The following is a 57,671-nucleotide window of genomic DNA, read 5'->3' as shown; positions in this document are numbered from 1 at the left end:
GCTCGCTTGCCCGGAAACCCTTACGGGGCGGGCGTATCACGCAGCTCGCGACGGAGAATCTTGCCGACGTTGGTCTTCGGCAGCTCTTTTCGGAATTCTACGATTCTGGGGTGCTTGTAACCGGTCAGGTTTGCCCGCGCATGTTCCTTGACCATTTCCGCAGTCAGGTTCGGGTCCTTCTTCACGATCACCACCTTCACCACCTCGCCGGATTTTTCATCCGGGACACCGACTGCGGCCACTTCCAGCACGCCCGGCATCATCGCGATGACGTCCTCGACCTCGTTCGGGTACACGTTGAAGCCGGACACCAGGATCATGTCCTTCTTGCGGTCGACGATGTAGAAGAAGCCCTGTTCGTCCATCCTGGCCATGTCGCCGGTGTGCAGCCAGCCGTCGGCATCGATGGCAGTGGCGGTTTCTTCCGGGCGCTGCCAGTAACCCTTCATCACCTGCGGGCCCTTGATGCACAGTTCGCCCACTTCACCCAGCGGCAGGATGTTGCCGTTGTCGTCCTTGATGCAGGCATCGGTGGACGGGATCGGCAGGCCGATAGAGCCATTGTATTCGGGCAGGGTGAGCGGGTTGATGCAGGCCGCCGGCGAGGTTTCGGTCAGGCCATAGGCCTCGACCAGGGTCACCCCGGTGGTCTTCTTCCAGCGTTCGGCCACGGCGCGCTGCACCGCCATGCCGCCACCCAGGGTGAACTTGACCGAGGAGAAGTCGATCTCGTCGAAGCCCGGGGTGTTGAGCAGGCCGTTGAACAGCGTGTTGACGCCGGTGATGGCGGTGAAGCGGGTGCCCTTGAGCTCCTTGACGAAGCCCTTCATGTCGCGCGGGTTGGTGATCAGGTGGTTGCAGCCACCGAACTTCATGAAGACCAGGCCGTTCGCGGTCAACGCAAAGATGTGGTACAGCGGCAGGGCGGTGATGATCACTTCCTTGCCCGGCTCGATGCCCGAGGTGGACAGCCACGCCGATGCCTGCTGCATGTTGGCGATCAGGTTGCGGTTGGTCAGCATCGCGCCCTTGGCAACGCCGGTGGTGCCGCCGGTGTACTGCAGGAAGGCGATGTCGTCGTGGTCGATCTCGACCGCCGGAAGCGTGTGCCGGCTGCCCAGCTTGAGCGCCTGCCTGAAGCGGATCGCGCCCATGATGTGGTAGTTGGGCACCATCTTCTTGACGTACTTCAGCACGAAGTTGACGATCGCGCCCTTGGCGCCGAGCAGGTCGCCCAGGCCGGTGGTGATCACGTGCTTGACCGGTGTGTCGGCGATGACCTGCTCGACGGTGTCGCCGAAGTTGTCGACCACCACCAGCGCGCTGACGCCGGCGTCCACCAGCTGGTGCCTGAGTTCACGCGCGGTGTACAGCGGATTGACGTTGACCACGGTCAGGCCGGCGCGCAGCACGCCGAAGGTGGCCACCGGGTACTGCAGGCAGTTGGGCATCATCAGAGCGACGCGGTCACCCTTCTTGAGCTTGAGCTCACCCAGCAGGTAGGCCGCGAACTGGTTGACCAGCGTATCGGTCTCGCCGTAGGTGATGACCTTGCCGAAGCTGGAGTAGGCGGGGCGGTCGCGGAATTTCGCGACGGAGGCGTCGAAGACCGAGGCTACCGAATGGAATTCGTTGACGTCGATTTCGGCGGGAACGCCTTTCGGATAGCTCTGCAGCCAGGGACGATCCAGACTCATATTCCCCCTCCAGGAATCGTGATGATGGGTGCGGCGCGGACAGTATCCGCCAGAACCGCTCACCGCAGCATACCGTTCCGTAGGGAAAACGCGAAGGGGGCGCGAAGAACGCGCCCCCGGGGGTGCATGAGCGCCCACCAAGGTGGGCATCTACAGGAGATCGGTGTCCGCCGTTTGCGGGCGATTCGCGTCAGCCCTTGCTGCGTACCGGTGCGCCGTTGGCCTTGTAGTACGGCGCGGTGCTGCGGGCCAGCGGGGTGCGGCCGCGGATCACGTCGGCCAGCTTCTCGGCGATCATGATGGTCGGTGCGTTGAGGTTGCCGGTCACCACCTGCGGCATGATCGAAGCATCGACAATGCGCAGGCCTTCCAGGCCGTGCACGCGGCCCTGGCCGTCGACCACCGCCATCGGATCATCGGCGTGGCCCATCTTGTTCGAGCACGACGGGTGGTAGGCGGTCTCGGCATGTTCGCGCACGAACGCGTCGATCTGCGCATCGGTCTGCAGCGCACTGCCCGGGGAGATCTCGCGGCCGCTGTACGGCGCCAGCGCCGGCTGCGCGAAGATCTCGCGGGTGATCCGGATCGCGGCACGGAACTCGCGCCAGTCCTGGTCGTGCGACATGTAGTTGAACAGGATGCTGGGATGTTCGCGCGGATCCTTCGAGCGCACGTGGATGCGGCCGCGGCTGGGCGAACGCATCGAGCCGACGTGCATCTGGAAGCTGTGCGCCTTGATCGGGTTGGAGCCGTTGTAATTGATCGCCACCGGCAGGAAGTGGTACTGCAGGTTCGGCCAATCGAACTCGGCGTCGCTGCGGATGAAGCCACCGGCCTCGAACTGGTTGCTGGCGCCGATGCCGGTGCCAAGGAACAGCCACTCGGCGCCGATGGCCGGCTGGTTGTAGAGCTTCAGTGCCGGGGCCAGCGAGACCGGCTTCTTGCACTCGTACTGCAGGTACATCTCAAGATGGTCCTGCAGGTTGGCGCCGACGCCCGGCAGGTGGTGCACCAGGTCGATGTCCAGGCTGCGCAGCAGATCGGCCGGGCCGACGCCCGAGCGCTGCAGGATCTGCGGCGAAGCGATGGCGCCGCCGCACAGCAGCACTTCGCGGCGCGCGGTGGCACGCTGCGGCTGGTCGTTGTGCAACCACTGCACGCCCACCGCACGCTTGTTTGAGAACAGGATGCGGTCGGTCAGCGCGTGGGTGACGATGGTCAGGTTCGGGCGCGGCTTGGCCAGGTCCAGGTAGCCGCGGGCGGTGCTGGAGCGACGGCCCTTCGGGGTCACCGTGCGGTCCATCGGGCCGAAGCCTTCCTGCTGGTAGCCGTTGAGATCGTCGGTGCGCGGGTAGCCGGCCTGCACGCCGGCCTCGACCATCGCAGCGAACAGCTCGTTGTTGCCGGCCTTGGGCGTGGTCACACGCAGCGGGCCTTCGCCACCGTGGTAATCATTGGGGCCGATGTCGCGGGTTTCGGCCTTGCGGAAGTACGGCAGGCAGTCCAGGTAGGTCCAGTCGTCCAGACCCGGCATGCTGGCCCAGTTGTCGTAGTCCATGGCGTTGCCGCGGATGTAGCACATGCCGTTGATCAGCGACGAACCGCCCAGGCCCTTGCCGCGGCCACAGTCCATGCGGCGGTTGTTCATGAAGGGCTCGGGATCGGTCTTGTACGCCCAGTTGTAGCGCTTGCCCTGCAGCGGGAAGGCCAGCGCCGCCGGCATCTGGGTACGGAAGTCGAGCCGGTAGTCCGGGCCACCGGCTTCCAGCAGCAGCACGCTGACATCGGCATCTTCGGTGAGGCGGGTGGCCAGCACGTTGCCGGCCGAACCGGCGCCGATGATGATGTAGTCGTACTCGTTATGGGTGCTCATGGGTGTCTCCTGCAGGCCGGGGCGCTGCATGCAGCCGTCCCGGCGGAATGTCGGATCGGCACGATGGCCGGACGTGGGGCGCGCCCGGGGGCGCGCCGGTCAGAACACGCTGGCGTAGTCGCCCAGCTCGACCTGCACCGACTTGATGCGGGTGTAGTGGCCGAGGGTCGAGAGGCCGTTCTCGCGGCCGACGCCGGATTCCTTGTAGCCACCGACCGGCATTTCGGCCGGCGATTCGCCCCAGGTATTGATCCAGCAGATGCCGGCTTCCAGGCGGTGGATGATGCGGTGGGCGCGGCTGACGTCCTTGCTGACCACGCCGGCGGCGAGGCCGAAGGTGGTGTCGTTGGCACGACGCACCACTTCGTCTTCGTCGTCGTAGGCAAGGATGCTCATCACCGGCCCGAAGATCTCTTCCTTGACGATGGTCATGTCATCGCGGCAGTCGGAGAACACGGTCGGCAGCACGTAGGCGCCATTGGCCAGCGCGCCTTCGGTAGCACGGCCGCCGCCGGTCAGCAGGCGGGCGCCTTCGGCCTTGCCGCTTTCGATGTAGCGCAGTACGTTTTCCATGTGCGGGAAGCTGGTGAGCGGGCCGAAGTTGGTCTCGGCGGCCGTCGGGTCGCCGATGCGGATGCGCTTGACGCGCTCGACCACGGCGGCTTCGAACGCGGCCAGCATGCTGCGCGGCACGAACACGCGGGTGCCGTTGGTGCAGACCTGGCCGGAGCTGAAGAAGTTGGCCATCACCGCGATGTCGGCGGCGCGGTCGAGGTCGGCGTCATCGCAGATCACCAGCGGCGACTTGCCGCCCAGTTCCATGGTCACTTCCTTCAGCGACGAGGACGCGGCGCTGGCCATGACCTTCTTGCCGGTGGCGACGCCGCCGGTGAAGGAGATCTTCTCGATCACCGGGTGCTCGGTCAGCCACTGGCCGATCTCGCGGCCAGGGCCCTGCACGACGTTGAACACGCCGGCCGGCACGCCGGCTTCGGTGTAGATTTCGGCCAGTCGGATCGCGGTCAGCGGCGTCACTTCGGACGGCTTGAACACCATCGCGTTGCCGGCGGCCAGCGCCGGTGCCGACTTCCACATGGCGATCTGGATCGGGTAGTTCCAGGCGCCGATGCCGGCGACCACGCCCAGCGGCTCGCGGCGGGTGTAGAAGAAGCTCGATTCGCGCAGCGGCAGCTGGATGCCTTCGATGGCGGTGGCCAGGCCGGCGTAGTACTCGACCACGTCGGCACCGGTGACGATGTCCACGGTGGTGGTTTCGGCCAGCGCCTTGCCGGTGTCAAGGGTTTCCAGATGGGCCAGCTCGTCGTTGCGCTCGCGCAGGATCTCGACGGCGCGGCGCAGGATGCGCGAACGCTCCATGGCGGTCATCGCCGCCCACACCTTCTGGCCTTCGGCCGCGCTCTGCACGGCGCGCTCGACGTCAGCCTGGCTGGCGACCTGCACTTCAGCGATCGCTTCACCGGTGGCCGGGTTGACGGTCCTGAAGGTCTTGCCGCTGGTGGCATCGACGCGCTGGCCGTGGATGTAGAGCTGTTGGACGGGCAGGGTGGTCATGGGGCGTACTCCTTGGAAGGGGGCGGGTGCTGCAACGCTTATAGCGCGGCAGCCTGCAACTGGAAGTCGATGTAGCCGTAAGCGATGCGCCGGGACTTCTCGGCATTGAACTGGCCGCCGACCAGGCTGCCGCGCAGCCACAGACCGTCGATCATCGCGGCCAGGCCACGGGCGGCCAGGCGGGCCTGCGGGTGGGGCAGCAGGCGGTTGAACTGGTGGCACAGGTTGGAGAACAGGCGCTGGTCGTTGGCGCGCTGCAGCCGGGCCAGTTCCGGCTGGTGCATGCTGGCGGCCCAGAAGGTCAGCCAGACGCGCATCGCGGTGCCGTTGATCTGGCTGTCGTCGAAGTTGCCGTCGACGATGGCGCGCAGCTGGTCGCGCGGGTCGTCGCCGACGTCGGCGCGGTAGCGGGCGACCGCCTCCTTCAGTTCGCGCAGGATCTGCCGCATTGCAGCATTTAGCAGGCCGTCCTTGTCGCCGAAGTAATGGGCGACGATGCCGCTGGACAGCCCGGCCTTCTTCGCGATGGTGGCGACGGTCGCATCGGCCATGCCGATCTCGTCGATGGTCTGGAAAGTGGCCCGGATCAGCTGCTCGCGCCGTACCGGTTCCACGCCTTTCTTCGGCATTGTCTCTCCACGGATTGCGACCCGAAGGATCGGGCTGCCGACCATTATGCTTTTTATTGATTGAACGTTCAATCAATAAACCCTAGGATGCGCTCGCGCCCCACGCCATGGGCCCGGTTTACCGGTCCGGCCCCGCCCATGTGCTCCCTCGGACTTGATGAGACGACCCCATGTCTTCCCTGGCTCATCCCAAGCGTTCGCCCCTGCGCTTGAACCGTTTTGTCTTCTTCAGTTCCTCGGTGTCGATCGGCATCCTCGGGCTGCTCACCGTTCTCTATCCCGAAGGCAGCGAGCACTGGCTGCAATGGGCGCAGGCCGGGGTCTCGGCGGCGTTCGGCTGGTGGTACATGCTGCTGATCGTGCTGTGCCTGGGCTTCGTGCTGTGGCTGGCGTTCTCGCCGTATGGGCGCATCCGCCTCGGCCACAACGAGGAATCGCCGGCCTTCGGCTACGTGGCCTGGGTGTCGATGTTGTTCTCGGCCGGCATCGGCATCGCGCTGCTGTACTACGGCGCCTACGAGCCGCTGGACCATTTCCTCAATCCGCCCGGGCAGCCCGGCGGAACGGTGGCAGCGGGCCGCGAGGCGATGGTGCTGACCTTCCTGCACTGGGGCCTGCACGGCTGGGCGCTGTACGCGCTGGTCGGCGTGGCACTGGGCTATTTCGCCTACCGCCGCGACCTGCCGCTGGCGCTGCGCTCGGCGCTGTACCCGATCTTCGGCGAGCGCATCCATGGCCGCATCGGCGACATGGTCGATGGCTTCGGCATCCTTGCCACGCTGATCTCGATGGTGACCAATCTTGGCATCGGCGCGCTGGTGGTGCAGTCCGGCCTGGTCTACCTGTTCCACATTCCGGATACGCCGCAGGTGCTGGTGGCGATCGTGCTGGTGATGATGGCCGTTGCCACCATCGGCGTGGTAGCGGGCGTGGAGAAGGGCATTGCCTGGCTCTCCAACCTCAACGTGCGCCTGCTGTGCGGCCTGCTGCTGTTCGTGCTGGTCACCGGCCCGACCCTGCACCTGTTCGACGGCCTGATCCAGAACACCGGCGATTACCTCGGCGCGTTCGTGCGCAAGAGCTTCGACATGTACCTCAACGACCCCAAGGGCCGTGAGTGGATGGGCTCGTGGACGCTGTTCTACTGGGCCTGGTGGATCGCCTGGGCGCCGTTCGTGGGCCTTTTCGTGGCGCGCATCTCGCGTGGCCGCACCATCCGTGAAGTGATCATGGGCGTGCTGCTGATCCCGCTCGGCTTCACCCTGGCCTGGCTGTCGATCTTCGGCAACACCGCCATCGACCTGGCGCTCAACCACGGCCAGGCGATCCTCGGTGACGTGGCCCAGCACGATGCGGCAATGACCCTGTTCAAGCTGCTTGAGTACCTGCCTGGTGCACCGTACGTGGCCGGTGCCGCGGTGGTGATCGGCTTCGTGCTGTTCCTGACCCCGGTCGATTCGGGCACGCTGATGATCGCCAACCTGTGCACCCGCCGTGTCGATGACGGCGTGGAGGACGGCCACGACGCGCCGATCTGGCTGCGGGTGTTCTGGGCGGTGGGCATCACCGTGGCCAGTGTCGGCCTGCTGCTGGCCGGCAACTTCAGCGCGATGCAGACGGCGGTGGTGCTGTGTGGCCTGCCGTTCTCGTTCATCCTGGCGTTCTACATGTGGGGCCTGCTGAAGGCGCTGCGCACCGACCCGGACGCACCGCGGCGGTAGGTAGCGCCGGGCGCTGCCCGGCGAACGCCAAAGCAAAGGGCCGGATCTGTGAGGATCCGGCCCTTTGTGTTTGCTTACGGGATCCGCCGGGCATGGCCCGGCGCTACCGGTTACTTGCTGGCCAACTGGCGCAGCACGTACTGCAGCAGGCCGCCATGGTGGGCGAGGAGGCGCGCTTGCGAACCACTGGTTCGCGCGTCTCCGCAGCGCCCCCGCGCTGGCGCGGGGGCCGGGCTTCCGCCCGATGGTACGGCAGGAAGGTTCAGCGACCTGCCAACTGGCGCAGCACGTACTGCAGCAGGCCGCCATGGCGGAAGTACTCCACTTCCTTCGGGGTCAGCAGCATCACCGAGACTTCGAAGGTCTTCTTGGTGCCGTCGGCCTTGGTGGCGGTGACGGTGGCACGCTTGCTGGCACCGTCCTGCAGGCCGGTGATGTCGATCACTTCCGAACCGTCCAGGCCCAGAGACTGCGCGTTCTCGCCGTTGCGGAACTGCAGCGGCAGCACGCCCATGCCGACCAGGTTGGAGCGGTGGATGCGCTCGAAGCTCTCGGCGATGACCGCCTTCACTCCCAGCAGCAGGGTGCCCTTGGCCGCCCAGTCACGCGACGAGCCGGTGCCGTATTCCTTGCCGGCCAGCACCACCAGCGGCACCTTGTCGGCCTTGTACTTCATGGCCGCATCGTAGATCGCCAGCTTCTCCGGCTGGCCACCGCCGGCGGGGTAGTACAGGGTGTTGCCGCCTTCTTCGCCGCCGAACATCAGGTTCTTGATCCGGATGTTGGCGAAGGTGCCGCGCACCATCACATCATCGTTGCCGCGGCGGCTGCCGTAGCTGTTGAAGTCGGCCGGCTGCACGCCACGCTCCTGCAGGAAGCGTCCGGCGGGGGAATCCTTCTTGATGTTGCCGGCCGGGGAGATGTGGTCGGTGGTGATCGAATCGCCGAACAGGCCCATCACCCGTGCGCCGTGCACATCATCGATGCTGCCGACCTGCATGGTCATGCCGTCGAAGTAGGGCGGATTCTTGATGTAGGTAGATGCATCGCTCCATTCGTACAGATCACCGTCCGGCGAGGCGATGGTGTTCCAGCGGGTATCGCCCTTGAACACGTCGGCGTAGTTCTGCTTGAACATCTCCGGGCCGACGGTGGCGGCGATGACGTCGCCGATCTCCTTGTTGCTCGGCCAGATGTCGCGCAGGTACACCGGCTGGCCATCGCTGCCGGTGCCCAGCGGTTCGGTGGTCAGGTCGATGTCGGTGGTGCCTGCGATGGCATAGGCCACCACCAGCGGCGGGCTGGCCAGGTAGTTCATCTTCACTTCGGGGTGCACGCGGCCCTCGAAGTTGCGGTTGCCCGACAGCACCGAGGTCACCACCAGATCACCACTGGCGATGCCGGCGCTGACTTCGGTCGGCAGCGGGCCGGAGTTGCCGATGCAGGTGGTGCAGCCATAGCCCACCACGTAGAAGCCGATCTTCTCCAGCTCGGTGAGAACGCCGGCCTTTTCAAGATAGTCGGTGACCACGCGCGAGCCTGGGCCGAGCGAGGTCTTGACCCACGGCTTGCGGTCCAGCCCCTTGGCGGCCGCGTTGCGGGCCAGCAGGCCGGCACCGATCATCACCGCCGGGTTGGAGGTGTTGGTGCACGAGGTGATGGCGGCGATGACCACCGCGCCATCCTTCAGCCGCACTTTCCTGCCATCCATCTCGATGTCGGCGTAGCCCTTGGCCAGCTGCTCGTTGCCCACTGCCGCGCCGCCGCCTTCATTGACGAAGGTGGAGACATCCTCGCTGCGCTTGTCGCGGTTGGCGGTCATGCCGACCAGCGCGTCGCGGTAGTTCTTCTGCACGTCTTCCAGCAGCACGCGGTCCTGCGGACGCTTGGGACCGGCCAGCGACGGCTTCACCGTGCCCATGTCCAGTTCCAGCGTGGTGCTGTACTGCGCATGCGGGCTGTTGGCGTCGTGCCACAGACCCTGCGCCTTGGCATAGGCTTCGACCAGGGCGATCTGCTCTTCACTGCGGCCGGACAGGCGCAGGTAGGTCAGCGATTCGTTGTCGATCGGGAAGATGCCGCAGGTCGCGCCGTATTCGGGGGCCATGTTGCCGATGGTCGCGCGGTCGGCCAGTGGCAGATGCTGCAGGCCATCACCGTAGAACTCGACGAACTTCCCGACCACGCCGAGCTTGCGCAGCATCTGGGTGACGGTCAGCACCAGATCGGTGGCGGTGGCGCCCTCGGGCAGCTTGCCGGTCAGCTTGAAGCCGACCACCTGCGGGATCAGCATCGACGAAGGCTGGCCGAGCATCGCGGCCTCGGCTTCGATGCCGCCCACGCCCCAGCCGAGCACGCCGATGCCGTTGATCATCGTGGTGTGGCTGTCGGTGCCGAACACGGTATCCGGGTAGGCGATCGCCGTGCCGTCCTTGTCCGCGGTCATCACCACGCGGGCCAGGTTCTCCAGGTTCACCTGGTGGACGATGCCAGTGTTGGGCGGCACCACCTTGAAGTTGTCGAAGGCCTTCTGTCCCCAGCGCAGGAAGCCGTAGCGTTCCTGGTTGCGCTGGAATTCGATCTTGCCGTTGAGGTCCAGCGCGTCCGGCTTGCCGAACACATCGACCTGCACCGAGTGGTCGATGACCAGTTCGGAGGGAATCAGCGGATTGATCTGCTCAGGCGAGCCGCCGAGCTTGACCACCGCATCGCGCATCGCGGCCAGGTCGACCACGCAGGGCACGCCGGTGAAGTCCTGCAGGACCACGCGCGCCGGCATGAAGGCGATCTCGGTGTCTGGCTCGGCCGCCGGGTTCCAGCGGGCCACGGCTTCGATGTGGTCCTTGCCGACGGTGATGCCGCCGTCCTCGTGCCGGAGCAGGTTCTCCAGCAGGATCTTCATCGAGTAGGGCAGGTGGGAGATATCGAAGCGCTGGCCCAGCGTGGGCAGGCTGAAGTAGTCGTAGGTCTTGCCGCCGACGTTCAGCTGGCTGCGGGTGGAGAACGAATCGCTCATGCGGGGTAACTCCTTCTTGCGGATGGCTTGCAGTGGCCCGCGCATGGGCGGACCTGCTTGCGGTCGCCGTGGGCCTGACGGCCCCGGTGGTCCCAGTATGAACCCCAGACTGAATGGATTCATCCGGGCCGGGTTCCGGCCTGCGGCATCGGTTCCAGACTACAGGGGAAGGTGTATGGCGTATGTCACGTTTGTGGCCGATCCTTTGCGAGGCAAGGGCTGGCGGGGTGCCGGTCCTGTTCAGGGTGGAAGTATGCCCGGGGAAGTATGTATAATTTGTGCATACTCTGGAGGGCCTACCGATGGAAGCCACTGTTGCAGAACGCGGACAGATCACCCTTCCCAAGGCGGTGCGTGATGCCCTCGGCCTGACCAAGGGCACGCTGCTGAAGGTCGAACTGGACGGCAGCCGCATCATCCTGCGCAAGAGTGTTGACGATGCCATTTCACGGGCGCGCGGCAAGTTCGCGCTGGACGGCTTCGAATCGTCCGACGCGGCCGTACGCGCGGTGCGTGACGAGGAATAAGTCGTGATGATCGCCGTCGATTCACCGGTGCTGGTCGAGCTGCTCAGCAATGGTCCGCAGGCCGATGCCGTGGAAGCCATCCTCAGGCAGAGCCTGGTCGGCGGCCGTGTGGTGGTCTGCGGCGCGACCCTGGCCGAGGTCTGCGCATCGCTGCGTGGCGGCGCCGAGGTGCTCGAAGCGCTGGAAGAAATGGGCGTGCACTTCAACCCGATGGAAGCCAAGTCGGCGCTGCGCGCCGGCGAAATGCACCGTCGCCACCGCCAGCGCAGCGGCAGCCGCCGCAGCCTGGATGAATTCATGGTCGGCGCCCACGCACTGTTGCAGTGCGACGGCCTGATCACCTGGAACGATACGTTTTACCGCGACTACTTCAAGGGCCTGAAGCTGATCGTGCCGCAAGCCTGAGCCCACTTTTTTTCAACCTACGCATTACCCGGGAGTTGTCATGTTGGAAGCCTACCGCCACCACGTCGCCGAGCGCGCTGCGCTTGGCATCCCGCCGCTGCCGCTGAGCGCGCAGCAGACGGCCGATGTCATCGAACTGCTGAAGAACCCGCCGCAGGGCGAGGCCGAGTTCCTGCTCGACCTGCTGACCCACCGCGTGCCGGCCGGCGTCGATGACGCGGCCAAGGTCAAGGCCTCGTACCTGGCGGCGATCGCACTGGGCAGCGAGCAGAACCCGCTGATCAGCCGTGAGCGCGCCACCGAACTGCTGGGCACCATGCTCGGCGGCTACAACGTCGCGCCGCTGGTGCAGCTGCTGGACGACGCCAGCGTCGGCACCATCGCCGCCAACGGCCTGAAGAAGACCCTGCTGGTGTTCGATGCGTTCCATGACGTGCAGGAAAAGGCCAAGGCCGGCAATGCCAACGCCCAGTCCGTGCTGCAGAGCTGGGCCGATGCCGAGTGGTTCACCAGCAACCCGGAAGTGCCGCAGAGCCTGACCGTCACCGTGTTCAAGGTGCCGGGCGAGACCAACACCGACGACCTGTCGCCGGCACCGGACGCGACCACCCGCCCGGACATTCCGATGCACGCCCTGGCGATGCTGAAGAACAAGCGCGACGATGCGCCGTTCACCCCGGAAGAAGACGGCAAGCGCGGCCCGATCCAGCAGATCCTGTCGCTGAAGGACAAGGGCCACCTGGTTGCCTACGTCGGCGACGTGGTCGGCACCGGTTCCTCGCGCAAGTCGGCTACCAACAGTGTGCTGTGGTGGACCGGCGATGACATTCCGTTCATCCCGAACAAGCGCGCCGGTGGCGTCTGCCTGGGTTCGAAGATCGCACCGATCTTCTACAACACCATGGAAGATGCCGGCGCACTGCCGATCGAGCTGGACGTGTCGAAGATGGAGCACGGCGATGTGGTCGAGCTGCGTCCGTACGAAGGCAAGGCGCTGAAGAACGGTGAAGTGATCGCCGAGTTCCAGGTCAAGTCCGAAGTGCTGTTCGACGAAGTGCGTGCCGGTGGCCGCATTCCGCTGATCATCGGTCGCGGCCTGACCGGTAAGGCGCGCGAGGCGCTGGGCCTGGCCCCGACCGACCTGTTCCGCCTGCCGGTGCAGCCGGTCGACACCGGCAAGGGCTTCTCGCTGGCGCAGAAGATGGTCGGCCGCGCCTGTGGCCTGCCGGAAGGCCAGGGCATGCGCCCGGGCACCTACTGCGAACCGAAGATGACCTCGGTCGGTTCGCAGGACACCACCGGCCCGATGACCCGCGACGAGCTGAAGGACCTGGCCTGCCTGGGCTTCTCGGCCGACCTGGTGATGCAGTCGTTCTGCCACACCGCTGCGTACCCGAAGCCGGTGGACGTGAAGACCCACCACACCCTGCCGGAGTTCATCTCCACCCGTGGCGGTGTCTCGCTGCGTCCGGGCGACGGCGTGATCCACAGCTGGCTCAACCGCATGCTGCTGCCGGATACCGTCGGTACCGGTGGTGACTCGCACACCCGTTTCCCGGTGGGCATTTCGTTCCCGGCCGGTTCGGGCCTGGTGGCCTTCGCCGCTGCCACCGGCGTGATGCCGCTGGACATGCCGGAATCGGTGCTGGTGCGCTTCAAGGGCAAGATGCAGCCGGGCGTGACCCTGCGTGATTTGGTCAACGCGATCCCGCTGTACGCGATCAAGTCGGGCCTGCTGACCGTGGCCAAGGCTGGCAAGAAGAACATCTTCTCCGGCCGTATCCTGGAAATCGAAGGCCTGCCGGAACTGAAGGTCGAGCAGGCGTTCGAGCTGTCCGACGCTTCGGCCGAGCGTTCGGCTGCCGGTTGCTCGGTGCGCCTGAACAAGGAACCGATCATCGAGTACCTGACCAGCAACATCACCCTGCTGAAGTGGATGATTGCCGAGGGTTACCAGGATCCGCGTTCGCTGCAGCGCCGTATCGAGAAGATGGAAGCGTGGCTGGCCAACCCGGAGCTGCTGGAGCCGGATGCGGACGCCGAATACGCCGCCGTCATCGAGATCGACCTGGCCGATATCCACGAGCCGATCGTGGCCTGCCCGAACGACCCGGACGACGTGAAGACCCTGTCCGAAGTGGCCGGCGCCAAGATCGACGAAGTGTTCATCGGTTCGTGCATGACCAACATCGGTCACTTCCGTGCCGCTGCGAAGCTGCTGGAAGGCAAGCGTGACCTGCCGACCCGCCTGTGGGTGGCCCCGCCGACCAAGATGGATGCGTCCGAGCTGACCAAGGAAGGCGTGTACGGCACCTTCGGCGCGACCGGCGCACGCATGGAAATGCCGGGCTGCTCGCTGTGCATGGGCAACCAGGCGCAGATCCGCGAAGGTTCCACCGCGATGTCGACCTCGACCCGCAACTTCCCGAACCGCCTGGGCCGCAACACCAACGTGTACCTGGGTTCGGCCGAACTGGCCGCGATCTGCTCGCGTCTGGGCCGCATCCCGACCAAGGAAGAGTACATGGCCGATGTGGGCGTGATCGCTGCCAGCGGCGCGGAGATCTACCGCTACATGAACTTCGACCAGATCGAGGAATACCAGGACGTGGCCAAGACGGTCGCTGCCTGAGGGTAGTGCCGGCCGCTGGCCGGCATCCCGTTGAAACGAAGAACCCCCGGTGAAAGCCGGGGGTTTTTGTCTGCTGCATCCGCTATTGCACGGTCCAGTCTGCGTTGCCCTGCAACCGACGGCCGCCGATCAGCACGTTGCCGCGCTTACCGGAGACATCCATCTCGAACCAGGGCAGTCCATCACGGTCAAGTGGACGCACGTAGGCCTGGCGCTTTGCACGGTTGAATTCGATGTAGTAGCGGCGATGCACGTTGGGGTACGGCGGGATCGACGCGCCTTTCCAGCTGACGCTTACCGCGCCGGGGTCTTCGCGACCCACCAGCATCAGCATGAAGAACACATCACCCTGCTTGGCCTCGAAGTAGAACAGATCGCCACTGGCGCTGGCGGGTGCCAGTGGCAATGAAAGCAGTACGGCCGCCAGGGCGGCCTTCCATATGCCTTTGATCATGTGCAGCATTCCTTGTGCAATACCGCTATCAAAGCACACATGTGGGTAGCGCGTTGAAACGAAGAACCCCGGTGAAAGCCGGCGCTTTTTTTGTTGCCTGATGGCCTGTAGCGCCGAGTCCATGCTTGGCTGCTGTTCGTGCGATGCGCGATGAGTCGAGCGCGGCTCGACTCTACAAAGGCATCCACGCATGGCGTGGATCTACTGCGCGCGCGAGCCCTTGAGCCGGGGCGCGCAATCAGCCGCGGGCGAGGGCGAGAAGCCGCTCGGCAATCCGTTCCAGCGGCACCTGTTCCTCGGCGGCGCCCAGCTTGAACGCTGCACCGGGCATGCCCCAGACCACACTGGTGGCCTCGTCCTGCACCAGCGTCGGTGCGCCGGCCTGGCGCATTTCCAGCAGGCCGCGTGCACCGTCATCGCCCATGCCGGTGAGAATGGCACCGATGGCGTTGCCGCCGGCGTTCTGCGCGACCGAGCGGAACAGCACGTCCACCGCTGGCTTGTGCCGGTTCACCGCAGGGCCGTCGTCGACGCGGCAGCGCCAGCGCGCACCGTCGCGGATGATCCGCAGGTGCTTGCCGCCGGGTGGAAGGTAGGCGTGGCCGGGCAGCACCGCTTCGCCGTCGCTGGCCTCGCGCACGGCCATTGCCGAGTGGCGGTCCAGGCGTTCGGCGAAGGCGCTGCTGAAGCTGGCCGGCAGGTGCTGGGTCATCACCACGGCCGGGCCATCGGCGGGCATTCCTTCCAACACCACGCGCAGGGCTTCGGTGCCACCGGCTGACGAGCCGATCGCGATCAGGCGGTCGGTGGTACGGAACTGCGGTGAGGCAGGGCGCATGGCGGGGGCTGCGTCCAGCGTGAGTTTCGGTGCGGCCACGCGTACCAGCGGTCGAACGCGCGAGCGCGCCGCCATCTTCACCTTGGCGATGATTTCGTCGGCGTAGGCCTGCAGGCCGCGCGCCACGTCCAGCTTCGGCTTGGAGACGAAATCCACCGCACCCAAGGCCAGTGCCTGCAGCGTGGTGTCGGCGCCACGTTCGGTCAGCGAGGAGATCATCACCACCGGCAGCGGGTGCAGGCGCATCAGGTTCTCCAGGAACGCCAGGCCGTCCATGCGCGGCATTTCCACGTCCAGGGTGATCACGTCCGGGGCCAGGCGCTTGATCTTCTCGCGTGCCAGCAGCGGGTCGGCGGCGGTGCCGACCACGTCGATGGACGGATCGCTGGACAGGATTTCCGTGAGCATCTGGCGCACGACGGCGGAGTCGTCGACGATCAGGACCCGACAGGGGGCGTTGCCGGTCAGGGTCATTCGAACAGCTCCACGCCGCCGGTGACCGGGGCCTTGGACAGGCGTGCACGCACTGCCGATTCAGTGGCGGCTACTTCGGCTTCGTGTGCGTGTGGCAGGCGCTGCACCACCACGCGGCCGGTATCGGCGAAGAACCAGATCTTGCGCGGATGGATGCCGCACAGGTCCTCGGCGATGATCGGAATGTGCTCGGCCTGCAGGTACTGGCGCACGAACTCGGCGTTGCGGGTGCCGACCGGATTGCTGGTGAAACCCTTGAGCACGTTGGCGCCGCCGAACACCTTGGCCTCGATGCGCTTGCGGTGCGCGCCGCGCTTTAGCATGTCGTTGATCAGCAGTTCCATCGCGTAACTGCCGTAGCGCGCGGGCGCGCCGTCGCCGGCGTTGCCTTCGGGCAGCAGGAAGTGGTTCATGCCGCCGATCTTCAGCACCGGGTCGCGCAGGCAGGCCGCCACGCAGGAGCCGAGCGTAGTGGTCAGCGCGGTGGTGTCGTCGACCACCAGATACTGGGTCGGCAGCAGCTTGGCTGCAATGGTCTTGAAGCGCGCGTCCTGGTAACGCATCACATCGTCGGTACGCAGCGATGCGTTCATGCGCCTGCCTTTGCCGCACGGCGGTACAGGGTGCGTCCGCAGGGCTGGATCAGGTCGGCGGCGTGCAGGTAGTTCTCCGAGTGGCCGGTGTAGAGCAGGCCATCGTCGGACAGGTGCTGCACCAGCCGGCCCAGGATCGCGCGCTGGGTCGGCTTGTCGAAGTAGATCATCACGTTGCGGCAGAACAGCGCATCGAACGGGCCGCCGACGTCGTAGCGCGGGGCGAGCAGATTCAATGGGCGGAACTCGATCAGCTCGCGCAGCGCTGGCAGCACGCGGCACTGGCCCTCGTTGGGGCCGCTGCCGCGCTGGAAGTAGCGGCGGCGCAGGTCCGGATCGAGGCTGGTGACGCGATCGATGTTGTAGACGCCACGGCCGGCGGTGGCCAGCACCTGGGTATCGACGTCGGTGGCGATGATGCGTACCGGTGGCTTCAGGGTACCGAAGGCCTCGCAGGCGGTAATCGCCATCGAGTAGGGTTCTTCGCCGGTGGAGGCGGCGCAGGACCACAGCAGCAGCGGCGCACGGCTGGCGCGCTGCTGCAGTTCTTCGCGCAGCTTGTCGAAGTGGTGCGGCTCACGGAAGAATGAAGTCAGGTTGGTGGTCAGGGCGTTGGTGAACGCTTGCCACTCATCGCCGTCCTCCTGTTCCAGGTGGTCCAGGTACTGCTGGAAGCTGCGCATGCCCAGCGTGCGCAGGCGGCGCGACAGACGGCCATAGACCATGTCGCGCTTGGCCGGGGCGAGGGCGATGCCCACGCGCTGGTAGATCAGGTCGCAGACGCGGCGGAAATCACGGTCGGCGAACTCGAATTCGCGCGGGCCGGTGACGATGGGAGTAGGACTTTGCACGGGGGACGTGTCCATCGGCAGAGGCGGCGGCCGAAGCCGCCGCGGGTGGGTCTCAGAATTCCTGCCAGTCGCTGTCGCTGGCGACGAAGGTGCTGGCGTTGCTGCTGCGACGCAATGGTGCCGGTGCGGGCTGCGGACGCGGCGCGACCGCTGCAGTGGTGGCTGGCTCGATGCGGGCGGCCACGGCCTTCACTGCGGCCGAGACCTGGTTGTCGAGGCGGAAGATCGCAACTGCATCGGCCAGCTGCGCGGCCTGGTCTTCCATCGCGCGCGCGGCAGCGGTGGCTTCTTCCACCAGCGCAGCGTTCTGCTGGGTGGTTTCGTCCATCTGCACCACGGTCTGGTTGACCTGCTCGATGCCGGCCGACTGCTCCTGCGACGCTGCGGAGATCTCGGCCATGATGTCGGTCACGCGCTGCACCGAAGCGACGATCTCGCCCATGGTGCTGCCGGCCTGGTGCACCAGGCTGGAGCCTTCGGCGACCTTGCCGACAGAATCATCGATCAGGCCCTTGATCTCCTTGGCGGCAGCGGCCGAGCGCTGGGCGAGGGTGCGCACTTCGCTGGCGACCACGGCGAAGCCGCGGCCCTGTTCACCGGCACGCGCAGCCTCCACCGCGGCGTTCAAGGCCAGGATGTTGGTCTGGAAGGCGATGCCGTCGATGACGCTGATGATCTCGGCGATCTTCTTCGAGGAGGCTTCGATGGCCGACATGGTGTTGACCACCTGGCCGACCACGCTGCCACCCTGCGAGGCTACACCCTGCGCGCCGATGGCGAGCTGGTTGGCCTGGCGGGCATGCTCGGCGTTCTGGCGCACGGTGGAGGTCAGCTCTTCCATCGAGGCCGCGGTTTCTTCCAGGTTGGCGGCCTGCTGCTCGGTACGGCGCGACAGGTCGCTGTTGCCCGACGCGATCTCGCCAGCGGCGAGGGTGATGCTGGACGTGCTGGCCTGGATCTGGCCGACGATCTGGGTCAGCTGGGTGACGGTGGTGTTGGCGTCGTCACGCATGCGCGCGAACACGCCCTGGTAATCACCATGCATGCGCGCGGTCAGGTCGCCTTCGGCGATGGCCGACAGCAGCTGCGAGAGCTTGCCGAGGTTGTCATCGCTGACCGCCATCATCGCGTTGAGGTTTTCCAGCATCAGGCGGAAATCGTGATCGAAGCGCTGCGCGTCGCCACGACGGCTGAAGTCGCCTGCGGCGGCGGCACTGGCCAGTTGCTTGATCTCGGCGTTGATGCGGCCGAGGTTGGCCTTGACCGTGTCGACGGTGGTGGTCATCGCGGCCTTCTCGCCGGGATAGCGCGCGATGTCGCGGCTCAGATCGCCCACAGCGTACTGCTGCACCACCTCCAGTACATCGTGCAGGGTCTGCACATGGCCGCCGACCAGGGCGTTGGTTTCCTGCACCATCAGCCCGTATTCGCCGGGGAAGGCGCTGGCATCGATGCGGTAGCTCAGCTCGCCACCATCGTGGCGCCGGGCCATTTCGCGCTGGCCGCCGATCACCGCGTGCAGCTGCTGCTGCATGCCGGCCATCGCTTCCAGCAGGCGGCCGGTTTCATCATGCGGCTGCGGGCCGATATGGCTGTCGAGCTTGCCGGCGGCGATGCCTTCGGCGACGGCGGTGGCCTGCTTCAACGGCACGGCGATGCGGTTGCCGATGACCCAGCTCAGGGCCAGTACGATCAGCACCAGCATGCCGCCGGAGAGCGCCATGATGGCGGTGAACACCAGCGCCTGCTTCTGAACGTCATCCATGTAGACGCCGCTGCTGATCACCCAGTTCCAGGGTGCGAACAGGCTGGCGTAGGCCACCTTCTCGACGTCACCCTTGCTGCCCGGCTTGGCCCAGCGGTAGTTGACGAAGCCGCCGCCGGCCTTGGCCGCCTCGACCTGGTCGTAGTAGATCCGCACGCCGTCGCCGGTGCGGAAGTCCTTCATGTCCTTGCCGACCACGTCCTTGCGGAACGGGTGCATCAGCAGGCGATAGCCGGTGTCGTAGACGTTGTAGTAATAGGTGTCGTTCTCGGCGCGCATCACTTCCAGCGCCTGCAGGGCGGCGGCCTTGGCAGCTTCCTCGCTGAGCTCGCCGGTACCGGCCAGGCGATGGTAGTGCTGGAGGATGCCGTCGCTCAGTTCGACCTGGGTCTTCAGCGCGGTCTTGCGGGTCTCGGTCAGGTCCAGGTACTGCATGCGGGCGGCGATCACCGACAGCGCGATCACGCCGAGCGCGATGAGCAGCGTCAGCAGGTTGAGCTTGCGCCGGACGGAGAGGTTGCTGAAGTAGTGTTGCCAGCGATGCAGGAGATTCATCGAGCAGGACCAGGTTGAAGCAGGCGGGCGGCGCCGAGCCGGTCGCGACGTGATACGCCGTGACAACCCCGTTATCGGCCGCGGGGGCGGGGGATTGAGGTGCAGTGTCCGGACGTATTCAGGTTTCCTTGCAGCGGCGGCTGCGGCGCTGCCTGCGGCAGGCTGGTTTTGAAGCAACAGCAACAGCAACGGCAACGGCAGGTCATGGCGAGGGGTTGCTACGGGTTGGCCGGGTCGGGGTGGGCAGGCAGGACATGCCGTGAACCCATCCATGGGGGCTCGATGGCGCCATCCATGGCGCCAACGGTCCTGCCTGCCCACCCCGACCCGGCCCGCCAGGGCTTCACTTCGGCGGACGGCAAGAGCGTTGGGTTTCCAAGTGGAAAGAGGGGGCAGATCCGTTTTTCCGCAGGAAAACGGATCTGACCCCGGACGCGACCTGGCTTTTGCTTTTTGCTCTTTTCTTTTCAATCCGGGGTGGACGCGCACGGAAAGTGTCCCTGGCCGGGAGGGTGAGTTGCGCAGGGGCGTGAGCCGCATGGATGCGGCGACCGAGCTTACATGGACGTACTTGCAGCGTCCCCTGCGCAACCCATCCTCCCGGCCCAAACGAAGGAAATCCGCCGCTCTCCGCGACCACCCCGAGGGGCTCCGCCGTTGGCTGATATCCAGATACCCCGTAAACGAAAACGCCCCAGCACAGGGCCAGGGCGTTCTCGTGCGTCAGGTCAGGCGGGCATCAGAATTCCTGCCAGTCTCCATCAGCCAGTTCGGTGGCCATCGGGCGGCCGCCTGCAGTGCGTCGGGCCGGTGGGGCGACCGCAGCCGGTGCGACCGGTGCGGCGGCACGTGGTGCCGGCGCTGCAACTGCCTTGCGCGGAGCGACCACGACCTCGGCTTCGTCGACCACGAAGATCGACACGGCCTCGCTGAGGTGCCCAGCCTGTTCTTCCATCGCACGTGCGGCGGCGGTGGCTTCTTCCACCAGCGCGGCGTTCTGCTGGGTGGTCTCGTCCATCTGCACCACGGTCTGGTTGACCTGCTCGATGCCGGCCGACTGCTCCTGCGAGGCGGCGGAGATCTCGGCCATGATGTCGGTCACGCGCTGCACCGAGGCGACGATCTCGCCCATGGTCGCGCCGGCCTTGTGCACCAGCGCCGAGCCGTCGTTGACCTTGCCGACAGAGTCGTCGATCAGGCCCTTGATCTCCTTTGCGGCAGCGGCCGAGCGCTGGGCGAGGGTACGCACCTCGCTGGCGACCACGGCGAAGCCGCGACCCTGTTCGCCGGCACGTGCGGCTTCCACAGCGGCATTCAGTGCCAGGATGTTGGTCTGGAAGGCGATGCCGTCGATGACCGAGATGATCTCCGAAATCTTCTTCGACGAGGCCTGGATGGCCGACATCGTGGTGACCACCTGGCCGACCACGTCGCCGCCCTGCGAGGCCACGCCATGTGCGCCGATGGCCAGCTGGTTGGCCTGGCGTGCATGCTCGGCGTTCTGGCGAACGGTCGAGGTCAGCTCCTCCATCGAGGCAGCGGTTTCTTCCAGGTTGGCGGCCTGCTGCTCGGTGCGGCGCGACAGATCGCTGTTGCCCGAGGCGATTTCGCCGGCGGCCGAGCTGATCGCACGGCTGGACTGCTTGATGCGGGTGACGATCTCGCTCAGCTGCGCGGCGGTGGCGTTGGCATCATCGCGCATGCGGGCGAACACGCCCTGGTAATCGCCGTGCATGCGCACGGTCAGATCACCCTGCGACAGCGCGGCGAGCAGGCCGGAGATCTGTTCGATGCTGCCGGCATTGGCGTCGAGCAGGCCGTTGATCTGCTGGGCCAGCTGCAGGAAGAAGCCTTCCTTGTCGTTGGCGTCGATGCGGCCGGACAGGTCGCCGGCCGCAGCCTGGGCAATCACGCGCGCAACTTCGGCTTCGACCTGCGCTTCCTGGGTGCGGTCGCGCCACTCCACTACGTAGCCAACGGTATCGCCGCCTTCGTTGCGGATGGTCGACACCACCTGGGCGAACTGGGCGTCGCCGTACTGCATCGGACGACGGGCAACGCCGTGCGCCTTCAGGTTGCCCAGCAGAGTCTGATCCATCTCGCCACGGTGCTCGAGCACGGTGACCGGCTTGCCGACCAGCGAGGCCTGCGCATCGAAGTCCGGCAGGTCGCGGCGGACCTCGTCCTGGTACTGGGTCAGAGTCTGCTGCAGGGCGCGATTGCTGTAGACGATGGTGTTGCTGGTGTCGGTCAGGTACACGCCGGTCGAGCTGTAGTCCAGCGCGGTGCGGATGCGCAGGTTCTCGCGGGCGATGGCCTGGTCGGTTTCGGTGCGCTCGCGCAGGTCGCGCTGCATGCGCTGCATGGCCTGCATCAGCTCGCCGACTTCGTCCTTGCGGCTGACATCGATATGGCCATCAAGCTTGCCACCGGCCACATCGTTGGCAACCGAGACGGCGCCACGCACGCTGCCGACCAGGGCGCGGGCGAACAGCCAGACCAGCACCAGGCCAAGCGCAGCACCGCCCAGCAGGGCGATCACGGTCAGCACGGCCGAGGCGGCGTAGGTGGATTCGGCCTCATCGCGCGATGCGCGGGCGAGGCGGTTGTCTTCGGCAATCAATGCTTCCAGTGCAGCGCCGGCCTTGCGGTGCTTGGCGCGGGTCTCGCCGACGAAGGTATCGATCGCATCGTCGGGCAGGTCCAGCTCCAGCATCTCGGTGACGCTGTCATAGGAGGCCAGTGCCTCCTTCCATTCCTTGGCGAAGGTATCGAACAGCTTCTTCTGCTGCGGGTTGTCGACCAGCGCCGGATAGCCCTTGATCGACTTGTCCATGCTTTCGCGCAGTTCAGTGGACTGCTTGCGGGCATCTGCCTTGACGTCGTCGCTTGCGCGGATCAGCTGCTGGTAGGCGGCGTTGCGGTACTCGCCGAGCATGCCTCGCATCTCGCCGGCCATGCGGATGCTCTCCATGCGCGAACCGGCCAGCTCGGTGGTGACGTTGTTCAGCGAGTGCAGGCCACGGTAGGCGACGATGCCCTGCAGCAGCATCACCAGCAGGAGAACGCCGAAGGTCAGCATCAGCTTCGGCATCAGTTTCAGGTTGTTGATCCACGGCATGGGCGTTGCGATCTCCTAAGGCAGACGCGTCCGGGCATCGGGCCCGGTTGCAGCAGAAACCACGCCGGCACCAGGTCCGGCGTGGTTCGACGAACGGCGGATTACTTGATGTTGGCCAGCTTCAGGCTTGCCGGCGAGCTGACTTCGATTTCAGCACGCGAGGCATCGCGCTGGATCTTGCCGATCACGCACACGGTCTTGCCTTCCAGGGTTTCCAGCGGGAAGGAGAACTTGCCGCGGTTCTCGCCGGCGATGCGCGCCGAGAAGGTGTGGCGCGGGAATGCGCCGCCCATGTACAGGAAGGTCGGCTGGCCTTCGGAACCTTCTGCGTAGCGGGCCTTTTCGACCTTGCCACAGACCATGCCGTCCTTGCCGACCGAACGCGGTGCCATTTCCGGCGGGATCATGTCGGCCGACTGGGCGAAAGCGGAGGCGGCAGTGGTGGCCAGGACAGCGGCCGAAACGAACGCAAGCAGGGACTTCATCGAGGTGTATCTCCGGGGATGGTGATGGTCGTTCCGGTCCTGCGCGCTCCTGCGCGGCCGGCTTCTGTCCCCCTATCGGCACTGCCGCGGGGAACTGAAGGGCTTTGTGACCAGAACGTGAAGCAGGTCCGCTGGTTCAGGCGGCGGCGTCTTCGACCAGGCTGGCCTGGCCCATGTCGGCACTGTCGAGAAGGGTCTCGATGTCCAGCAGGATCAACATGCGGTCATCCTGGGTGCCGATGCCGGAAATGAAGCGGGTATCGACGGCAGCGCCGAATTCCGGGGTCGGGCGGATCTGCTCGGCAGACAGCGGGATCACGTCGGAGACGCTGTCCACGACGATGCCGACCACACGGTCTTCGACGTTCAGCACGATCATCACGGTGAAGGCGTCGTAGCGGGCATTGTCCAGGCGCAGCTTCAGGCGCAGGTCGATGACCGGCACGATGGTGCCGCGCAGGTTGATCACGCCCTTGATGTAGTCCGGTGCATCCGGTACGCGGGTGACCGCGTCGTAGCCGCGGATTTCCTGCACCTTGAGGATGTCCACGCCGTAGTGCTCGGCACCAAGGGTGAAGCTGAGGAATTCGCCACCGGCGCTGGCGGTGGTGCTGGTCTTGTCGTTCATCGAGGGGTCCTGGTTCTGCCGGAAGTCCCGGTGTCAGGCTCGATATCGGCCCCTTGGTGGGGGACTTTAGGTGTGGCGCCCGGGGCATCTACACATGGCGTGGATCTACCGGTAAGCGGTAGTGCCGGCCGCTGGCCGGGAACCTGGCAACAACGCGGATACGGCCATTGCCGGCCAGCGGCCGGCACTATCGGTCGGACGGCCTCAGAGCTCGCCGTTGCGGCGCGCCTTGCGCTGGCGGTCAATGCGGAAGATGTAGCGCTGGATGGCGCTGTCGCCGCCACGCGGCAGGCCGTCGAAACGCATGCCCACGCGCTTGACCTCGATGCCGTTGGGCTGGCGCTGTGGCAGCAGGTTGCAGACCACCAGTTCGATCTCCAGGTCCGGGCCGTCCGGCAGTGAGAGTAGGGCCGGGTAGCGCTTCTGCAGGCTGAACACCGCGCAGTCGGTGGGCACGACCACGGCCAGGCCGCCGCCACTGATATCAACCACCCGCATTGACAGCGTACCGCTGCGGTCTTCTCCGCAGGGCAGCTGCAGCTGCGGCGAGTCGGTGACCGGGGTTTCCAGCCGGTACAGTTCGCGCCGTTGCAGGTGTACCAGCTCGTCCGGCAGCGGGGCGCGGAATGCCACGTGGCCGTCATTGTCCACGCGCTGCAGTGCCTGCAGCCGGAAGCGCACCAGCACGCGTTCAAGCTGGGCGAAGCACAGAAGGTGGTCGGCCTGCTCGGCGGCGCGGTTGGACGCTTCCTGCGGACTGCCATCGAGCAGCAGGGTGTCCTCGTCTTCATCGAGCTCAAGCAGCGCAGTCGGGAACGATCGGTCGCGGCCGTCGATATGCGCATTGATCAGTGATCGCTGGTCGATCAGCGATCGCAGCAACTGCCGCAGCTGGCGCGGGTTGCGGACCAGGAAACGTTCGTCAGCGGCGTCGGCCGCGTGGACATCGTGCACTGCAGTGTCGTTGCCGTCGGACATGGAATCTACGGTCAAGGGCGGGCGCCAGGACGCGTTGGCGCGTGGCTCGATGGGGATATCGGCCACTGTGCAGGATTATGAAGTGAGAGTTGCATCACTTTCCACGTGCGAGGGGTCGGATCCCTTTCCCTCGGGAAAGGGATCCGACCCCGTTACCTCAGAACTCCTGCCAGTCGCCCTCGGCGGCCAGTACCGGCTGTGCCGCCGACGCACGCAGTGCGCGCTTGGCAGCCGGCGCAGCGGTCGCCACCTGGCGCGGAACCGGTGCCGTGGCCAGGCGCACCGTCGAAGCCGTCGAACCTTGCGAGGCCAAGCGGAAGCGGGCAACCGCTTCGCCCAGCTGCACGGCCTGGTCTTCCATCGCGCGTGCTGCGGCGGTGGCTTCCTCTACCAGTGCGGCGTTCTGCTGGGTGGTTTCGTCCATCTGCACCACGGTCTGGTTGACCTGTTCGATGCCGGCGCTCTGTTCCTGCGAGGCAGCGGAGATCTCGGCCATGATGTCGGTCACGCGCTGCACCGAGGCGACGATCTCGCCCATGGTGCTGCCGGCCTGGTGGACCAGACTGGAGCCTTCGGCGACCTTGCCCACCGAGTCATCGATCAGGCCCTTGATCTCCTTCGCGGCGGCGGCGGAGCGCTGGGCGAGGGTGCGCACCTCGCTGGCGACCACGGCGAAGCCACGGCCCTGTTCACCAGCGCGTGCGGCTTCCACCGCGGCGTTCAGCGCCAGGATGTTGGTCTGGAACGAAATGCCGTCGATGACCGAGATGATCTCGGCGATCTTCTTCGAGGAGGCTTCAATGGCCGACATGGTGGTCACCACCTGGCCGACCACGTCGCCGCCCTGCGAGGCCACGCCGTGCGCGCCGATCGCCAGCTGGTTGGCCTGGCGGGCATGCTCGGCGTTCTGGCGAACGGTCGAGGTCAGCTCCTCCATCGAGGCGGCGGTTTCTTCCAGATTGGCTGCCTGCTGTTCGGTGCGGCGCGACAGGTCGCTGTTGCCCGAGGCGATCTCGCCGGCGGCGAGGGTGATGCTGGAGGCGCTGGCCTGGATCTGACCGACGATCTGGGTCAGCTGCGCGACGGTGGTGTTGGCGTCGTCACGCATGCGTGCGAACACACCATTGAACTGCCCATCCATGCGTGCGGTCAGGTCGCCGGCAGCGATCGATTGCAGCAGCTGCGACAACTGGCCCAGATTGCCGTCGGCCACCTGCATCATGGTGTTCAGCTGCTCGATCATGACCTTGAAGTCATGCTGGAAGCGCTGGGCATCGCCGCGCTGGCTGAAATCGCCGGCTGCTGCAGCGGCGGCCAGCTGCTGGATCTGGGTGTTGATCGCGAGCAGGCTGGCCTTGGCGGCATCCATCGACTCGTGCAGGATCGCGCGGCTGCCCGGCAGGCGGCGTGCGTCCGGTGCAAGATTGCCGATCGCGTACTGGTTGAGCACGTCGATGGCATCGCGGATCGCATCCAGGTGTTCGAAGATCACCGTGTTGATGCCGCCGGCCAGCTGGCCATACACGCCCGGGAAGTCCTCCGGGATGCGGTGGCTGATATCCGGACCGGCATGCATCTGCGCCATCAACTGGGTCTGCTCGGAGAAGCGGCGCAGCATCGAGGTCATCTCGGCCGTGGCGGCCAGCATCTTGCCGGCTTCGTCCTTGCTGGTGGCCTGGGTGCTGACACTGAGATCACCACGGGCGACGGCCTGGATCGCGTGCACGGCCTTGCCCAGCGGACCTGTGACAGCGCGCGAGATGACCATGGCCAGCGCGGCGGCCGCCAGCGACAGCAGCACGATGCAGCCGATGATGGCGATCATGCTGGTGCGGTGGGTGGCATTGGCATCGGCGATCTTGGCATCCATCAGGCCGGCGATGTGGGTGCCGAGGGTCTTCATCGCAGCGAACAGGTCACGGCGTGCCGGCCGCGACTGTTCGTCGGAGATCTGCCGCGCCAAAGCGCCATCGCCAGCGGCGACCGCTTCGCGCATGGCCTTGTTGGCGGCGAAGTAGCGGTCCAGCTGCACGTTGGCCGCGCCATACAGCTCGCGCTCCTTGGCCAGTGCAGGCAGTGCCGAGTAGGCGGCCAGTTCGTCGTGCACGGCCTTGGCGGTGTCGTCCATGCGCTTGTAGTAGTCGGCCACCTTGTCCGGCTGGTCGAGCATGCTGAGCAGCGCCAGCTCGTAGGTGCGGAATTCGCCCAGTTGCGAGCGTGCCTCGCCGAGGTGCTGCACCGAGGGAATATCGTTGCTGGCCATCTCGCCCAGTTGCTTGTTGGCCTCGTTGAGCCGCAGCAGCGCGAATGCACCGAGGACGAGGGTCATCAAGGTGGTGAGGGTGAACCCCACGGCCAGCTTGCGGGCGATGGGCAGATCTTGGAACCACTTCATGCAGGGTGCTCCAGGTGGGCAGGATGCCGGCGTCGTTGCGTCGGCTGGGGGTGGTTGCAGAGCGAACGGTGGTGCCCGGTGGGGGGTCGGTGACGGCCGTCAAAGCGAGATAGCGGCGTGCTGCGGGCGGACTTTATGGACGCAGATCACATTCGGTTGCGTAGGGATGACGGCGCGAAAGTGCTGCGGCGGCGCGGCTTGCGCTTCGGTGGCGTGGTTGCGAACGAAACCAGTGCGGCGACGGAGTTCACGGAATGGGTTCGGGGGCGGATTGGGGTCAGATCCCTTTTCAAAGAAGAGGGATCTGACCCCCAGCCACACATGGTCGGCGCACGCGCAAAGAAAAACCGCCGCCCCGAAGGGCGGCGGTTCAGTGCACGCATGCGGTGTGGATCAGGCGGCCTGCGGCATCCGCAGCGAGCGCACGAGGCCACCGATGTCGACGATCAGGGCCACGCGGCCATCGCCGAGGATGGTGGCACCGGACACCCCGCCGATGCGGCGATAGTTGTTCTCGATGTTCTTCACCACCACCTGCTGCTGGCCGACCAGCTCGTCGACTTCCAGTGCGATCTTCTGGCCATCGCCTTCGACCACCACCACCAACGATTCGCTGCCGGGAGCGCGGTTGCCGTAGCCGTAGTACTCGCTCAGCGACAGGATCGGCAGGTATTCGCCACGCACGCGCAGCACACGGCCTTCGCCGGCCATGCTGCGGATGTCCTCGGGCTGCGGCTGCAGTGCCTCCAGCACGTACGCCAGCGGCAGGATCAGGGTTTCGCCGGCCACCGCCACGGTCATGCCATCAAGGATGGCCAGTGTCAGCGGCAGGCGGATCAGTGTGCGAGTACCGGTACCGAGGCCGCTTTCGATCTGCACTTCGCCACCCAGTGCCTGGATGTTGCGACGGACCACATCCATGCCGACGCCGCGGCCGGACAGGTCGGTGACCGCGTCTGCAGTTGAGAAGCCGGGCTGGAAGATAAGGTCCCAGACCTGCGAATCGGTCGGGTTGTCCGGTACGGCCAGGCCGCGCTCGCTGGCCTTGGCGAGGATCTTGGCACGGTCCAGGCCGCGGCCGTCGTCGCTGACTTCGATGACGATGTGGCCGCCCTGGTGCGACGCCGCCAGGGTGATCGTGCCGGTCTCGTCCTTGCCCGCATTACGTCGCACGTCCGGCATTTCCAGGCCGTGGTCGATCGAGTTGCGCACCAGGTGGACCAGCGGATCGGCGATCTTCTCGATCAGGCCCTTGTCCAGCTCGGTGCCTTCGCCGACGGTGCGCAGGCGGACCTGCTTGCCGAGGCGGCCGGAGAGGTCGCGGACCAGGCGCGGGAAGCGGCGGAACACTGCATCGACCGGCAGCATGCGCACGCCGATCACCGCTTCCTGCAGGTCGCGGGTGTTGCGTTCAAGCTGGTCCAGGCCGGCGAACAGGCTCTCGGCGTGGACCGGGTCCAGTGCGTGCGAGACCTGCTTGAGCATGGCCTGGGTGATGACCAGTTCGCCGACCAGGTTGATCAGCGCATCGACCTTGTCGACGCTGACGCGGATCGAGGTTTCCGCTTCCTGGCCGCCACCACCGCTGGCGGCAGGAGTGGTGGCCGCGGCCGGTGCAGCAACAGGTGTGGAAGGGGTAGCAGCGGATGCGGTCGGGGCCTGCGTGGCCAGGCTCGGCGGTGCGGCCGGACGGATGTCCAGCTCGCAGTCGTCCAGTACCCAGGCGAAGGTGTCTTCAATCTTGCTGCGCGGCACTTTGCCGACCAGTCCCAGATCCCACGCCAGATGAGCCTCGAGCGGGTCGAGCTGGGCGAAGCCGGGCAGGCGTTCCATGCGCGCAGCCACCTGCAGCGAACCGAGGTGTTCCAGTTCGCGGATGATGCGCAGTGGGTCGTTGCCGCTCATGAACAGCGACGGTGCCGGGGTGAAGCCGATCTGCCAGGCTTCCGGCGTGTCGTCCACCTTGGCAGCCGGGGCGGCCGGGGCGGCAGCTGCGGCTTGTCCGGAAAGAACTGCTTCCAGGCGCGCCTTCACCGCGGCGACAGCGGCGGGATCGGCGGCCTGGCCGTGTTCGGCTTCGCGCAGCAGGGCGCGCAGCACGTCCACCGAAGACAGCATGGCGTCGACAGCGTGGCCTTCCAGCGCCCGCTTGCCTGCACGCAGCTCATCGAGCAGCGTTTCCAGCACGTGGGTCAGGCCGGCAATCGCATCGAAGCCGAAGGTGCCGGCGCCGCCCTTGATCGAGTGGGCAGCGCGGAACACCGAATTGATGATCTCCGCGTCCTGTTGCCCCGATTCCAGGGCCAGCAGGCCAGCCTCCATCGCGTCGAGGCCTTCGCGGCTCTCCTCGAAGAAGGTGGCGTGGAAGCGTTGCAGGTCCATGCTCATGGCAGTGGCGATCCGGAAGCGAAGAGGGGGAGCAGTGCGGGGCGATCAGCCCAGCACTTTCTGCACGGTGGCGACGAGCTGCTCGGGATTGAACGGCTTGACCAGCCAGCCGGTGGCACCGGCGGCCTTGCCTTCGGACTTCTTGTCCGCGGCCGATTCGGTGGTGAGCATCAGCAGCGGGGTGAACTTGTAGTCCGGCAGCTGGCGCAGTTCGCGGATCAGCGCGATGCCGTCCATGTTCGGCATGTTGACGTCGGTGACCACCGCATTGAAGCGCTGGCCCTTTGCGCGACCGAGCGCGACCGCGCCGTCTTCGGCTTCTTCGACGGCAAAACCGGCCGAGGTGAGGGCGAAGGAAACCATCTGGCGCATCGACGCCGAATCGTCCACCACCAAGATACGTGCGCTCATGCAGCGTTCTCCACAGATTTCAGGTTGTCATGGGTTGCGTCCAGGCCCAGGGCCTGGGTGACGCCAAGCAGGCGTGCGGCGTCACGGAAGGTTGCGGTGCAGCCGTGGAAGCCGGTGCCGAGGCCTGCCTCGCGGCGCGCCTGCACGAACGCACACAGCACCTGCACGGCGGCCGTGTGGATGCGGGTGACCTGGCTCGCATCCAGGGTCAGCTCGCCTGCCTCTGCCACCAACGGCGAAAGGCGGTTCTTGAGCTCGGTGCTGCTCTCGATGCCGAGATCCTCACCCAGTTCGACAATGCTCATTGTTGCTCCGGACAAACGGTTCCGTGATCCATAACGGCACCCCGGCGGGGTTCTTTAGAGGAATCGACGCGGTGCGTCGATGCGGTGCTGTTCGGGGGCGGGAGATGCCAATGCTGCGCATCGGCACCTGCCGTCCCCGACAGGCAACGCGGCGGCGCGGAACGCCGACTCAGCTCAACAGCTGCGTGGCATCGAGCAGGATCATCGGCCGCTGGCTGACCCGGGCAACGCCACGGAACAGATCATTGGAAATCTGGCAGATGCGCGCCGTATCAGGCGGCTCGATCTGCGAATCGGTGAGGTTGGCGACATCTTCCACTGCCGACACGCGCAGGCCGATGGTCTCGCCGTTTTCCTCCAGCACCACGATGCGGGTCTGTGCGTCGTCCTCGGCAGCGGTTGCACCCAGGTGCAGGCCCAGGTCCATTACCGGCACCACCTGGCCGCGCAGGTTCATTATCCCCAGCATGGCCGGGGCGGTACCGCGCAACGGCAGCAACGGTACCGGCAGGACCACTTCCTGCACCTTCAGCAGTTCCAGTGCATAGGCCTGGGCACCACAACGCAGGCGCAGCCAGCGCGAGGTGCGCTCGCCGGCGCGGCGGTTCTGCGGATGCGGGCTGCTGGCCGGGCGGTGTGCCTGCGCCTGCAGTTCCTGCCAGGTGCCAGGTCGATTGCCAGCGGGAGCGTCTACCGCCACGCGCGGTGGCGGTGCTGCTGCAGCCGGTGCAGGGGTGGGGCGTGGTGCAGGCGCCAGTGCTGCAACCGTGGCGGGTGGTGGCGTGGCCACGTCCTCGCCACCGGAGGCCGCCTCGAATGCGGCCTGCAGGCCGGGGCTGTCGGTGTGGGCGAGGCGATGGCTGTCGGCAGGATCGGTCTCGTAGATCACTTCATCGGGCAGATCGTCCCAAGTCGGCTCCGGGCCGGCCTTTGCGGTGGCCGCAGCCGGCGCAGGAGCGGTCTCGTGGATCACTTCGTCCGGCAGGTCATCCCAGGTCGGCTCGCGTTGCGTGGTGGAGGCCGATGTAGCAGCAGCCTCGAAAGCGGCTTGCAGTGCGGCGTCGTCCATTGCAGGGGTAGCGGCGACGGCTTCGGTCTCGTAGATCACTTCGGCCGGCAGGTCGTCCCAGGTGGGCTCGCGCTCCGGTTCCGCTGCGCTCGCAGGGCGTGGCCCGGCGCTACCCGGTGCAGAGGCGGCCTCGAAGGCGGCTTCCAGCGCGGCGTCGTCCACGGCAGGGGCAACGGTGACGGCTTCAGTTTCGTAGATCACTTCGGCTGGCAGGTCATCCCAGGTCGGTTCGCGTTCCGGTGCCGCTGTGCTCGCTGGGCGTGCCCCGGCATTACCCGGCGGCGCGACGGGTGGCGCCACAGCGATCGCCTCGCCCAACAGCTCGTCCAGATAGTCGTCCAGTACGCCGGTGCTGTTCATGCGGCCTGCTCCAGGGCGCGGGCATCCTCGCCGAGGATCCAGTTGAGGGCGCGACGGTACGCAGCCAGGCCGCGGCCCGGGTAGTCCTCGCCGACGCTCGGCAGGGTCAGGCCGGCGGCATTGCTGATGCGAGTGTCGATCGGAATCGCGTCTTCCCATACGCGTGTGCCATGACGGTCCTGCATGGTGCGCAGCGACTCGTTGCCGGCGCGGGTGCGGCGATCGAACAGGGTTGGCAGGATCGAGATCGGCAACGGCCGGCGGCGCGAACGCTCGACCATCTCGCCGGTGCGGACCATGCCGTCCAGTCCATGCAGCGCCAGCGGTTCGGCCTGGGTCGGGATGATCAGGCGGTCGGCCGCAGCCAGTGCATTGATCATCAGCAGGCCGAGGGTCGGCGCGCAGTCCAGCAGGATGTAGTCGTGCTGTCCCTGATGGCGGGCAAGCGCGTTCTGCAGAGCCAGGCCGAGGCCGGGCTGGTTGGCGCTGCGCCGCTCCAGCGTGGCCAGCGCCGACTGCGCACAGACGTAGTCCAGGCCGTGGATGCTGCTGGCGTGGCACAGGCTGGACAGATCGACCGGCGGCGCACCGAACAGTTCCAGCACGCCGGCCGGCGGTGGATCCACCGGTACGCCGAAGGCACGGCTGAGCGAGGCATGCGGATCGAGGTCGATCAGCAGCACGCGGTGGCCCATTGCAGCCAGGCCACGGCCGAGGGCGAGGGTGGTAGTGGTCTTGCCGACTCCGCCCTTCTGGTTGGCGACTGCCCAGATGCGCATCGGTTTACTCCTTCATTGCCGGGGGAACGGCGGCGCCGACACGGCTGCCAGCCGGCACCGGCGGCAACTTCACCGGTGCGATGGGGGAGGTGGGGGCGGTAGCCGGAGTTGCGGCGGCTTGTTCGGTGTCGGTGCTGTTGGCACCGCCGGTTGCGGCGTTCAGGCGCTGGCCCAGCGGATCGATTGCGTGGGTGGTATCGGCCAGGATGATGACCATCACCCGGCGGTTGCGGTTGCGACCCTGCGCGCTGTCGTTTTCTTCGCGCGGGCGGAACTGGCCGTAGCCGACCATCGCCAGTCGCGAGGGCTGCACGCCCTGGTCGGCGAACAGGTGCACCACGCTGGCAGCGCGACCGGCGGACAGTTCCCAGTTGGACGGGAAGGTGGCGGTGGCGATCGGCACGTTGTCGGTATGGCCTTCCACGCGCACGCTGTTGGGTACATCGCGCAGTACGTCGGCCAGGCTGGCCAGGGTCTGCCGCGCGTGCACGTCCAGCGCGGCCGAGCCGGTCGGGAACAGGATGTCGCTGTTGATCTCGACTTCGATCCACAGCTCGGTGCGACGCACGCTGATCATGCCGCGGTCGATCAGCGGCGCCAGCGCGGCGGTCAGACGGTCGGCGATGCTGCTGAGCTGGCGCTCGGCGCGCGCGATCTGTTCCTGGTTGTGCACCGACACGGGCATGCGCATCTGCGAGGCCATCGATGGCAGCAGCGTCGGGTCGTGCGACGGCGCAGGCGCCGAGGGCCCGATCTTGGTGCCGGACTTGATCACTGAGGGACTGTCCCAGCCGCCGCCCTGCACCTGCTTGTTGCCGACCTGCACCGGATTGATGGTGCGCGGCGCGCCACCGAAGGCATCGGTGAGCGCGTCGGCCATGATCCGGTACTTGCCCTCGTTGACCGAGGAGATCGCGTACATGACCACGAAGAAGGCGAGCAGCAGCGTCATCAGGTCGGCATAGGGGATTGCCCATGCTTCATGGTTGGCGTGCTCTTCGTGGTGCTTGCGGCGGGCCATGTCAGTGCAGGAAGCCGGAGAGGTTGGTTTCGATGTTGCGCGGGTTCTCGCCCTGGGCGATCGAAATCAGGCCTTCGATGACCATTTCGCGATCACGGGTGTTGTGCGAGATCACACTCTTGAGCTTGGCGGCGATCGGCAGGAACAGCAGGTTGGCCGAGGCGATGCCGTAGATGGTGGCGGTGAACGCGGCGGCGATGCCATGGCCGAGCTTGCTCGGGTCGGCGAGATTCTTCATCACCGCGATCAGGCCGAGCACGGCGCCGATGATGCCCAGCGTGGGCGCATAGATGCCCATCGCCTCGAAGACCTTGGCGCCGGCCTGGTCCTGGTGCTCCTGGCTTCCCAGTTCGATTTCCAGCATGTGCCGGATTGATTCGGGCTCGACGCCGTCCACCAGCAGCTGCAGTCCCTTGCGCAGGAACGGGTCCTGCTGTGCTTCCACCTGTGCTTCCAGGCCAAGCAGGCCCTGGCGGCGTGCGATGTTGCTCCATTCGACAATCTGCTGGATCAGTTCGCGGCGGTCGCTGTGCGGCGGTCGCACGACCCAGCGCACGATCTTGAAGGCGTGCTTGAACACGGCCGGCGAGGTGTGCAGCAGGATCGCGGCGACGGTACCGACGATGACGATCACGAACGCGGCAGGCGACCACAGCGACGCCAGGCCGGCGCCCTTGAGGATGCTGCCGCCGACCAGCGAGGCCAGGGCGAGAAAGAGTCCAATGAGGCTGAGTCTATCCATGGGTCCGGTATCGGCTTGTGTGAATGGGACTTGAGACACCGGGAGGTCGTGTACAGACGGTAGTCACAGTTTTCGGGTCGCCGGGCATGGCCCGCCGGGCTTCAGCGCAGTCCGTCCACGTCCAGGATCAGGGCCATGCGACCATCGCCGATCAAGGTTGCACCGGCATAACCAGCCAGGCCACGCAGCGCCTTGGGCAAGGGTTTGATGACCACTTCCTCGCGCCCTCGCACCTGGTCCACGACCAGGCCGAACCGGGCTTCACCGGCCTGCAGCACGACGATGGTCAGCAGCGGCGAGGCGGCCGGCGTCACATCCAGCCACTGGCGAAGATCGACCAGCGCCAGGGTATGCGAGCGGCGGTCGAGCACGGCACGTCCATCGAACCAGCCCAGCGAGGTGCGCGGGGCGTGCAGCACTTCCATCACGCGTGCCAGCGGCAAGGCGTAGACGTCCTCGCCGGCCTGCACCAGCAGGGTCGGCAGGATCGCCAGGGTCAGCGGCACGCGGATCAGGAAGCGACTGCCGCGGCCCAGTTCCGACTGGATCTGGATCTGGCCGCTCAGTTCGCGGATGCGCGACTGCACCACGTCCATGCCGACACCACGGCCGGAGATATCCGTGACCTGCTGCTTGGTCGAGAAGCCGGGCAGGAACACCAGGTGCAGGCATTCCTCGCTGCTCAGGCGGGCAGCGGCTTCCGGATCGATCAGGCCCTTCTCGCGTGCCTTCGCGCGCAGCTTTTCCGGATCGATGCCGGCGCCATCGTCCTGTACTTCGATGCTGACGTAGTCGCCTTCCTGCTGGGCCGACAGGCGCACGTGGCCCATCCGAGGCTTGCCCTGGGCTTCACGCAGCTCGGGCGTTTCCACGCCATGGTCGATGGCGTTGCGGACCAGATGCACCAGCGGGTCGGCCAGGGCTTCGACCAGGTTGCGGTCGAGCTCGGTCTCGGCGCCGATCAGCTCAAGGTCCACTTCCTTCTTCAGCGAGCGGGCAACGTCGCGGGCGACCTTGGGGAAGCGCGAGAACACCTTGCCCACCGGCTGCATGCGGGTACGCATCACCGCCGACTGCAGGCGTGCGGTGGCGATGTCCAGCGTGGATACCGCACGGTCCAGCTCCTCGTCGCGCAGGCGCGCACGCAGGGTCTTCAAGCGATTGCGTGACAGCACCAGTTCGCCGATCAGGTTGACGATCGCATCCAGGCGCTTGGTATCCACGCGCACGGTGTGCTCGGCTTCGGCCAGTGGCTTGGCGGGCGGCTTGGCCGCCGGTGCGGGTGCGGGTGCGGCTGGGCGTGGCGCGGGCGGTGCCGCCGGCACCGCGGCGACCGGTTTGGTGCCGGGTGCGGCGCCACCGTGCAGCTGGTCGAGCAGGGCTTCGAACTCGTCTTCGCTGATCAGGCCGTCGTCGGCCTTCTTCGCCGGTGCGACCGCGGTCGGGGCATTGCCGCCGTGCAGCTGGTCGAGCAGGGCCTCGAACTCATCGTCGGTGATCAGGTCACTGCCACCGGTGGCGGGCGCAGCGGCGGCCGCCGGGGCGGTGGCGCCACCGTGTACATCGAACTGCGCGATCAGCTCGGGGGGCGCGTAGCCCGGTTCGGTACCCGAGGACACTGCATCCAGCATCGACTGCAGGTAATCCAGCGATTGCTGGGCGGCATCGAAATGGTGGGCCTGCAGCACCGCCTGGCCGGCGCGCGCGGCGCCGAGGGCTTCTTCGGCGGCGTGGCACAGTTCAACCATGGCCGTCACGCCAAGGAAGCCGGCGCCACCCTTCAGCGTGTGGTAGCCGCGGAACACCGCATTGAGCTGGTCGCCGTCCTGGGGTGCCTGCTCCAGCGACACCAGCTGTTCGCCCAGGCGATCCAGGATTTCCTGCGCCTCGATGATGAAATCGGCAGTGATGTCGTCGGATACCGCGCTCATGCTTACAGCCCCAGATCCGACAACAGGTCGTCGGCGTCGTTCTGCGAGACCGCGTGGCGGTCCAGTCCCTTCAGTGCCGGCCCGGCCAGTTCCGGGTCGGAGCGATGCTGTTCCGGCGGCAGGCCGAGTGCGCCGAAGCCTTCGTGCACGCGGCGCACGATGCCGACCACGCGACGGATGATCTGCCCGGTCAGGTCCTGGTAGCTCTGGGTCAGAGCGATCTCGGTCAGGTTATGGCGGATGCGCTCGAGCTGCGCGTCCTGGCCAGGCTGCAGGCCTTCGGCGCGCAGCTGTTCGGTCAGGCTGCGGCATTCCTCGGCCAGGTCCAGGGTGCGGTGGGTGGCCTGTTCGGTCATCGCCACCACGTGGTCCAGGCGCGCGCAGGCGTCGTCCAGTTCGCCGGCTTCGTCAGGCACGGTCGGCAGCTCACCCAGCGCCTGTCCCAGCTCGCGGGCCAGCCGCGAAAGGCCGCTCATCATCGGCTGCGTGCGCAGTGCGACCAGCCCGTCGATGCGCTGCCGCCACGCGGCTTCGTCACCGGACTCGAGTGCGTCCAGGGCTTCCTGAAGGCGCAGGGCGAGGGCGTTCCTGTCGACCGTGGTATCCATCAGGCGCTGGCCGCCAGGCGTTCGAAGATCTTGCCGAGCTTCTCTTCCAGGGTCTGCGCGGTGAACGGCTTGATGATGTAGCCGTTCACGCCGCTCTGGGCGGCTTCGATGATCTGCTCGCGCTTGGCTTCGGCCGTCACCATCAGCACCGGCAGTGTCTTCAGCTTGGCATCGGCGCGGATCGCCTTGAGCAGTTCGATGCCGGTCATCACCGGCATGTTCCAGTCGGTGACCACGAAATCGAACGGCTGGCTCTGCAGCAGCGACAGCGCGGCATGCCCGTCCTCGGCTTCGGCGGTATTGGTGAAGCCCAGATCGCCCAGCAGGTTCTTGACGATCCGACGCATGGTCGAGAAGTCGTCGACGATCAGGATGCGCATGTTCTTGTTCAAAGCAGAGTTCCTTTGTTGTTCAGTCCGGGCGGCCGGGGGCAGCCGCCTCGGGCATGTTCATTCTTCGAGGCCGGCGTCCGCCGCCTCGAAAATCTTCAGTCGACCACGCAGGCGCAGCACTGCCTGGCCGTGGATCTGGCAGACCCGCGATTCACTTACGCCAAGCACCGCGCCGATCTCCTTCAGGTTCAGCTCCTGCTCGTAGTAGAGCGACAGCACCAGCTGCTCGCGCTCGGGCAGGTGGCCGATCGCCTTGCCCAGCTCGCGGCCGAACTCGCCGCGTTCCAGTACCTGCTGCGGGGTCGGGCCGCCCTGGGTGACGGTGTCCAGCTCGCCCTGGTCTTCGATGCGCGACTCCAGGCTCAGCACCTGGCCACGTGCGGCGTCTTCCATCAGCCGCAGGTATTCGGGCAGCGGCATTTCCATCGCCGCGGCCACTTCGGTGGCGCTGGCGGCGCGGCCGCTGCTCTGCTCCAGGCGGCGGATGGTGGCGGCGGCATCACGAGCGCGGCGGTGCACTGAGCGGGGCACCCAGTCGCCACGGCGGATCTCGTCGATCATCGAGCCGCGGATGCGGATCGACGCATAGGTCTCGAACGAGGCGCCCTGGTCGGCGTCGTAGCTGCGCGAGGCTTCGATCAGGCCCATCATGCCGGCCTGGATCAGGTCATCGACCTCGACGCTGGCGGGTAGGCGCGCAGCCAGATGGTGGGCGATGCGCCGCACCAGGTCCGAATGCTGGGCGATGACTTCGTTCGCCGCCGAGCGCTGCACTTCCCTGTACTGGGCTGCGCCTTTCATGCCGTCACCCCACGCTGCTTGAGGATGCGTTCGAGGAAGAATTCGACGCCGCCACGCGGTTCGGTCGGCGCCTGCCAGCGCGCGGTACGGCGCGCGATCTCGGTGATCGCCAGCGCGGCCGGGCTGGACGGATAGGCCTTCACCACCGGCTGCTGGCGCTGCACCGACAGGCGCAGCCAATCGTCCTGCGGAACGCAGCCGAGGTAGTTCAGCGAGACATCGGCGAGGAACTTCTCGCAGACACGGGTCAGCTTTTCGTACAGCACGCGGCCCTCGTTGGGGTCGCGCACCATGTTGGCCACCACCTGGACGCGGTCCACGCCACGCTCGCGCGACAGCACCTTGATCAGTGCGTAGGCGTCGGTGATCGAGGCCGGCTCGTCACAGACCACCACCACGGTGTCCTGTGCGGCCTGGCAGAAGGTCAGTACGCCATCGTTGATGCCGGCGGCGGTGTCCACCACCATGATGTCCAGCTCGCGTTCCAGCTCGGAGAACACGTTGACCAGGCCGACGTGCTCGGCCGGGGCCAGCTCGGCCATGTGGCGGCGGCCGGACGCGGCCGGGACCACCAGCACGCCGTTCGGGCCTTCGACGATGACGTCATCCAGCGAGCAGCGGCCGGCGACCAAGTCGGCCAGGGTAAAGGTGGGGTTCAGTCCCAGGATCACGTCGATGTTGGCCAGGCCGAGGTCGGCGTCCAGCAGCAGCGTGCGCTTGCCCATGCCGGCCAGCGCCACGGCCAGGTTGGCGGACACATTCGTCTTGCCCACGCCGCCCTTGCCGCCAGTGACCGCAATGGTGCGCACAGGGCCGAGCGGCTCGCTGCGGGTGGCCGACAGCGGGAAGGTCTTGGTCAGCTTGGCGTACTCACGCGACGGCATGGTTCAACTCCGGGTTGCAGGGCATATCGGCCGCGCGGCGCAAATCTTCAAGGCGAAGTACGAGATTGGCTGCACTGGCCCGGTGCAGGTCCTCCGGAACGTCCTGGCCGTCGGTCACCCAGGTGATCGGCAGGGCGTGGTCCACGGCCACCGACAGGGCGTTGCCGAAGCGGCCGGTCTCGTCCAGCTTGCTCAGCACCAGGCCCTGCAGGTTGGCCGCGCCGAAGCGGCGGACCACCTCGTCCATGTCGCCGAAGCTGGTGTTGGCCGGCAGCACCAGCAGGGTGCGTACCTGGCGGGCGGCACGCAGCCACTGCAGCTGGGCGGCCAGGGCGCGGTCGCGCGGGCCCAGGCCGGCGGTGTCGATCAGTACCAGCTTGTAGTCCTTCAAGCGTTCCAGCAGCTGGTCCAGGTCGGTGCCGCTGTTGGCCTCGTGCACCGCGATGCCGAGCTGGCGGCCGTAGCCGTACAGCTGCTCACGCGCACCGATGCGGGTGGTGTCGGTGGTGACCAGGGCCACGTCACGCGGGGCGTGCTTCTCGGCGAAGCGCGAGGCCAGCTTGGCGATGGTGGTGGTCTTGCCGGCGCCGGTCGGGCCGACGAGAGCGATCACGCCGCCTTCCTCCAGCGGGTCGACCGGGGCGATCGGCAGCTTGCGCGAGATCAGCCCGAGCATCAGGCCGCGGCCGCGGTGCGCATCGGTCTCCAGCGGGATCTGCATGGCCACGTCGCGGGCCAGGCCGGCGTCGAAGCCGTACTCGTCCATCAGGTCCAGTGCAGTGGCGCGCACCGGGCAGCCACGCAGGCGCTCGTCGGTGAAGCGGTTCATCTCGCGCTCGATCACCTGGCGCATGCCGGCCACTTCCTGGCGCAGCTGTCGGATCTCGGCATCGTCCTGGGCGACCACGGTCAGCACCGGGGCTGGTGCAAGGGTCGGTTCCGGGGCGGTGTCGATGGTTGCGTCCGCCATCGACGGTTCGTCGGCGAAGGTCTGCGACTGCGCGTCGGCCACAACGCTGGCCGGCAGCGGCAGCGGCGGCGGCTGCACCGCCACGGCCGGGGCCGGGCTTTGCTGATGCTCGGCATGCGGCGGATCGATCTGGAAGCGCGCACGGTTGGCCGGGATGATCACGGCGGGTGCAGCGACAGCGCCGGCGACGGCGTCTGCGAACGGGCCGAAGGCCTGTTCCGCACGCGCCGGTTCGTTGACGGCAGCACGCGCCAGGGTGGCGGCGAAGCCGGTGCTGCCGCGGGTCGGCACGATCTCGTCGGCGCTGTCCAGGGTGCGGCCGGTGGCACCAACGGCGGCGCGGGCCAGCGCGGCAACGGCCGAGGTGGTCGCAGCCACCGGTTCCGGTGCCGGGGTGGCACTGCGGCGACGGGTCACTGCAGCGATCACCGCGTCGGCGGCATTGCGCGGCTTTGGTGCCGGCGGCGGGGCGATGTCACGACGCGAGGCTTCCAGTGCACGCTGCACGGCGCTCTCGTCGTAGTTGGCGGCGGCAACGATCTCGATGCCTTCCTCGATCCGGCGGTTGGACAGGATCACGGCGTCAGGACCATGTTCCTTGCGCACCAGGTTCATGGCCGAGCGCATGTCGGCGGCAACGAATCGTTTGATTTTCATGCTGTGGTCACGGGACGAAGACGGCGGGGTGGCGGTCGGAGAACTCGGGTGGTCGGTGGTCTGCACGGTGCGGGTTCCCCTTGGTATCTGTCTGTTGCGTTGGTTCGAAAGTGGTGTCTGTTTTCTGGCGCATCGGAGGGCGGCGTCAGCTGATCGTTCCGACCAGCTTCAGGCGCTTGTCCTCCGGCACCTCGCTGTAGGCCAGGACCGACAGCGACGGAACGCTGTGGCGGACCAGGCGGGCCAGCGCGGCGCGCACCGGGCCGGGTACCAGCACGACCGCGGGCTCGTTGCGGGCTTCCTGCTTGCTGACACATTCGGCCAGGCTCTGGTGCAGTCGCTCAGCGAGTCCGGGTTCCAGCGCGGCGCCGTTGCCCTGCGTGGACTCCTGCAAGACACGTTCCAATTGTGGGTTGAGCGTGAACACCGGCAGCTCGGCCGACATTCCGGCGATCTCCTGCACGATGAAGCGGCCCAGTGCGGTGCGCACGGCGGCAGTCAGCACGGCCGGGTCCTGGCTGCTGGGCGCGTGTTCGACCAGCGCTTCGGCGATCTTGCGCAGCTGGCGGATCGGAATGCGCTCGACCAGCAGGTTCTGCAGCACCCGTACCACCGCCGACAGCGGCAGTGCCTTCGGCGTCAGATCTTCGACGAGCTTGGGCGCACTCTTGGCCAGGTTGGCCAGCAGGTGCTGCACTTCTTCGTGGCCGAGCAGTTCCGGCGCGTGTTCGCGGATCAGGTGCGAGAGGTGGGTAGCGACCACGGTGGCCGGATCGACCACGGTGTAGCCGAGCGTCTCGGCCTGGGCGCGCTGGTGCGGCTGGATCCAGGTCGCGTCCAGGCCGAAGGCGGGGTCCTTGCCGGCGATACCTTCCAGCGCACCGAGCGCGCTGCCCGGGTCCAGTGCCAGCTCGCGGTCCGGATGGATCTCGGCGGTGGCCACCGGCACGCCGTGCACCAGCACGCGGTAGCCATTGGCCGGCAGTTCCAGGTTGTCGCGGATGTGCACCGACGGAATCAGGAAGCCGACATCCTGGGTCAGCTTGCGGCGCACGCCCTTGATCCGCGCCATCAGTTCGCCGCCCTGGTTGCTGTCCACCAGCGGGATCAGGCGGTAGCCGACCTCCAGGCCCAGCGGATCGACCGGGCGCAGCTCGTCCCAGCTCAGTTCGGCGGTGGGCGCGGGTGCGGCCGGACGGCCCAGCGCAGTGAGTGCGGCGGCGTCACTGTTGCCGGCGGAGGCATCGGCAGCCGGCAGCTTGCTCTTGCGGTACAGCTTCCAGGCGATGAAACCCAGGATCGCGGCCAGCGTCAGGAAAGCGACGTTGGGCATGCCCGGCACCAGGCCGACCACACCGAGGATGCCGGCGGTGATCGCAAGCGCGCGGTACTGGCCGAACACCTGGCCGCTCATCGCCTGGGCCATGTCCTGCGAGCGCGAGGCACGGGTGACCAGCATCGCCACCGCACTGGAGACCAGCAGGGCCGGCAGCTGCGCCACCAGGCCGTCGCCGATGGACAGCAGGGTATAGGTGGCAGCGGCATCGCCGAAAGGCATGCCATGCTGCAGCACGCCCACGGCCAGGCCGCCCAGCATGTTGATGAACAGGATCAGGATGCCGGCGATGGCATCACCACGGATGAACTTGCTGGCACCGTCCATCGCACCGTAGAAGTCGGCTTCCTCGCGCACTTCCTCGCGGCGCAGCTTGGCTTCTTCACGCGTCAGCAAACCGGCGTTGAGGTCGGCGTCGATCGCCATCTGCTTGCCGGGCATGGCGTCGAGGATGAAGCGCGCGGTCACTTCCGAGACGCGGCCGGCACCCTTGGTGATGACCACGAAGTTGATGATGGTCAGGATCGCGAACACCACGATGCCGACTGCGTAGTTGCCACCGATCACGAACTCGCCGAAGGCGGCAATGACCTTGCCGGCCGCGTCGTGGCCGTTCTGGCCGTTGAGCAGGATCACGCGGGTGGAGGCCACGTTCAGGGCCAGCCGCAGCATGGTGGTGACCAGCAGCACGATCGGGAAGATGGTGAAGTCCAGCGGGCGCTTCACATAGACCACCGCCAGCAGCACCATCAGCGAGATGGCGATGTTGAAGGTGAACAGCGCATCGAGCACCGGTGCGGCCAGCGGCACCACGACCATGGCCAGCAGTGCCAGCACGATCAGTGGCGCGCCAAGGCCCTGGCGGATCATCTCCAGGGCGCGGCGGGTGTTGAAGCCGGGGGAGGGCTGGGCGCTCACGGGCGGCCTCCCTTGCCGAATTCATCCACCTGGATGTGCGGGCTGTCCGGCATCGGGCCAGTGCGCCAGGCGCGCAGCTGGTAGACGTAGGACAGGACCTGGGCCACGGCCGAATACAGTCTCACGGGGATTTCCTTTCCGAGTTGGCCTTCCCGATACAAGGCGCGTGCCAAAGGCGGCGCCGAGACGATGGCGACCTTGTTGCCATCGGCCACTTCACGGATGCGCAGGGCGGTCTCGTCCACGCCCAGGGCGACCACTTTGGGGGCGTTCATGGCGCCGCCCTCGTACTTCAGGGCCACCGCATAGTGGGTCGGATTGACCACCACCACGTCGGCAGTGGGTACCGCCTCCATCATCCGGCGGTTGGCCATCTGCTGCTGCAGCTGGCGGATGCGGCCCTTCACCTCCGGGCTGCCCTCGCTTTCCTTCATTTCGCGGCGCAGCTCTTCGCGGGTCATCTTCAGCTTGCGCATCCAGTTCCAGCGCTGGTACGGGGCGTCGATGGCCGCCAGCACCAGCATCGCGCCGGCGGTTGCCAGCAGCAGGCGCAGGGTGAAGCCAAGGCCGTCGGTGATGGCGGTCTCCAGCGGGTGGTGGATCAGACCGCGCAGGGTGTCGAAGCCGGTCCATACCACCAGCCCGGCGGCAACGCCGACAAAGGCCACGCGCAACAGCGACTTGGTGAACTCGGCGATGGCCTCCGGGCCGTACAGGCGCTTGAGCCCGCTGATCGGGTTCATGCGGTTGATGTCCGGCAGCATCGCCTTCTGCGACCAGCGCAGGCCACCCATCACCAGTGGCGCGACGAAGCTGGCCAGCAGGCAGACCAGCACCAGCGGCGCGATCACCAGCATGAACTGCAGCAGCAGGTCGCCGAAGTGGCCGAACAGTTCCTTCGGGTTCTGCCGCAGGCTCTGTTCGGGGCTGAGCGCATGCTTCATCCAGGCGCTGGCGCCGCGGCCGATCGAGCCGCTCATGGCCATCACCGCCAGTACGCCGGCGCCGAACACGGCGGCGGTGCCGAGTTCGCGCGAGCGCGGCAGGTTGCCCTGTTCACGGGCATCGCGCAGGCGTTTTTCGGTGGGTTGTTCGGTCTTTTCGCCGGCGGATTCGTCTTCGGACATCACGGGCACTGCGGCAGGAGATGCCGGGGTGCGAGCAAGAACCGTGCCGTGACGGGTTCATGTGCCAACCAAGGTTGGCACCTACCAGAGCAGGCACCGGCAGCGCCGGGTCATGCCCGGGGGGGAGCCGGGTGCGGGCTCGGCTACAGGGGCGCGTTGCCGCTGGGCGGCGGGCTCTGTGCCAGTTCCACACGAGGCCGGGGCAGGTCGTGCAGTTGCATGAAGCGGGCGGCATCGACCGGGCGACCGAGCAGGTAGCCCTGCAGGTAATCGCAGCCCAGCCGTTCCAGGTAGGCGCGCTGGGCGGCGGTTTCCACGCCTTCGGCCACGATGTCCATGTCCAGCGCATGGCCCAGCGCCACGATCGCCGAGACGATCACCACATCCTCGGCGCTGTGCTCCAGATCGCGCACGAAGGCGTGGTCGATCTTGATCTCGGTGGCTGGCAGCCGCTTCAGGTACAGCAGGCTGGAATAGCCGGTGCCGAAGTCATCGATGGAGATGCCCACGCCCAGTGCCGACAGCGCCTGCAGCAGGCGCAGGCTGGTATCGGTATCGCGCATCACGGTGCTCTCGGTGATCTCCAGCACCAGGTAGCGTGGGGTGATGCTGTAGCGCTCAAGGACGTCGCGCACGTCATGCAGCAGGTGCGGTGAGCTGAACTGCACCGGCGACAGGTTCACCGACATCGACCAGCCTTCATGGCCGGCGTCGTGCCAGCGGCGCAACTGCTGGCAGGCCTGGTCCAGCGCCCAGCGGCCGATTTCATTGATCGCGCCGCTGCGCTCGGCCAGGCGGATGAACCGATCCGGCGGGATCAGGCCATGTTCCGAGTGCCGCCAACGGATCAGTGCCTCGGCGCCGGCCACTTTCTGTGTGGCCACGCGGATCTTGGGTTGGTAATTGAGGAACAGCTGTTCGCTGCCGATTGCCCGGCGCAGGTCGGCAAGCAATCTGAACTGTTGCTCGGCGCTGTCATTCATCCAGTCGGCGAACAGCACGAAGGCGTTGCGTCCGGATTCCTTGGCCTGGTACATCGCTGCATCCGCAAAGGCCATCAGCTGCCGCTCGCTGGCAGCGTGGTCGGGACAGATCGCCACGCCGATGCTGGCGGTCACCTGCAGTTCGTTGTCCGGCAGCAGGGGCCCGCTGCCGACCGCCTGCAGGATGCGCCGGGCCAGGGTCGGAAGATCCTCGTCGTGCTCGATGCGCACCACCAATACGAACTCGTCGCCGCCCAGACGGGCCAGCATGTCGTTGGGCCGAAGCAGTTGGCGCGTGCGTTCGGCCACCGCCACCAGCAGTGCATCACCGGCCTGGTGGCCATAGGCATCGTTGACCTGCTTGAAGCCATCCAGGTCCATGAACATCACAGCGAAACGGCTGCCGCCCTGTTCGGCCTCGGCCAGTGCCTGGACGATGCGACGCTGCAGCAGCAGGCGGTTGGGCAGGCGTGTGAGCGGGTCGTGCAGTGCGGCCTGGGTCAGTTCCTGCTGCGCGTCGGTCAGCGAGGTGCTCAACAGGGAATTGCGCAGGCGCAGCAGCTGCGCCTCCACCCGCTGGTCCAGCCAGGACACCACCAGCACCACGGCCAGGATCGCCACGGTGAGCATCACCACCAGCATGGCCAGCCATTCGCTCTGTAGTCCATCGCCGACGGCTGCGCCGCAGATGCTGCCTTCCGGAAAGCGTGCGGCGGCCATGCCGGTGTAGTGCATGCCGACGATGGCCAGCCCGAGCAGGCCCGCCGCTGCCAGCCGGTCGCCGACACGGGTGCGCTGCGCACGCAGGCGGAACGCCACATACAGGGCCGTCCACGAAGCAGCGACTGCCACCATCAGCGAAAACAGCAGCCAGCCCGGGTCGTAGTCGATGCCCGGCTGCATGCGCATTGCGGCCATGCCAACGTAATGCATGCCGGCGATACCGGTGCCCATCAGCAGGGCGCCACCGGCCAGCCGCGGGTGCGGCAGGGTGCGCAACGAGACCAGCCACAGCGCGAACACCGACGAGGCGATGGCCAGTGCAAGGGAAAGCAGGGTGATCGGCAGGTCGTAGCCGAGCGGAATGGGCAGGTCGAAGGCAAGCATGCCGATGAAGTGCATCGACCAGATGCCCAGGCCCATGGCGAAGCCGCCACCGATGCGCCACCACCAGGCCGCGCCCTTGCCGGGTGCGGTAACCGTGCGCCCGGCCATCGCCAGCGCGGTGTATGAGGCCATCACGGCGACCAGCAGCGAGATCACTACCAGCCACGGGTTGTACGTGCCTACCAGCATTCGTCAGTCTCCCGGACCTGCCTGTCGACGGAAACTACGGTGGGGCATGCATGAGGCCGGCCGACGCAGGGCGCCGGCCACGTGCGGCATCCCCCCGGTTGCCGCGTATTCACTCTAACGCGCAGACCCGGGGGAAGGGCAAGCAGTAAAACGTGATGATCGGGTCAGTGTGTGACCGCGTCCGCAGCCTGGAAGGCGGCGTCGAACAGGCGCTGTACCGGCGGGCCCATCTCGCCTGCCAGCAGGGCCAGCAGGAACAGGCCCAGCAGCAGTGAGACCGGCAGGCCGAGCTGGATCGGGTTCAGCGCCGGCGCGGCGCGCGCCAGCACGCCGAACGCCAGGTTCACCGCCAGCATTGCCACGGTCAGCGGGATCGCCAAAGTCAGCGCACCGCGCAGCACGGTCAGCAGGAAGGTCGGCGCGATGCTGAAGAAGGCATGCGGATCGGGCAGTGGCGCACCGATCGGCAGTGCCCGGTAGCTGTCCACCACCAGCGAGATCAGCGCCAGATGGCCATTGGCGGTGAAGAACAGCAGGCCGAACAGCAGATAGAACCACTGCCCGATCACGCCTGAGGTGCCGCCACGCAGCGGATCACTCATCTGTGCGAAGGCCAGGCCGGTGCCCTGGGCAATCAGTTCGCCGGCCATCGCGCCGGCCTCGAACACCAGCCGCAGCAGGAAGCCGATGGATACGCCGATGGCCAGCTCGCGGGCGATGGTCAGTACCGTGGCGGCATCGAAACCGGTCCAGTCCGGTACCGGCGGCAGCAACGGTGCCAATGCGATGGCCAGGGTGCCGGCCAGCACCACGCGCACCCGGGCCGGGACGGCGCGGGTGCCGACCATCGGCATGGCCATGGCGACCGCGCCGATGCGCAGCATGGTCCACAGCACGGTGCCGATCATGCCGAAGGCGTTCAGCCCATCGGCGGCCATCTGGGTGGCGGCGTCCATCGAAGCGCGTGTCCTAGCCGATCAGGTGCGGGATGCGCTGGAACAGCAGCGTGGTGAATTCGACCAGGTGGCCGATCAGCAGGCTGCCCAGTGCGAACAGCACTGCGGTCAGCGCGGCTGCCTTGGCGACGAAGGCGATGGTCGGTTCGTTGAGCTGGGTCGCAGCCTGCACCACGCCCACCACCACGCCCACCACCAGCACGGTGAGCAGCAGCGGGCCGGCCACCCACAACACGGTGATCAGGCCGCCACGCAGTTCGGTCAAGGCAAGTTCGGGAGACATCGTATTTCCATCGGTAGCGCCGGGCCATGCCCGGCAACGCTTATGTAGAGTCGAGCCATGCTCGACTGCCTCTCGGTCAGGCCGGATTGAAGCTCGCCGCCAGCGTACCCACGGTCAGCACCCAGCCATCCACCAGCACGAACAACAGGATCTTGAACGGTGCCGACACCAGCATCGGCGACAGCATCATCATGCCCATCGACATCAGCACGCTGGCCACGACCAGATCGATGATCACGAACGGGATGAAGATCAGGAAGCCGATCTCGAAGGCGGTCTTCAGTTCACTGGTAACGAACGATGCGACCAGCACCGGGAACGGGATCGCATCGGGGCTGGCGTAGGTGCCATGCCCGGCGATGCCGGCGAAGGTCATCAGGTCGGTCTCGCGGATCTGCGCCAGCATGAAGGCGCGCAGCGGCGAGGTGGTCAGCGTCCAGGCGGTCTGGAAGTCGATCTCGCCATTGAGGTAGGGCGCCATGCCGGTGCTCCAGGCCTTGTCCCAGGTTGGCAGCATGATCATCGCGGTGAGGAACAGGGCCAGGCCCAGCAGCACCTGGTTGGACGGCGTCTGTCCGGTGCCCAGTGCCTGGCGCAGCAGGCCCAGCACGATGATGATGCGGGTGAACGAGGTCAGTACCAGCAGCATCGACGGGATCAGGGTGATCGCGGTCATCAACAGCAGGGTCTGTAGCGGGAGGCTGACCGGTGCACCGCCGATCTTGCCGACATTGATGTCGGGCAGCGGCGTGGTCGGCGCGCCGGGCGCGGCGAAGGCCAGCGCCGGCAACAGGCACAGGGCGAGCAACAGCAGCCACGGCATCAGGGTGGCAAGACGGGTACGGGTGACACGCATGTCAGGGATCCTTGCGCAGCCGCTGCTGCAGCAGCTGGGCGAAATTCGGCAGGTTCTTGAAGTCCGGCACGCGCACCGGTGCCGGCGGTGGCAGCGGTTCGGGCAGGGTGTGCAGGGTGTTGATGCCGCCGGCGGTAACGCCCAGCAGCAGCTGCTGGCCATTGACCTCCACCACCACCACGCGCTCCTTGGCGCCGACACTGAGGCTGGCCACCAGCTTCATGCCTTCGGCCGGGCGGAAGCCGCTGCCGGGCAGGCGCTTGAGCAGCCAGCCCAGGCCGATGACCAGTGCCAGTACCGCCAGCAGCGCCAGCACCGCACCGAACAGGCTCGGTGCGGCGGCCGCGTGCTGGCCGACCTGCGGGCCGATCGGTGCGGCGGTCTTGCCGACCGCCAACAGGGTGGAGGCCAGCAGGCTCAACGCAGTCTCCGGATCCGCTCGCTCGGGCTGACCACGTCGGTCAGGCGCACGCCGAAGCGGTCGTTGATCACCACCACCTCGCCGTGGGCGATCAGGGTGCCGTTGACGAACACGTCCAGTGACTCGCCGGCGCCGCGTTCAAGTTCCACCACCGAGCCCTGGTTGAGCTGCAGCAGATTGCGGATCGGCAGGCGGGCACGACCGACTTCCAGCGACAGGGTCACCGGCACGTCGAGGATCACGTCCAGGTTCAGGTCCGGACCGTTCGCTTCATCGGCCTGCAGGCTGCTGAACTGGGCCGGGGTCGGTTCGAGGGCGTCGATATCGTTCATTGCGGGTCTTCCTGGATGACGGGTACGCGCGGACGGGTGCCGGGCGGATGGGTAGCGGTGATCTTCACGGCGTTCATGCCGTTGGCGACGCCGAACTCGCCGGTGAACACGGGGATGTTCTCCACGCACAACGGCACCTGCGGGCTCAGCTCGATCGGCAGGATGTCGCCGACCTTCAGGCGGGTCAGGTCGCGCAGGGTCATGCGCTTGCTGGCCAGTACGCTGGACAGGGTCACCTCGGCGATGTTGAGCTGCTCGCGCAGGGTCTGGCCCCAGCTCTCGTCGCGGTCGTTGCGGTCACTCTGGATGCCGGCGTCGAGCAGCTCGCGGATCGGCTCCAGCATCGAATACGGCAGGGTCACGTGGATGTCGCCGCCACCGCCGTCGAGCTCGACATGCAGGCGGCACACCACCACGTACTCTCGCGGCGTCACGATGTTGGCGAAGTGCGGGTTGATCTCCGAGTTGATGTATTCGAACTCGACATCCATCACCGGTGCCCATGCCTCGCGCAGGTCGGCGAAGGTCTGCTTCAGCAGCAGGTGGATCACCCGCATTTCGGTGGCGGTGAACTCGCGGCCTTCGATACGGGTCGGGTAGCGCCCGTCGCCGCCGAAGAAGTTATCGACGATGGCGAACACCAGGGTCGGCTCGAACACGATCAGGCCGGTGCCACGCAGCGGCTTGAAGCGGATCAGGTTCAGGTTGGTCGGCACATACAGCGAGTGCATGTAGTCGTTGAACTTGATCAGTTCGATGCCGCGCACCGACAGTTCGGCCGAACGACGGATCAGGTTGAACAGGCCGATCCGCCACAGGCGCGCGAAGCGCTCGTGGACCATTTCCAGGGTCGGCATGCGACCGCGGATGATCCGGTCCTGGCTTGCGAAGTCGTAGGAACGTGCTTCGCCCGAAGGCGGTTCCGCATCGGTCTCGACCGCGCCACTGTCCACGCCGTGGAGCAGGGCATCGATCTCGTCCTGGGACAGCAGATCATTCATCGGGGGGCCCTTACTGGGTCACGAAGCTGGTGAACAGCAGATCGTCGGCACCGTTGCTGCCGGTCTCGGCCTTGAGCACTTTCTGCACTTCGGCCAGCGAGGCGGCCTGCAGCTTCTGCTTGCCGGCGATATCGGCGATCTGGTCCGGGCTGACCTGCGAGAACAGCATCAGCAGGCGCGCGCGGATGGCGGGGGCGTGGGTCTTGATCGCTTCCAGCGCGGCCGGGTCGCGGGTCATCAGCTGCACTTCCAGCTGCAGGTAGCGCGGGCCGTCGACCGGGCCGTTGAGATTGACCACGAAGGCCGGATCCAATGCGAAGTACTGCGCCGGTGCCGGAGCAGCGGCCTTCTTCGGCGCCGGTGCGGCCTTGTCTTCGTGCTTGGACTGGGTGAAGAACCACACGCCGCCACCGGCGGCAGCGGCGGCCAGTACGGCCACCAGTGCGGTGATCAGGATCGGACTACGCGGCTTGGCGGCCTTGTCCTTCTCGGCGGTCTTCTTGGTTTTGTCAGCGGCTGCGGCCACGGGGTGAAGCTCCTGAGGGTTGCTTCACCGGGATATGCAAGGGGCGTGCCGTAGCTGGGGCAGAGGGGGCGACGGAATTCCGTCGGGGTGCCGGTGGGGCCGTGCGGAGCAAGCTCCGCACCCACCAACGCGATACTGGTAGGTGCGGCTCTATTGCCTCGGTGTTCTGGTGGGTGCCGACCGGCCCGCTCTGGTGGGGCAAACCTTGGTTGGCACGCCTGTCAGGCGTACGCGTCCAGCAGCCCGCGTTTGCGGATCAACTGGGCGGACGACACGCTGGCGTCGCCCGGCGACGGTTCTCCGTCACCCGCCATGCCACCGCTTCCGGCCTGGCCCGACGCATTGCCGTCACCGCCGGGGGCCTGATGACCAACATCGGCGTGGGCCAGCTGGAAACCCTGCTCGCCCAGCAGTTCACGCAGGCGCGGCAGGCTGCTTTCCAGCGCCTGGCGCACATCCACGTGCGGGCTGCTGAAGCTGGCGTGCACCTTGTCGCCGTTCAACTGCAGACGCACGTCGACCGGGCCCATGTCATCCGGGCTCAGGCGGATGTGGGCGTGGCCGATCTTCTGGTCGGCCAACCAGCCCAGGCGGGCGCCGATGGCCTGGTCGAAGCCATCGTCACCGAGCACCGGCTTCGGCGTCGGTTCGCCGTTGAAGATGGCGTTGCCGGTGGCCAGCGCGGCCTTCAGATCCTGCACGGCTGCAGTTGCCGGTGCATGCAGCAGGGGGGCAGGGGTACGGTCACCGATGGCGGCCACGTCGCTACCTTCGCCTCGGTCGCCGCGCTTGCCCGCCGGCAGGATCATCTCCGGCAACGGCAGAGTGGTGGCGTCGTCGGCGCTGGCCGCCAGAGGCTTGCCGTCGGGCGATCCAGTGGCGATGGCCGTGGGTGCCGTTGCCGCAGCCGCCGGCAACGCTGCGCCGGCAGCGGCGGGCAGGGCACCAGCATCGTCGGCGAGCACAGGCGTGGCCGTTGTTGGCAGCACTGCAGCGGGATCGGCCAGCGTCGGCACCGCCAGCACCAGCCCGGCCAGGCCAAGGGGTGGCCACGGCGCATCCTCGGTCGCGGCTGCTTTGCCCTTTTCGGCGCCTGCAGTGGTTGTCCCTGCGGGTGCCGATGCCGTGGCGTCTTCGGTTGCAGCGTCGCTGCCCGGCTTGTGTTCGGCGGGTGTCCGCCCGTTGCCATCAGAGGTCGCAGACGGCATGGGCGTGGTCGACGATGGCGATGAGGTACGGGCGGCCGTGGACGTGTCCGGGCCCGACGTCCCATCCTGCAACAGCTGGCCGAAGCCCTTGCCGCTGTCATTGCGCGGCGCGCGCGTGCTGCCATTGCCGGTGTTCTGTGCCTGCGCGTTGGCGCTGCTGGCGAGCGGTGCGGGCATCACGTGCGACCTCCCTGCTCACCGTCTTCCTGGTCCTCGGCCTGCACCAGGCGTGCACGGCGTGCGCCGATGTCGTCCATCTCGCGCTGGTCGCGGCGGTCGGTCACCACCTTCTCCTGCGCGCGGTAGCTGGCCGCCAGCTGTTCCAGCACGGCCTTGTCCCGGCTGGCCAGGATCAACCGGGCGCGCTCGGCTTCCACCTTCTCGCGGTTGCCATTGACCGTTGCCTGCTGCTGTTCGACCGCGCTGTCCAGGCGATCGAGGAAGGCGCGACGGTTCAGCAGCTGTGCCGGGCTGGTCGCCGCCATCTGCGCGTTCGCATACTCTTCGGCATAGCGGCGCAGTTCATCCAGTCGCGACAGATGCGTGTCGAGCACGGTCTGGCGTTCGGCCAGATCGCGAGCAACGGCATCCTCGTGTTCCTGGGCCCGCTTGAGCAGGGGGTCGATGCGCTTGGACTGGTTCATGGCTTAACTCTCTTGTTCCACCAGGCGCTGCAGCGCCGCCTGGCTGTGCGGGAGATCTGCGGCCTTGGCAACGTCCTGGCCGAGGAATTCCATGATTTCCGGCCAGCGTTCCAGGGCTTCGTCGGTGGCCGCGTCGTTGCCGCGCTGGTAGGCACCGATGGCGATCAGGTCACGATTGGCCGAATAGGCCGAGACCAGTCGCTTCAACTTCCGGATGCGCAGGCGCCACGGCTCGTCGGCGATTTCCGTGACCACGCGGCTGACCGACGATTCGACGTCAATGGCCGGGTACAGGCCACTGTCTGCCACGCGACGGGACAGCAGGATGTGGCCGTCAAGAATGGCGCGCGCCGCATCGGCGATTGGATCCTGCGGATCATCGCCTTCGGTCAGCACGGTGTAGAACGCGGTGATCGAGCCACGGCCCTTGGCACCGTTGCCGGCGCGCTCGACCAGCGCCGGCAGCTTGGCGAACACCGACGGCGGATAGCCGCGGGTGGTCGGCGGTTCACCGACCGACAGGCCGATCTCGCGCTGCGCCTGCGCGAAGCGGGTCAGCGAATCCATCAGCAGCAGTACATTCAGGCCCTGGTCGCGGAACCACTCGGCGATGGCGGTGGCGCGGTAGGCACCATGCAGGCGCGCCAACGGCGGCCGGTCAGCCGGGCTGGCGACCACCACGGCGCGGCGCAGGCCTTCTTCGCCCAGGGTGGTTTCGACGAAATCGCGTACTTCGCGGCCACGTTCACCGATCAGGCCGACCACGATCACGTCGGCGGCGGTGTATCGGGTCATCATGCCCAGCAGGGTCGACTTGCCGACGCCGGAGCCGGCGAACAGGCCGACACGCTGGCCTCGGCCGATTGGCAACAGCGCGTTGATCGCGCGCACGCCCACGTCCAGCGGTTGGGTGATCGGTTCGCGCGCCAGCGGATTGATCGAAACGCCGGCCATGCCGACATGGCCTTCGGCGCGGATCGGGCCCTTGCCATCCAGCGGCACGCCATCGCTGTCGATGACGCGGCCGAGCAGGCCTTCGCCCACTTCCACGCCGCCACGCCGAGCCGACGGCACCACCCGTGCGTTGGGCAGCAGGCCATGCAGTTCGGCGCTGGGCATCAGGTAGGTGCGCTCGCCGGCGAAGCCGACCACTTCGGCATCGACCCAGCCACCGTCGACCACTTCCACCTTGCAGCTGGCGCCGAGCGGGGCCTCGCAGCCGACCGCTTCCAGGGTCAGGCCGACTGCGCGGCGCAGCACGCCCTCGCGGATCAGGCCACGCCCGTGCCCGGTGTCCACGCGCAGGCCGTCCAGGCGACGGGCCAGGCGCAGGTTGCGGGCCACGGCCCAATCGGCCGGCGGCGGGTTCGGTTGCGCTTCGGGCGTCATGCACCTGCTCCAGTCTGGCGGATCACAGCGTCCAGCGCACCGCGCAGGCGGGCTTCGAGGGTGCCGTCGATGCGCACCGCTTCGGCATGCACGCGCAGGTCGCCACGGCTGAGGCTGGTATCGGGTACCAGGCGCTGCTGCGACGACAGGTTCAGGAGGGGAGCGAGCGCGGCGATGTCGTCCGGGTGCAGGCGCACTTCCACTTCGCGGGTACTGCCACCGACCGCGTCGATGGCCTCACCAACCAGTTGCGCCAACAGTGCCGGATCGGTCTCGTAGGCACGGCCGACCAGCGCGCCGGCGATGCGTACCGCCAGTTCGCCCAGCGCACCGACCACTTCGTTTTCCAGTCGCACCAACGGGCGGCTGAAGTTGTCGAGGATGCCCTCGATCTGCGCGGCGAGGCGACGCACCTCGGCTTGGCCCTGGCCGTAGCCATCGGCATGGCCGTGCTGGAAGCCTTCCTTCTCGGCACTGTCCTGGATCGCCTGGATTTCTTCCAGGGTGGGCAGGTGCAGCGGCGGTTCCGGCTCGTGCTCCGGATCCGGCTCGGTGAGTTCGAACGCGTCCTCCTGGTCCAGCGCCGGTTCCGGCGGGGCCAGCAGGTCCGGGGCAAGCCAGCGCACGACGTTGCTCACAGCATGGCCTCCGCACTGCCGCCGATGGTGACCGTGCCTTCATCGGCCATGCGCTTGACGATGGCCAGGATCTCGCGCTGCGCGCCTTCCACGTCGGACAGGCGCACCGGACCGCGTGCTTCCATGTCTTCCAGCAGGATCTCGGCCGCACGCTGCGACATGTTGCGGGTGATCTTGTCGCGCACCTTGATATCGGCGCCACGCAGGGCCAGGCCCAGGCGCTCGCCGCTCACTTCGCGCAGCACCAGCTGCATTTCGCGGTCGTCCAGGTCGACCAGGTCGTCGAACACGAACATCAGGTCCTGGATGCGGTTGCTCAGCGGCGCGTCGATGCGGGCGATCTCGCCCAGGATGGCCTGGTCCTGGCCGCTGTCCATGAAGTTGAGGATGTTGGCCGCGCACTGCACGCCGCCGATGTTGGACGACTTCAGGTTCTGGTTGCCGGCGAACTGGCGCTCCATGATCTCGTTGAGCTCATTGAGTGCGTTCGGCGGGATGCCGTCGAGGGTGGCGATGCGCAGCAGCACGTCCACGCGGGTGCGGTCGGGCAGCAGCTTCAGCGCGTCAGCAGCCTGGTCGGTTTCCAGATGGGCCATGACGATGGCGATGATCTGCGGGTGCTCGTTGCGCACCAGATCGGCCACCGCGCGCGGGTCCATCCACTTCAGCGCGTCCAGGCCGGTGGTGTTGCGGCCGAGCAGGATGCGATCGATCAGGTTGCCGGCCTTTTCGCTGCCCAGCGCCTGCACCAGCATGTTGCGGATGTAGTCGTCCGAGCCCACGCCCAGCGAGGTCTTCGAGCCCAGCTCCTGGCCGAACTGGTCCATCACCCGTTCCACCTGCTCGCGGGTGATGTCGGTCATGGTGGCCATGGCGATGCCGATCTTCTGCACTTCCTTGGGTTCCATGTGGCGCAGCACTTCGGCTGCATCCAGCTCACCCAGGGACAGCAGCAGCACGGCCGCGCGCTGTACGCCGGTCAATTGTGCCTCAGTCATTGGCCACCCAGCCCTTGACCACCTGGGCCACGCGCTTGGAGTCGGTCTTCACGGCTTCACGCGCCATCCGCAGTCGTTCCTCATATGAATCCACCGGCAGGGCCAGCGCATCCGGCCCGCCCAGGCTCGCGCGGTCGGCGCCCAACGCCGGCAGCGGCATGCCATCGTCATCCACCAGCTGCACGTCCGCGGTATGCGGCTCCAGTGCCTGCTCGTCGTTCTTCTTTTGGCCGGTGATCGCGCGCAGCGCCGGGCGCAGCACGCCGAACAGCAGCGCCAGCACCACGACGGCACCCAGCAGCATGCGGCCGGCATCGTGCACCCACGGCAGCTCCCACCAGGCGGGACCTTCCACCGGCGTGGTATCCCGCACGAACGGGGCGTTCATCACCGACACGGTGTCGCCGCGCTCGGCATTGAAGCCGACCGCCTGCTTGACCAGGGCTTCGACGCGGGTCAGCTCGGCCGCCGACAGCGGCTGCGGTGCGACCTTGCCGTTGGCACCGGCGCGCGGCACGTTGTCCACCAGCACCGCCACCGACACGCGCTTGATGCGGCCGGCCGGCTGGCGGGTGTGCTGCAGGGTGCGGTCCAGCTCGTAGTTGCGGGTCGCGTTCTTGCTGCTTTCGGTCGGGGTCTGTGCGGTTGCCGGCGCAGCGGCCTGGCCCGGGGGGCTGTTGCTGGTGGCGCCCGGCACGCCCTGCGGACCCGGCGTGGTGGTGCTGTTCTCGCTCATCTGCTCGCTGCGCAGCTTCTGCGGCTCGCCGTTGTACAGTTCGCGCGCCTCCTCGGTCACCGAGAAGTCCATGTCCACGCTGACTTCCGGGTTGACACGGCCAGGGCCGGTCATCGGCTCGAGCAGTTCGCGGATGCGCTGGTTGAACGAGGTTTCCTGGCGGCGCACCTGCTCGAACTGGGCGGCGTTGACTGCGGCCTCGCTGTTCGGGTCGCTGACGCTGAGCATGCGGCCGCTCTGGTCGACCACGGTCACGCGTTCCGGTGCCAGGTCCGGGATGCTGGCTGCGACCATGTGCACGATGGCGTCGACCTGGCTGCGTTCCAGCTGCTGGCCACCGCGCAGTTCCAGCGTCACCGAGGCGCTGGCGACGTCGCGCTGGCGGGTGAAGGCGCTGGGCTTGGGAATGGCCAGGTGCACGCGCGAATCGCGCACCGGGCGCAGCGTGTTGATGGTGCGCGACAGCTCGGTCTCCAGCGCATGCTGGTAGCGCGCGCTTTCCACGAACTGGCTGACGCCGAAGCCCGGGTCGCGTTCCATCAGCTCGAAGCCGAGTTTGCCGCTGTCGGTCAGGCCGGAGCCGGCCAGTTTCAGACGGGCGTCGTGCAGGTTCTTTTCCGGCACGGTGATGCCACCGGTGGCCGGGTCCAGCTGGAACGGAATCTGGGCGGCACGCAGCAGGTCGGTCGCTTCAGCGGTGGCCTTCTGGTCCAGGCCGGTATACAGCGGGACCATGCCGGGCTTCTGCGACCAGAAGAACACGAACAGCCCGGCGGCTACGGCCACGGCGATCATCGCCATCAGTCCGAGCCGACGGGTGATCTGCAGGCTTTGCAGCCGATCGAACCACTGGCCCGCCTTTTCGGCGTTCAGGGATTCCTTGGAGAGCGACAGGGCCATGCGGTTCTATCCTTACAGCGGCATGTTCATCACGTCCTGGTAGGCCTGGACGAGACGGTTGCGGACTTCCACGGTGGCGCGGAAGGCGATCTGGGACTGCTGCGAGGCGACCATGACCTTGGCGAGGTCGGCGCTGGGGTCGCCCATTTCGAAGGCTTTGGCGAGGGCGCCGGATTTCTGTTGCGCGTCGTTGACGCCGGCAATCGCACCACGCAGGGTTTCGGTGAAGCTGGCCGGCTGGGCCTGCGGTGCATCCAGCACCGTGCCCGGCAGGGCGTTGCTGCGCGGCGTTTCGCCCAGCGGGTTGAGCGCCGGCTGTCCCATCTGGGTCTGATAGGAGCGGATCTGCGAAAGGATCGACGTGACGGAGTGGGACATCTGCAACGGTTCCAGAAACAGGGGATGGGGTTGTCTGCTGGAGCAGGTGCAAGTGCCGTGCCGAAACCGGTTTTCGATTCAGTGAAGTGAGGGTGTGGGTGTTCTGGCAGGGCTGCGCCCTGCACCCGCCGAATCAACGTCAACGTGAACGGCAACGTCAACGGCGGGCTATCCGTGGGGTGGCGGGGGGGGGGGGGGGGGGGGGGGGGGGGGGGGGG

Annotated in this window: 49 protein-coding genes; 4 read left to right on the top strand and 45 right to left on the bottom strand. The window is 66.9% G+C overall.

What is annotated here, in order from left to right; translation table 11 throughout:
- Positions 1–20: 20 nt before the first annotated feature.
- The 4 genes from rpfB to betI form a co-directional block, all read right to left on the bottom strand.
- Complete coding sequence (rpfB, locus tag AC07M7_RS12480) at positions 21–1,697, bottom strand: fatty acyl-CoA ligase RpfB (RefSeq protein ID WP_495207504.1); 1,677 nt, start codon at positions 1,695–1,697, stop codon at positions 21–23.
- Positions 1,698–1,887: 190 nt separating this feature from the next.
- Positions 1,888–3,570: a choline dehydrogenase gene (betA, locus tag AC07M7_RS12475; protein ID WP_495207503.1), complete on the bottom strand. Its 1,683-nt coding sequence runs from the start codon at positions 3,568–3,570 to the stop codon at positions 1,888–1,890.
- Positions 3,571–3,669: 99 nt separating this feature from the next.
- A complete protein-coding gene (betB, locus tag AC07M7_RS12470; protein WP_495207502.1) occupies positions 3,670–5,142 on the bottom strand; it encodes a betaine-aldehyde dehydrogenase in 1,473 nt (490 codons plus the stop codon).
- A 38-nt stretch (positions 5,143–5,180) separates the two neighbouring features.
- Positions 5,181–5,771, bottom strand: a complete 591-nt coding sequence (gene betI / locus AC07M7_RS12465; protein WP_136639724.1) for a transcriptional regulator BetI — start codon at positions 5,769–5,771, stop codon at positions 5,181–5,183.
- Between the two features lie 170 nt (positions 5,772–5,941).
- Here betI and AC07M7_RS12460 point away from each other — a divergent pair, with 170 nt between their 5' ends.
- The gene (locus AC07M7_RS12460; RefSeq protein ID WP_495207501.1) at positions 5,942–7,492 is read left to right on the top strand and encodes a BCCT family transporter; all 1,551 of its coding nucleotides are present in this window, start codon (positions 5,942–5,944) and stop codon (positions 7,490–7,492) included.
- Positions 7,493–7,754: 262 nt separating this feature from the next.
- On the opposite strand, the gene acnA is transcribed toward AC07M7_RS12460, so the two are convergent.
- Positions 7,755–10,508: an aconitate hydratase AcnA gene (acnA, locus tag AC07M7_RS12455; protein ID WP_495207500.1), complete on the bottom strand. Its 2,754-nt coding sequence runs from the start codon at positions 10,506–10,508 to the stop codon at positions 7,755–7,757.
- A gap of 302 nt (positions 10,509–10,810) precedes the next feature.
- On the opposite strand from acnA, the gene AC07M7_RS12450 reads away from it, so the two are divergent.
- The 3 genes from AC07M7_RS12450 to acnB are packed head-to-tail and all read left to right on the top strand — an operon-like array spanning position 10,811 to position 14,072.
- Entirely contained in the window at positions 10,811–11,035 is a 225-nt protein-coding gene (locus AC07M7_RS12450; RefSeq protein ID WP_005409505.1) for an AbrB/MazE/SpoVT family DNA-binding domain-containing protein, read from the top strand.
- A 6-nt stretch (positions 11,036–11,041) separates the two neighbouring features.
- Entirely contained in the window at positions 11,042–11,440 is a 399-nt protein-coding gene (locus tag AC07M7_RS12445; RefSeq protein ID WP_008267153.1) for a type II toxin-antitoxin system VapC family toxin, read from the top strand.
- A gap of 40 nt (positions 11,441–11,480) precedes the next feature.
- On the top strand, positions 11,481–14,072 hold the full coding sequence (gene acnB / locus AC07M7_RS12440; protein WP_136639721.1) for a bifunctional aconitate hydratase 2/2-methylisocitrate dehydratase: 2,592 nt from the start codon (positions 11,481–11,483) through the stop codon (positions 14,070–14,072).
- Between the two features lie 82 nt (positions 14,073–14,154).
- Here acnB and AC07M7_RS12435 read toward each other — a convergent pair whose 3' ends face one another.
- From AC07M7_RS12435 to fliE, 40 genes are all read right to left on the bottom strand, one after another.
- A complete protein-coding gene (locus AC07M7_RS12435) occupies positions 14,155–14,526 on the bottom strand; it encodes a hypothetical protein (RefSeq protein WP_043398942.1) in 372 nt (123 codons plus the stop codon).
- Between the two features lie 238 nt (positions 14,527–14,764).
- A complete protein-coding gene (locus tag AC07M7_RS12430) occupies positions 14,765–15,838 on the bottom strand; it encodes a protein-glutamate methylesterase/protein-glutamine glutaminase (protein ID WP_295381916.1) in 1,074 nt (357 codons plus the stop codon).
- Positions 15,835–16,431 (bottom strand): chemoreceptor glutamine deamidase CheD, encoded by a 597-nt coding sequence (gene cheD, locus AC07M7_RS12425; protein ID WP_008264676.1) that lies wholly within the window; start codon positions 16,429–16,431, stop codon positions 15,835–15,837. The genes AC07M7_RS12430 and cheD overlap by 4 nt, the downstream gene beginning before the upstream one ends.
- The gene (locus AC07M7_RS12420; protein ID WP_495207499.1) at positions 16,428–17,297 is read right to left on the bottom strand and encodes a CheR family methyltransferase; all 870 of its coding nucleotides are present in this window, start codon (positions 17,295–17,297) and stop codon (positions 16,428–16,430) included. Before AC07M7_RS12420 ends, cheD begins: the two co-directional genes overlap by 4 nt.
- Before the next feature lie 37 nt (positions 17,298–17,334).
- Positions 17,335–19,602 (bottom strand): methyl-accepting chemotaxis protein, encoded by a 2,268-nt coding sequence (locus AC07M7_RS12415; RefSeq protein WP_495207498.1) that lies wholly within the window; start codon positions 19,600–19,602, stop codon positions 17,335–17,337.
- 739 nt (positions 19,603–20,341) lie between these two features.
- Positions 20,342–22,723 (bottom strand): methyl-accepting chemotaxis protein, encoded by a 2,382-nt coding sequence (locus AC07M7_RS12410; protein ID WP_495207497.1) that lies wholly within the window; start codon positions 22,721–22,723, stop codon positions 20,342–20,344.
- Between the two features lie 101 nt (positions 22,724–22,824).
- Entirely contained in the window at positions 22,825–23,208 is a 384-nt protein-coding gene (locus tag AC07M7_RS12405) for a hypothetical protein (protein WP_135273515.1), read from the bottom strand.
- 136 nt (positions 23,209–23,344) lie between these two features.
- A complete protein-coding gene (locus tag AC07M7_RS12400) occupies positions 23,345–23,836 on the bottom strand; it encodes a chemotaxis protein CheW (RefSeq protein ID WP_136639677.1) in 492 nt (163 codons plus the stop codon).
- A gap of 204 nt (positions 23,837–24,040) precedes the next feature.
- On the bottom strand, positions 24,041–24,814 hold the full coding sequence (locus AC07M7_RS12395; protein WP_295379979.1) for a flagellar brake protein: 774 nt from the start codon (positions 24,812–24,814) through the stop codon (positions 24,041–24,043).
- A 157-nt stretch (positions 24,815–24,971) separates the two neighbouring features.
- Positions 24,972–27,209, bottom strand: a complete 2,238-nt coding sequence (locus AC07M7_RS12390; RefSeq protein WP_495207496.1) for a methyl-accepting chemotaxis protein — start codon at positions 27,207–27,209, stop codon at positions 24,972–24,974.
- Between the two features lie 393 nt (positions 27,210–27,602).
- Complete coding sequence (locus tag AC07M7_RS12385) at positions 27,603–29,597, bottom strand: chemotaxis protein CheA (protein WP_495207495.1); 1,995 nt, start codon at positions 29,595–29,597, stop codon at positions 27,603–27,605.
- A 45-nt stretch (positions 29,598–29,642) separates the two neighbouring features.
- Positions 29,643–30,008 (bottom strand): response regulator, encoded by a 366-nt coding sequence (locus AC07M7_RS12380; protein ID WP_005409521.1) that lies wholly within the window; start codon positions 30,006–30,008, stop codon positions 29,643–29,645.
- Positions 30,005–30,313: an STAS domain-containing protein gene (locus AC07M7_RS12375; RefSeq protein ID WP_046984312.1), complete on the bottom strand. Its 309-nt coding sequence runs from the start codon at positions 30,311–30,313 to the stop codon at positions 30,005–30,007. Before AC07M7_RS12375 ends, AC07M7_RS12380 begins: the two co-directional genes overlap by 4 nt.
- 169 nt (positions 30,314–30,482) lie before the next feature.
- Positions 30,483–31,742: a chemotaxis protein CheW gene (locus tag AC07M7_RS12370; protein WP_046984313.1), complete on the bottom strand. Its 1,260-nt coding sequence runs from the start codon at positions 31,740–31,742 to the stop codon at positions 30,483–30,485.
- Positions 31,739–32,521 carry a ParA family protein gene (locus AC07M7_RS12365; RefSeq protein ID WP_046984314.1) on the bottom strand — a complete coding sequence of 261 codons (783 nt, stop codon included), beginning with the start codon at positions 32,519–32,521 and terminating at the stop codon, positions 31,739–31,741. The genes AC07M7_RS12370 and AC07M7_RS12365 overlap by 4 nt, the downstream gene beginning before the upstream one ends.
- A 4-nt stretch (positions 32,522–32,525) precedes the next feature.
- A complete protein-coding gene (gene motD, locus AC07M7_RS12360) occupies positions 32,526–33,542 on the bottom strand; it encodes a flagellar motor protein MotD (protein WP_046984315.1) in 1,017 nt (338 codons plus the stop codon).
- Position 33,543: 1 nt separating this feature from the next.
- Positions 33,544–34,284, bottom strand: a complete 741-nt coding sequence (locus tag AC07M7_RS12355; RefSeq protein WP_046984316.1) for a flagellar motor protein — start codon at positions 34,282–34,284, stop codon at positions 33,544–33,546.
- Positions 34,285–34,385: 101 nt separating this feature from the next.
- Positions 34,386–36,215, bottom strand: a complete 1,830-nt coding sequence (locus AC07M7_RS12350; protein ID WP_046984317.1) for a chemotaxis protein CheA — start codon at positions 36,213–36,215, stop codon at positions 34,386–34,388.
- Positions 36,216–36,217: 2 nt separating this feature from the next.
- A complete protein-coding gene (locus AC07M7_RS12345) occupies positions 36,218–36,823 on the bottom strand; it encodes a protein phosphatase CheZ (RefSeq protein WP_046984318.1) in 606 nt (201 codons plus the stop codon).
- Positions 36,823–37,215: a chemotaxis response regulator CheY gene (gene cheY / locus AC07M7_RS12340; RefSeq protein WP_006365466.1), complete on the bottom strand. Its 393-nt coding sequence runs from the start codon at positions 37,213–37,215 to the stop codon at positions 36,823–36,825. The genes AC07M7_RS12345 and cheY overlap by 1 nt, the downstream gene beginning before the upstream one ends.
- A gap of 57 nt (positions 37,216–37,272) precedes the next feature.
- Entirely contained in the window at positions 37,273–38,016 is a 744-nt protein-coding gene (locus AC07M7_RS12335) for an RNA polymerase sigma factor FliA (protein ID WP_006365468.1), read from the bottom strand.
- The gene (locus tag AC07M7_RS12330) at positions 38,013–38,900 is read right to left on the bottom strand and encodes a MinD/ParA family ATP-binding protein (RefSeq protein ID WP_006365470.1); all 888 of its coding nucleotides are present in this window, start codon (positions 38,898–38,900) and stop codon (positions 38,013–38,015) included. Before AC07M7_RS12330 ends, AC07M7_RS12335 begins: the two co-directional genes overlap by 4 nt.
- Positions 38,887–40,527: a flagellar biosynthesis GTPase FlhF gene (gene flhF, locus AC07M7_RS12325; RefSeq protein ID WP_046984320.1), complete on the bottom strand. Its 1,641-nt coding sequence runs from the start codon at positions 40,525–40,527 to the stop codon at positions 38,887–38,889. Before flhF ends, AC07M7_RS12330 begins: the two co-directional genes overlap by 14 nt.
- Before the next feature lie 145 nt (positions 40,528–40,672).
- Positions 40,673–42,733 (bottom strand): flagellar biosynthesis protein FlhA, encoded by a 2,061-nt coding sequence (gene flhA / locus AC07M7_RS12320; protein WP_211195219.1) that lies wholly within the window; start codon positions 42,731–42,733, stop codon positions 40,673–40,675.
- A 44-nt stretch (positions 42,734–42,777) separates the two neighbouring features.
- Positions 42,778–43,908: a flagellar biosynthesis protein FlhB gene (gene flhB / locus AC07M7_RS12315; RefSeq protein WP_337302497.1), complete on the bottom strand. Its 1,131-nt coding sequence runs from the start codon at positions 43,906–43,908 to the stop codon at positions 42,778–42,780.
- A gap of 143 nt (positions 43,909–44,051) precedes the next feature.
- Positions 44,052–46,187, bottom strand: a complete 2,136-nt coding sequence (locus AC07M7_RS12310) for a putative bifunctional diguanylate cyclase/phosphodiesterase (RefSeq protein WP_136639686.1) — start codon at positions 46,185–46,187, stop codon at positions 44,052–44,054.
- Positions 46,188–46,351: 164 nt separating this feature from the next.
- Positions 46,352–47,143, bottom strand: coding sequence for a flagellar biosynthetic protein FliR (gene fliR / locus AC07M7_RS12305; protein ID WP_046982596.1), 792 nt, complete (start codon positions 47,141–47,143; stop codon positions 46,352–46,354).
- 13 nt (positions 47,144–47,156) lie between these two features.
- Positions 47,157–47,426 (bottom strand): flagellar biosynthetic protein FliQ, encoded by a 270-nt coding sequence (locus AC07M7_RS12300; RefSeq protein WP_005413254.1) that lies wholly within the window; start codon positions 47,424–47,426, stop codon positions 47,157–47,159.
- A gap of 76 nt (positions 47,427–47,502) precedes the next feature.
- Positions 47,503–48,282, bottom strand: coding sequence for a flagellar type III secretion system pore protein FliP (gene fliP, locus AC07M7_RS12295; RefSeq protein WP_134958130.1), 780 nt, complete (start codon positions 48,280–48,282; stop codon positions 47,503–47,505).
- Between the two features lies 1 nt (position 48,283).
- Positions 48,284–48,703, bottom strand: coding sequence for a flagellar biosynthetic protein FliO (gene fliO, locus AC07M7_RS12290; RefSeq protein WP_008266130.1), 420 nt, complete (start codon positions 48,701–48,703; stop codon positions 48,284–48,286).
- Entirely contained in the window at positions 48,700–49,035 is a 336-nt protein-coding gene (gene fliN / locus AC07M7_RS12285; RefSeq protein WP_005409543.1) for a flagellar motor switch protein FliN, read from the bottom strand. Before fliN ends, fliO begins: the two co-directional genes overlap by 4 nt.
- Positions 49,032–50,036 carry a flagellar motor switch protein FliM gene (fliM, locus tag AC07M7_RS12280; protein ID WP_046982598.1) on the bottom strand — a complete coding sequence of 335 codons (1,005 nt, stop codon included), beginning with the start codon at positions 50,034–50,036 and terminating at the stop codon, positions 49,032–49,034. The genes fliN and fliM overlap by 4 nt, the downstream gene beginning before the upstream one ends.
- 10 nt (positions 50,037–50,046) lie before the next feature.
- Entirely contained in the window at positions 50,047–50,562 is a 516-nt protein-coding gene (locus AC07M7_RS12275; protein WP_253079554.1) for a flagellar basal body-associated FliL family protein, read from the bottom strand.
- Between the two features lie 221 nt (positions 50,563–50,783).
- Positions 50,784–51,947, bottom strand: a complete 1,164-nt coding sequence (locus tag AC07M7_RS12270; RefSeq protein ID WP_495207494.1) for a flagellar hook-length control protein FliK — start codon at positions 51,945–51,947, stop codon at positions 50,784–50,786.
- The gene (fliJ, locus tag AC07M7_RS12265) at positions 51,947–52,414 is read right to left on the bottom strand and encodes a flagellar export protein FliJ (protein WP_046988603.1); all 468 of its coding nucleotides are present in this window, start codon (positions 52,412–52,414) and stop codon (positions 51,947–51,949) included. Before fliJ ends, AC07M7_RS12270 begins: the two co-directional genes overlap by 1 nt.
- Positions 52,415–52,417: 3 nt before the next feature.
- Positions 52,418–53,803, bottom strand: a complete 1,386-nt coding sequence (locus tag AC07M7_RS12260) for a FliI/YscN family ATPase (protein ID WP_046988604.1) — start codon at positions 53,801–53,803, stop codon at positions 52,418–52,420.
- The gene (locus AC07M7_RS12255; protein WP_136639692.1) at positions 53,800–54,441 is read right to left on the bottom strand and encodes a FliH/SctL family protein; all 642 of its coding nucleotides are present in this window, start codon (positions 54,439–54,441) and stop codon (positions 53,800–53,802) included. The genes AC07M7_RS12260 and AC07M7_RS12255 overlap by 4 nt, the downstream gene beginning before the upstream one ends.
- Entirely contained in the window at positions 54,438–55,424 is a 987-nt protein-coding gene (gene fliG, locus AC07M7_RS12250) for a flagellar motor switch protein FliG (protein WP_024958226.1), read from the bottom strand. Before fliG ends, AC07M7_RS12255 begins: the two co-directional genes overlap by 4 nt.
- 7 nt (positions 55,425–55,431) lie before the next feature.
- Positions 55,432–57,075, bottom strand: a complete 1,644-nt coding sequence (gene fliF, locus AC07M7_RS12245; protein ID WP_046988606.1) for a flagellar basal-body MS-ring/collar protein FliF — start codon at positions 57,073–57,075, stop codon at positions 55,432–55,434.
- A 12-nt stretch (positions 57,076–57,087) separates the two neighbouring features.
- A complete protein-coding gene (gene fliE / locus AC07M7_RS12240; protein WP_005409552.1) occupies positions 57,088–57,453 on the bottom strand; it encodes a flagellar hook-basal body complex protein FliE in 366 nt (121 codons plus the stop codon).
- Positions 57,454–57,671 lie beyond the last annotated feature (218 nt).

Source organism: Stenotrophomonas sp. GW821-FHT09E08 (assembly GCF_059416125.1).
Note: the sequence above shows the minus strand (reverse complement) of the source record. Positions and strands in the feature narration are given on the sequence as shown.

Coding starts and splice junctions, on each gene's coding strand:
- rpfB (WP_495207504.1), bottom strand. CDS start 1,697: ATGAGTCTGGATCGTCCCTGGCTGCAGAGCTATCCGAAAGGCGTTCCC.
- betA (WP_495207503.1), bottom strand. CDS start 3,570: ATGAGCACCCATAACGAGTACGACTACATCATCATCGGCGCCGGTTCG.
- betB (WP_495207502.1), bottom strand. CDS start 5,142: ATGACCACCCTGCCCGTCCAACAGCTCTACATCCACGGCCAGCGCGTC.
- betI (WP_136639724.1), bottom strand. CDS start 5,771: ATGCCGAAGAAAGGCGTGGAACCGGTACGGCGCGAGCAGCTGATCCGG.
- AC07M7_RS12460 (WP_495207501.1), top strand. CDS start 5,942: ATGTCTTCCCTGGCTCATCCCAAGCGTTCGCCCCTGCGCTTGAACCGT.
- acnA (WP_495207500.1), bottom strand. CDS start 10,508: ATGAGCGATTCGTTCTCCACCCGCAGCCAGCTGAACGTCGGCGGCAAG.
- AC07M7_RS12450 (WP_005409505.1), top strand. CDS start 10,811: ATGGAAGCCACTGTTGCAGAACGCGGACAGATCACCCTTCCCAAGGCG.
- AC07M7_RS12445 (WP_008267153.1), top strand. CDS start 11,042: ATGATCGCCGTCGATTCACCGGTGCTGGTCGAGCTGCTCAGCAATGGT.
- acnB (WP_136639721.1), top strand. CDS start 11,481: ATGTTGGAAGCCTACCGCCACCACGTCGCCGAGCGCGCTGCGCTTGGC.
- AC07M7_RS12435 (WP_043398942.1), bottom strand. CDS start 14,526: ATGATCAAAGGCATATGGAAGGCCGCCCTGGCGGCCGTACTGCTTTCA.
- AC07M7_RS12430 (WP_295381916.1), bottom strand. CDS start 15,838: ATGACCCTGACCGGCAACGCCCCCTGTCGGGTCCTGATCGTCGACGAC.
- cheD (WP_008264676.1), bottom strand. CDS start 16,431: ATGAACGCATCGCTGCGTACCGACGATGTGATGCGTTACCAGGACGCG.
- AC07M7_RS12420 (WP_495207499.1), bottom strand. CDS start 17,297: ATGGACACGTCCCCCGTGCAAAGTCCTACTCCCATCGTCACCGGCCCG.
- AC07M7_RS12415 (WP_495207498.1), bottom strand. CDS start 19,602: ATGAATCTCCTGCATCGCTGGCAACACTACTTCAGCAACCTCTCCGTC.
- AC07M7_RS12410 (WP_495207497.1), bottom strand. CDS start 22,723: ATGCCGTGGATCAACAACCTGAAACTGATGCCGAAGCTGATGCTGACC.
- AC07M7_RS12405 (WP_135273515.1), bottom strand. CDS start 23,208: ATGAAGTCCCTGCTTGCGTTCGTTTCGGCCGCTGTCCTGGCCACCACT.
- AC07M7_RS12400 (WP_136639677.1), bottom strand. CDS start 23,836: ATGAACGACAAGACCAGCACCACCGCCAGCGCCGGTGGCGAATTCCTC.
- AC07M7_RS12395 (WP_295379979.1), bottom strand. CDS start 24,814: ATGTCCGACGGCAACGACACTGCAGTGCACGATGTCCACGCGGCCGAC.
- AC07M7_RS12390 (WP_495207496.1), bottom strand. CDS start 27,209: ATGAAGTGGTTCCAAGATCTGCCCATCGCCCGCAAGCTGGCCGTGGGG.
- AC07M7_RS12385 (WP_495207495.1), bottom strand. CDS start 29,597: ATGAGCATGGACCTGCAACGCTTCCACGCCACCTTCTTCGAGGAGAGC.
- AC07M7_RS12380 (WP_005409521.1), bottom strand. CDS start 30,008: ATGAGCGCACGTATCTTGGTGGTGGACGATTCGGCGTCGATGCGCCAG.
- AC07M7_RS12375 (WP_046984312.1), bottom strand. CDS start 30,313: ATGAGCATTGTCGAACTGGGTGAGGATCTCGGCATCGAGAGCAGCACC.
- AC07M7_RS12370 (WP_046984313.1), bottom strand. CDS start 31,742: ATGAACAGCACCGGCGTACTGGACGACTATCTGGACGAGCTGTTGGGC.
- AC07M7_RS12365 (WP_046984314.1), bottom strand. CDS start 32,521: ATGCGCATCTGGGCAGTCGCCAACCAGAAGGGCGGAGTCGGCAAGACC.
- motD (WP_046984315.1), bottom strand. CDS start 33,542: ATGGCCCGCCGCAAGCACCACGAAGAGCACGCCAACCATGAAGCATGG.
- AC07M7_RS12355 (WP_046984316.1), bottom strand. CDS start 34,284: ATGGATAGACTCAGCCTCATTGGACTCTTTCTCGCCCTGGCCTCGCTG.
- AC07M7_RS12350 (WP_046984317.1), bottom strand. CDS start 36,215: ATGAGCGCGGTATCCGACGACATCACTGCCGATTTCATCATCGAGGCG.
- AC07M7_RS12345 (WP_046984318.1), bottom strand. CDS start 36,823: ATGGATACCACGGTCGACAGGAACGCCCTCGCCCTGCGCCTTCAGGAA.
- AC07M7_RS12335 (WP_006365468.1), bottom strand. CDS start 38,016: ATGAAAGGCGCAGCCCAGTACAGGGAAGTGCAGCGCTCGGCGGCGAAC.
- AC07M7_RS12330 (WP_006365470.1), bottom strand. CDS start 38,900: ATGCCGTCGCGTGAGTACGCCAAGCTGACCAAGACCTTCCCGCTGTCG.
- flhF (WP_046984320.1), bottom strand. CDS start 40,527: ATGAAAATCAAACGATTCGTTGCCGCCGACATGCGCTCGGCCATGAAC.
- flhA (WP_211195219.1), bottom strand. CDS start 42,733: ATGATCCGCCAGGGCCTTGGCGCGCCACTGATCGTGCTGGCACTGCTG.
- flhB (WP_337302497.1), bottom strand. CDS start 43,908: ATGTCCGAAGACGAATCCGCCGGCGAAAAGACCGAACAACCCACCGAA.
- AC07M7_RS12310 (WP_136639686.1), bottom strand. CDS start 46,187: ATGCTGGTAGGCACGTACAACCCGTGGCTGGTAGTGATCTCGCTGCTG.
- fliR (WP_046982596.1), bottom strand. CDS start 47,143: ATGGACGCCGCCACCCAGATGGCCGCCGATGGGCTGAACGCCTTCGGC.
- AC07M7_RS12300 (WP_005413254.1), bottom strand. CDS start 47,426: ATGTCTCCCGAACTTGCCTTGACCGAACTGCGTGGCGGCCTGATCACC.
- fliP (WP_134958130.1), bottom strand. CDS start 48,282: ATGCGTGTCACCCGTACCCGTCTTGCCACCCTGATGCCGTGGCTGCTG.
- fliN (WP_005409543.1), bottom strand. CDS start 49,035: ATGAACGATATCGACGCCCTCGAACCGACCCCGGCCCAGTTCAGCAGC.
- fliM (WP_046982598.1), bottom strand. CDS start 50,036: ATGAATGATCTGCTGTCCCAGGACGAGATCGATGCCCTGCTCCACGGC.
- AC07M7_RS12270 (WP_495207494.1), bottom strand. CDS start 51,947: ATGCCCGCACCGCTCGCCAGCAGCGCCAACGCGCAGGCACAGAACACC.
- fliJ (WP_046988603.1), bottom strand. CDS start 52,414: ATGAACCAGTCCAAGCGCATCGACCCCCTGCTCAAGCGGGCCCAGGAA.
- AC07M7_RS12260 (WP_046988604.1), bottom strand. CDS start 53,803: ATGACGCCCGAAGCGCAACCGAACCCGCCGCCGGCCGATTGGGCCGTG.
- fliF (WP_046988606.1), bottom strand. CDS start 57,075: ATGGCCCTGTCGCTCTCCAAGGAATCCCTGAACGCCGAAAAGGCGGGC.
- fliE (WP_005409552.1), bottom strand. CDS start 57,453: ATGTCCCACTCCGTCACGTCGATCCTTTCGCAGATCCGCTCCTATCAG.